Raw genomic sequence first — 57,671 nt, forward strand, 5'->3', positions numbered from 1 at the left:
TGAAGAGTCGGAATAACCTTTATATCTATTGCCATAATCTAATCTCCTATTATTTAGTTTATATAACTTGCCGCCAAAATTACGCTTTTTTCTTGAATCCACCAAGAAAATCACAAGAAATCTGCAAGTTATCAGCCAATTACTACAAAATCAACAGTGAACTATTAACAGTAAACTATAAACTGCTATTCCCCATGCGGTCCCATCCCGCAAAACATGGCGCAGACCTTTGATGGTCCGCCAACCATAAAGCGAAGCGGTTCCGAGCACCGGAGGGCGGTTACATCCTCTCGTCCCTGAGGGAAGAGAGGCTTGGTGAGAAAGGTGGAGCCTTCCTTAAGGGTAAGGAAGGACGGGTAGGTTTTCGAAAAAAGCTATTCTTTCACAATCACTTCAAATGTCTTGAAGATAAGTTTGATGTCATACCAGAAGCTGGCATTCTTCACATACTCCAGATAGAGCTTGATTTTCTCCTGCATGATTACATGGATGTAATAATCCTCAGGATCAGCAGCCTTCTCCATCAACTCATTCTCATTTCTGAACTTGATGCTGGCAGGATCAGTGATTCCTGGCCTTACATCCAGCACATGCATTTGCTTAGGAGTCCAATAGTTTACATAGTGGCGAACCTCGGGTCTAGGCCCCACCAGACTCATATCACCAATAAAGACATTGATCAGCTGAGGAAGCTCATCAAACTTGTACTTTCTGATGTAATAACCTGAGCGGGTAACTCTAGGATCCCTACCTCCGATGGTAACCAAGGAACCCTTATCAGCCCCTACTCTCATCGAACGGAACTTGAAGATGCGGAAATCCTTATTATGTCTTCCCACTCTCACCTGACGGTAGAACACCGGTCCCTTACTATCCAACTTAATCCAGATAGCCAAAACCAAAAGGAGCGGACTCAATATGATGAGTCCGCATCCAGATGCTATGATATCAAATAATCTCTTCATAGAATCTTACTTCACGCATTCCTTGAAACATTCGATTACATACTCCAGATCCTCATCCGTCATCTTGGTGTTCAGAGGCAGAGTAATCTCATTCTCAAACATGTGGAAAGCATTTGGGAAATCCTTGATGTCGAAGCCCAACTTCTTGTAGGCAGTCATCATAGGCAGCGGCTTGTAATGTACATTGGTAGCCACACCACGCTCTGCCATCATCTCAATCACCTTGTTTGTCTCCTCACGGGTCTTACCCAGGAGGCGAACGATATAGAGGTGACCGGAAGAAGTATGCTCCTCGTTATAGTGAGGCAATACAGCTACATTCATATCCTTGAATGCCTCATTGTAACGCTCAATCATCTGACGACGACGCTCCAACATACCCTTGTAACGGTTCATCTGAACCAGACCGATGGCAGCCACCACGTCTGTCATATTGCACTTATACCAAGTACCGATGATATCATACTCCCAGGCACCCAGCTTCGTCTTAGCCAAGGCATCCTTGTTCTGACCATGCAAGCTCAGCAGCTGAGCCTTGCGATACAAGTTCTCGTTCCAGGTCTCCCCCTCAATTTCAGGTACACCGCTGAAGGTATTCTCAGGATTTCTATCCAAATCCTTCACCACCTTCTCATTACCGAAAGGAAGATTCCACGACAAGGCACCACCCTCAGCTGTGGTGAAGTTCTTGACAGCATGGAAACTGAATGAAGAGAAGTCAGCGATGCTACCAACCATCTTTCCATGACGTGAAGCACCAAAGGCATGGGCTGCATCACAGCAAACAGCGATACGACCAATCATCTTCTGAAGATCAGTCTTAGGAGTAAACATCTCCTTCTTGCTTTCCACGATAGCGAAGATGCGGTCATAATCGCAAGGGATACCACCGAGATCTACAGGAATCACCGCCTTGGTTTTTGGAGTGATAGCTTTCTCCAAAGCCTCGTAATCCATTTCGAGACAACCCTTCTGTACATCTACGAAGACGATGGTTGCACCCACGTGGTTAACAACAGATGCACTTGCCGTATAAGTATAAGCAGGAACGATAACCTCATCCCCCTCGCCTACGCCAAGCAATCTCAGCGCCATTTCTGCACAGGCAGTCTGCGAGTTCAGGCAAACCGCCTTCTCCACGTCAACAAACTCAGCCACTTCCTTTTCCAATTTCTTGGTACGTGGTCCAGTTGTAATCCAACCGCTCATAATAGCATCACGTACTTCACTAGCCTCAGCCTCCGTCATATCAGGTGGAGAGAAAGGCACATTTCTTCTTTTCAAATCTGTACTCATAATATTTGAATTATTTTTTATTTTTCAACTTTCTTCCAGTAAAGAAACCAACAATGGTTCCCCAACCATATGAAAAATGGACACAGAAGAACATAACAAAGAGTGGAAGCAAGAACTTCCAACCATGCTCTTTTGCCGCTAGCAAAGAAGCAACAAAATCACATAGAAAATATAAGCATAATCCTGCTAACAGCAGATAAACGAAAGGAAAGAACAGTAAAGACAAAATGGTTCCACCTATAATGCCTACAACAAAGATTAATGGTATCATATGGCGAAGGCCAATTGAATCTCTATCAACATAGAACAAATGCCCAATTGATTCTCCATTAGCGTACATCTGCCTACATGATGCCTTCAATGTTGGACGAGCATAATAGATACACTCAATCGCCGGATCAAAATAAATGCTATACCCAGCTCTTTTTATGCGAGAATTAAACTCATTATCCTCACCTCTAGGCAAATCATCACGCATACCACCAATTTTTTCAATCATAGTACGAGGAAAAGAACCAAAAGGTACCGTGTCGACATCTCCAGCTTTTGCCCCTATACGATATGAAGCACCACCTATTCCAAATTTCGAATAATTGAGTATCGCATTAGTTATTGCCCATAACGAATCATTTTGTGGTTGTATATCCCATTGTCCTCCAACATTGCCTCTTTTAGAATCACCTTCTAAACCCTTTATACATCCTTCAATATAATAAGGCTTGTACAAAGCATGAGCATCTAAACGAACTATATAAGGAGCATCCGAATTTTCCACACCTATATTAAACGCTATAGACTGAATGCGTCCTGGGTTATGGATAAAACGAATATTTATATATTTTCTTCCATACTCTTCAACTATCTCTCGTGTTCGATCATTACTTCCGCCATCAACAACCATTACATCCATATCTCTAAATGGATAAGATTGTTCTATAACGGAATCTAAGCAACGAGCTATAAATTTTTCCTCGTTAAGAGTTGGAATGATTACCGCAACTTTGTATTCCATATTCTAACGTTTTCCTAATAATATTCTAATTTTATGCTGCAGACTAGTTGGAATATGACTCCATATTAGATAAGAAAATTTAAAGTCATGTTTTTTCCAATAATTATCAACATCTGCCCAGTTTTTATTCTTCGCCCATTCTGCTAAAATTGCAGTTCGCTTTTCAGTATGCCTAGAAGGATGATTTAAAGGTTCATTACCATCTTTTATATCATCATAAGACACCTGATATGTTTTGATATTGGAAATATCTACAATGCTTTTACCTTTTTCATTATTAATGATGAGACAAGAAACACCTTTTTCTATATCAATCAAATTTTTTAGGTCTGGTCTTCTATTCACGACACCCCAAAAATCACCAATAGTAATATCTGCAACGCGTTCTGGTTTTGCATAAGAACATACATAACAAGATTCTCGGTACGTTTCTCCTTCCAAGAAATATGTCATATAAGACGATAAACGGTGATTGATTTTTTTCGTCTTACCATTATTTAATTCAAGAAGATTATTAAATGTCCACCCTTGTCTTTTATCTCTAAAGATCATTTTCTTTATTGAAGTTCTAGAGTGAAGATCTAAATAAGAATGCAACATTTCTACATTAGGTACACCATGACATATTACCTCAACCGTAAGAAGATTCTCATTATTTTTTGTGAAACGTTTTACCGCTGCGACTTGACAAGGTGTACCGGAAAATAGGACTTTCTTACCTTTCTGTAAAACTTCTGCAATATCTTTATACACACCCTCGGTGTTACTTTGGACATATTTAGAACCATACATTTGTTTTACTACTTGAATATTTGAAGTAAGAACATGACGGGGAGTAAGTTGTTCATCCATAATGCAACCTGCTACCATCCATCCTCTTGAAATAAGCAGCTCTGCAATTGCAGCAAACACACCTCCAGAAGAAGATAGTATTAACTTTTCTTCATCAGAACGAATCGCTGCAGCTGTCAAAATAGGATGAGACAAGGCTTCAGGATTTTCTATAATGCATTTTTTAGCACATAGCCCACAATCAATGCATAATGAATCATCAATTACAGGACGCATATAGCCTAAATCATCGGATTGCATTGTAATGCAATTCTTTGGGCAACAAGCAACACACAGAGCACAACCAGAACAATCTTTGCTCTCGAAATCAGTAACTCTTTTATTTCTGAAACTCATGTTGTACAATTTATATTAGTCAAATTGACAAGCAGCTAAAGATTCTTTTAAAAACTTCCTTGCTACTTCTCTTTCTGATTTAAGAATGAAATCTGATTTTTCAAAATCTACATTTATATCTAACACCGATTCCAAAGCAGGCTCATATCGTTCTAATAGTTGAAGCATCTTCAACAATGATATAACACGACTACTTTGAGAATGAGCAGAACCGTAATTTCTATCAAAGACATAGAATGGAGTATGAAGATTAATAGAGAATGCTGTACCATGGAAAGAATCTGTTACTACATAAGTAGCATTATCCACTAAACGCAGAAAGTCAAGTGGTCCTGCAGGAACTATCATATCAGCATAGTTCATATCTTCATGTTCATATGGTATAGCAAATACCTTACAATTCAATTTGTCTTTCAATAAAGAAATACAACTCTTTGCCTTTTCAGAAGGAGAATCAAGAAAATATGCCAATATATAAACTTCTTCTTGAGAAGGAATCTTTAATTTATGTCTCCAGGTGTCACCATCAAGCAAAAGCGTAGGATCCAACAAGTGCAAAGCCTTGCGCCCACATAGCTCTTGTATTAATTTAACGCCGCTATCTTCTCGTACTGAAAGAAATCTAACTTCTGAAATCCATTTACGCAACTTTGATATATTATATTTTGCCACAAAGGCATGCCCTAAACTAGTAGCAAATGAAATACGCTTCTTTTGGGGAGCAAATCGCAGATAATACATAGGGTCAACATATAAAGAAGTTGGATTCCAGAGTTGGTCGCTACCAGCAATAGAAGCAACTGCTGACTTAGCCTCCTTCTTTAAAGATTTCCATGTCATGCATTGGGGTTTCAAATATCGTGCAGTAAATTCTTCAAATCTTAACTTAGAATCTCCGAATATACTTTTTTGATAAGAACTTCTATAAGCTTTAATAGTCCTAGTGTCAAAAGTTTGCAACGTGCGGAACAAAATAGTAATTAATTTGCCCATTCGAACGTCTCTACCCTTTACTAAACTTTTACGTTCTATCAATTCACAATTATACCCCAAGTCCTCAACTAAGACCTTCGTTGCAAAAGTCTGAAGACTCGAACCAAAATTAAAGCCAGAGAAGAGTGTTGTCAATAAGACATTATCCTTTAAAGGCATATTTTTATTCATACAAGATTACTTTTTTCTATTATGAACATTTCTGTAATAACGGACAAGACACATAGGAACCAACCCTTTAACATACCAATTGACATAACTCTTAATACAGTAAATATAATACAACGGCTTACTCTTGATATGTTTTTTATATTTCAATACAGTATCTGTTAATTCCTTCTTTGATCTGTTGTTGGACGCACCACCATCAGACATATTTGAGAGAACTTTTGGAATAAAATGAACTGGTACTCTATTCTCATAGCATCTCAATATAAAATCCGCATCAGCTTTCAGTTTAAAATTAACATCAAATAGACCAATGGTATCATATACGAATCTAGGAACGAAAGTTGCGGGATGATTCAATCCCATTTCAAAATTTCTGGATTTTGATTCATATATTTTTTGTGTTGTTGGGTATAACTGAGTTGAACCAGAGGAATAATGAAATAAAATCTCACCAGCTATAATAGTTCTATTTGAATGCTCACAATAACGATTCTCCTCCCATACAGTTTGAAGCGTGTCAGGCTCCAACCAATCGTCACTATTTACTATCCCAATGATGATTCCATTTGAGCGGAGCACACCTTTATTCATGGCATCATAAATACCGTTATCACTTTCACTTTTCCATTTTAAGCGTCCTTGAAAATGAGGTTCATATTCTTTTATGATGTCAATAGTTGTATCACTTGAACCACCATCAACAATGATATACTCATAATCTAAGAAGTTTTGGTTCAAAATGGATTTAATTGTACGCTCAATAGTAGTAGCACTATTAAAGCATACAGTTATTATCGAAAAAAATGGTTTATTATTCATAATTGTTGGTTTATAAAAATTTATATTTCATAATAATATAATTGTTTACACAAAATATTAATAACACAAAGAAACAGTTGATTCATTAATTTTAAAAGTCGAAATGTAGTCTGGCAATATTTCAACTGCGATATCAGATCTCTACGCATTACTTTTTGTATATACTTCTAAAAAATCTGAAACATTCGAGAATTTTTCCACATTCTCTTTTATTTTTTCTTGTGCCCAAAACCACCATTTCAATTGAAGCAATTCAGATATTTCTGAATCAGAAAATCTTTTTCTAATAATCTTTGCAGGTACTCCTCCAACTATAGAATATGGAGGAATGTCCTTAACAACGATACTACCTGCGGCTATGATTGCCCCATCACCAATTGTAACCCCTTCTAAAATGCAAACATGATTACCTATCCAAACATCATTACCAATATCCAAAGAATGCCCATCTTCTGTCGTTTTATGTTCGATAAAACTTGTGAAGTTGACATAACTAAAACGAACAGGAGTTTCTTTCGAATAAAAAACCGGATGAGTCGACACATAATTCTTAGTTGGATGAGCGCCTGAAATTATTTCTACATTAGAGGATATAGAACAAAAATTGCCAATATGCGTATTGGTAAATACGCAATTATTTCCAATATAAGAGAACCTACCGATACTAGATTTCTCTATTATACAATTACGCCCAATTTTATTATAGCCCCCAAAAGATGTTTGTCTATCAATTCTAGAAAAAGGAGTTACTGAAACAGTTGACTTAAACATACAACAAAGTAAGCCCCATAAATATTCTACTAAAATATACATATCTTATACACCTCTTTTAAATGCATCAATAAATGAATTTGGAGTCATATTAACAATTTCAATGCCACCTATATAAGTAGAAAAACGTTGAAGGTCATGGTAAGCTCCAAATGTAATTGCAAGCGTACTAAGCAAAGTTGGCATATCAAAAATTCCACCATCAATACGATACCATGGTTTTAATTGAACTTCTTTATTATCATAAAAATGAACGTCCTTCAGACAAACCCTATTTTCTTTATCTATAGAAAGAAGATTTAGCCAGGAATGCTCGACACCATAAAGCTCAATCTGTTTATATCCATCCATTAACAAATCATAAATCGCAGCTACTAAAACATTTTGAGCAGGTGGTGCTGCCATACCATATTTAAAAAGAAGATCACGAATACTTGAAATTTTCATGCCAAGCTTTATTCCTGAAGGATGCCATTTTACCGTAATATTCTTATTAGATTTGACTAAAGACTTAGCAAAAGAATAATTGGCATAAGGAACAAACCAAATCAAGTTCCAATCAATATTCAAAAGACGATGAATATATTCTTCTTCTTTTAAAAAATATTTGGAAAAAAACATAGGATCTACAGTAACAAAATATTTTGGTTTTATCCTAAAAAACAATTCAGACATCAGAGAATGATTTACGCAACAATAATCAGAATCGAGAACATTGCTCACCAATTTTAAAGAGGGACCATTTCCTAATATTTTTACTTTTCTCGGCTGTACTCTTAAGATTTGTTTAAACGAAAAATCTCTTCTAAAGATTTTAATTAAAAACCATTCTTGTAAATACATTAAAGAACTCACAAAACTTAAAATTTGTTTAATTCTACTTTTCATTTTTACAACAATTTTAACAAAATATTCATATTATTTTTTTCTTCATTCAAAAGTATACATTTATTTTTTTCTAAAAATGGTAAGAACATGAATGAATAAAAGATAAAGTCATGATTAGCAACTATAACTGAATCGAAAAACATACGCGCCATTAAAAAAAGCATAAGAACTAAGATAATAAACTTTCTTTGAGTTATATACTTCTTTATAGAGACAAAAATTATATATATAAAAGTAAGAAATCCAATAATTCCCATTCTATGATGAAAATTCAGAAAAGAATTATGAGGATTACCACCATACTGGTTTATAATTGGAAAGCTAGCAGAATCACATCCCAAAATGAAATTAGGAAAATCCATATATTCAAAATAAACGCTCCAAATTTTGGATCTGGAAGATTCAACTCCTTCACTCAAACGCGACATCTCATAATATCCCAATAAAAAATTGAAAAAAAACAAGAATAAACTTACAAAGACTATAAGAACAAAATAATTATAATATTTATTATTCGCATTTTTTAGCACACAAAACAAACTTAATAAAATCATAATTCCAAAAGAAGAACGGCCATCCAACCAAAATGCGAAATAAACACCAACTAATGGAAGTAAAAGTGGCAATCGTCTATACACTCTATACTTATTTAATGCATAAAAAACAGTATATCCTACAATCAGAAAACCAGGATAATTTTTACTTAAACCTAGCGAACCATATAATGAATTTAATTCAATATTGTAAACAAATATACTTTTATATAAAAAGTAGAATGTATAAAGCAACAAAAACAAAGAAACATATATGCAAATTTTCGGATTATCAATACAAAAAACAGCCAAGCCTATCATTGCGACAGTTAATAATAATCCACCGATACCATAACCAGTAAGGGGCATATTTAATAAACCTCCCAAAATAGTTAAAAGCAAAAATGGCATAACATAAGTTCCTTTTACATAAAATCTGCCTATTCTCCATTGTCTAAAGAAATAGGGAAGGACTAAAAAGAAACCTAATACTATAAAAGATTGACCTTGAAAGACTTCACATAAAGAAAATAACATGAGTGCCAAACAAGGAAAGACCTTATCAAATATAATCGCGTTCATAACATAATTCCTTATTCAATAATTGTTTTTTTAATTCTTTTTTTGCCATTATATATATGGATATACATATAAATGATTGAGACAGGACATAGACCAAACAAGTCAGATAAATAGAGTACGGTGTCAAAAACAACGACATTATTAAATGAAATATTGATGAGCCAAAAGTAACATACATAATTTCTTTTGTTCTAGAATAGAAAAAAAGATAATTAGTATATAGGAAATAAAAGCAACAAAGGAATCCTTGTATGGATAATATAATGAACATATTATTAGCACCAGTATATTTTGGCATAAAAACGGGAACAAAAAAATAGACTGAAATCATAATAATTAAAGAAGATACAAGATATACCATAAGTAACTTATGTCTTTGCAATTTAAGAGCTTGTACTTTCTCCTTTCCGGTCATACTATTATTTCCTAAAACCTTGCTTATATCCACACTGTTCGACTGATTAAATCCTATGCCTATCATCACGATAATATTTGCCATATTCATAGCAAAACTAAAAAGACCGACATCAGTCATATCATAGTTATATTCAACAATATACCTATCTAGACCTTGACGAATAAACGTGACCGCAGAATGGGGGATTAATGGTAAACTCCATAATAGTACTTTTTTTAAGTACAATCTACTAGGAGCCCAAAGGTATTTTTTTTTGAAAAGAAAATGTAGAGAAAAGAAACCAAATCCCAAACAGCAAATTAGATTCGCATATACTCGCCCCTTCCATCCCAAACATAAACTACTGACTAATATTACAGAAAGTAAAAAATTTAAAACAGCATTTAATACTGATAGCAATCCATAATGACCTATTTCTTCTTTAACACGCAAGATATTTAAATGTAAATTAAAGTATATTGTAAACATACTAATAAGTATTCCACAACAAGTTATTACCTTATCTAGATGAAGGATTTTTTCAAAGAAATCACCAAATACAATTGTCAGGAAAAATAAAACAAATCCCAAAAGCAAAGTAATATAAGACGACGAAGAACATGATTCTCTTATACCATAATCACCTTCTCTAAAGTATGAAAAAGAAAGATAACCTTCCGAGCATAGAGCTATTACAAACCCCAAAACTGTTAATAACGTACTAAAGAAGCTTAAATATCCATATTCTGTCGGTCCAATATAATTTGCTAAAACAAGCAACAACAAAAAAATGAGTCCTTTATTTATAAAGGAAAAGAGCGAAAATAAAGCTCCACTCATAACTACTTTATTTTGATTGACAAAGTTTTTTATATTAAAAATCATAATATCAGCTATAAAACTCTTAACCTAAACATCAACATAACAAACAGTTTTCATTTTTCTTTATACATTTTTTTAGCAATAATAGCTTTTGCAACAACTAAATCTAATGCCCCATCTATATCCACAGAATCCTCTGCTGACATAATATAAGAGAGGGCTTTTGCACCAAAGAAGTGCTTTTGCTCTAAATACGAATCAGGCTTAGCAATAAAGATTGCGCCATTTGGAGAATAGTCTTTATACCCCTGTCTTCTATAATTAGAAAAATCTGTATCGAAATATTTCAAACTTTCATCACCATCAATGGGATTTACTAGGACCTTTGCATGTTCAGCCTCCTTCATTGATACCAAGAAGTCAAAATTTTCTATCTTTGCCTCAAATTTCTCTATAGCTTCTGTTATATGCTTGGATGTACGAAGAGGAGAAGTCGGCTGTAAGAGTACAAAATAGTCTATAGACTCATATAGTCTATTCTTCAATATATCTTCCAACACCATAAAGGTTGTTGCCTTATCATTAGACAACGCTTCCCCTCTCATCATTACTTCTGCACCATAATGTTGAGCAATCTCTGCATAATGTTCAGAATCCGTTGATACTATTATATGATCAAACAAACTAGTCTCTAGTGCAGCTTCTATAGAATAAGCAATAAGAGGTTTGCCACAGAGATCTATAATATTTTTATCTTTTAAACCCTTTGAACCAGAACGTGCCGGTATAATAGCTATTCGTTTCATTCATTTAAACATTTAAAGGTTTGACATCAAAAAACTTTTTATACTTTGGCTTTTCACCATGTAGAATATTCTTTGTTGTTTGATAATACAATTCTGCAGAATGCTCCTTATAATAAGGAGTATCAGTTATTTGTTCATCCTTATGAGAAATAGTAAACCGAATTGCATGAGTAATAGCTTCTGCTGTGCAACGTACATCTAAAATGCTACTACTTTTAACGCGACCTGTCTGTCTATCACCTATATTTATAGTAAAACTTCCTAAAGAAGGAACTTCTATAATACCACTACTAGAATTTCCAATAAGAGCAACAGACTGCTTTACAATATAATGGTATGCATCAGGATGAAGATTGCTATAAAAATGGCAATTTTCATGTGTTTCACAGAATTGCTTTACTCTCTTTGTAATTTGATCTGCATGTGTGTCTGCATTGGAGCCAATAAATACAAAGGTATAATCTAAGCTAAATGGCTCTACAGCTGTCAACACCTGTTCTACCTGTTCTAACGGAGAAACATCGTTTAAGGTCTCAGGATGGAAAAGCACAACAAATGAATTATTAATATTCAAAAGTTCTCCTGGGACATTATTTCTATCAATATGAAGACAGTTCTCTGCTCCTAAAGCACCAAGATAATATACAGTTTCTGGAGCCTCACCTAATTGTATTACTCGCTTACGATATTCCTCTGTACTTGTTATATGCCAATTTGCCATTTTGGTTATAGAATGACGGATAAACTCATCATAGTTCGCCTCAGTCAATTCGCCACCATGGAGATGCAAAATTGGCACACGATGCATAGCTGCAGCTATTGATACTGCATAAATTTCATATCTATCCCCCAATATTATCAGAAGATCAAACTTATGGTCTGAGAAATATTTACTGAAATCATCCAAAGTTTGAGCCATAATGTGGCAAGTATCATCAAGAGAGTCCATCTTTTGCGGGATGGCATCCTTATAATCTATTCGAAAACCATCTTGTTCGATGATATTAACAGCACTACCAAACTCAGAAGCCAGCAAGGCTCCTGTTGTTAATACAGAGAAATCTACTTCGTCATCAGCATTAAGCTTTGCGATATAGTTTCTTACGATTCCATAATCTGCACGCGAGCCTGTGGCAAAAGCCACTTTATATTTTTTCATCATTATGCTATTTTTGATTCAATAATTTCTTGTAATTTTTCGTAAGCAAAATCTGAGAAATGAAGACCATCTATGGTATTTCTTTCTTGCAACTCACCATAAATATTATTCAAAAACGATAAGGACAATACAGAAACCTTTTCTCCAAGCATATCATTAAGTATAATATTCAACCTATTAATATCATCGTTTCTTCTGTCCCATCGTCTTCTGACATTAGGCACTAATGAATATATGATTCGAGCCTTAGGATTTTTGTATAATACGAGGTCTATGATAGACTTAATATTATTTACAATTGTATCTATTGGAATCTTATATTTTAAATCATTAGTACCTATTATTATAAAAAATATTTTAAAAGAAGACAAATCAATTTTATCTACTAACTCAAGACATTCTTTACTAGTCAAATCACCAATACCCGCATTGAATATCTTCATATTGCTAATTTCATCTACCATCCAATATTCGACAAGAGAATCTCCTATTAAACAAACTTGGCAATTCGATATTACTCGATGAATGATACTATGGGCTTTTTGTTGCTTTAGCAAATAACTCTTCTCATATTGTTCTATTTGCTCCACCAAATATTTTGCATATAAATATGATTGTAGATTACAAACTGTCAGGTTCATATTTTCATGAAGTAATGCATATTTCTTATCAACAAACTTAAAGGGTTGATATGCATTAACTACAGGTATATCTTCTTGCCATTCGCTGTTACAAAGTACTACCCCTTTATTCTTACAATAATCTATAACTTTTCTATTTGGAGTTTCAAGAATAAAACTAGAATCTTCTTCATAAGATAAGATGTCTTTGATGACATGAAAGAATAAAGGAATTCCTCCTAGTTCCATCATTTCCAATTCAAATACATCATAAGTATCAAGAGAAAAATCTACTTTATATTTTTTTGTCATTGGTCATGTTTAATTTTATAAAACATCTTTCATTGTCTCTAACCAAAGAGACTAATGTATGAAAACACCTTAAAGGTATATAACTTACTATTTTTTTATGATTTGAACTTGAAGACACTTTAATACATAAATCTATATCTTGGATAAAATCACTAATATTATCTTTCTATTAATTCATCTTCACAAAAATCACGAATCGCAGTTGTTCCCAAAACATTATACCAGTCCATAGGACTTATACCATTTCCTGGTCTCTTACAAGTAATATTGTCTTCTGTAAAAATCTCTCCTCTCTTAATTGCGCGACGAGCAACTATAGACTTACGGGCAATATTAATATTACGTCGTTCAGATTCTGTAACTTTCTTGCCTCCCTCTCCAGCAATAACTTCTATACGACGAACATTTTGGCAAAGTTCCTTTAATTCTTCTGGTGTTGCAGAAGCCTTGTGATCTGGACCTGGCAAGTTCTTGTCCAATGTAAAATGCTTCTCAATCAGGACAATATTCTTCATACAAGCACCTATTGCAGCAACGTAGCCTACAGAATGATCAGAGAAGCCAATTTCTATATCCGGGAATTCTTGATGCAACGTATCTATTGCACTTAGGTTCACATCCTTATCAGGTGTTGGATACTCAGTATTACAATGGAGAATTATCAAATTCTTTGGATCTTCATACTTACAAATAATATCCACCGCTTGATGAATCTCCTCTATCGTGCACATACCAGTTGAAAGGATAATTTTCTTATTTGGTATTTTATACTTAGCAATTTTCTCCAAAAAAGGAAGATTGGTTACCTCCCCCGATGGAATCTTCCAAATTGCCTGCTTCTGCTGTTCCAGAAAAGCAATGGAATCCATATCAAATGGTGTAGAGAATGTATCAAGTCCTAAACTGACGGCATAGTCACGAAGCTTGACAAACTCATCATATGGCAGTTCCAACTTACGGGTCATCTCCAATTGATTCTCATCATTACCAGTTGTTACCTTTTGGTAATCTGCCTTTGGAGCATATTTCGATATAAGCTCTGCTGCCTTGAAAGTTTGGAACTTGACAGCATCAACACCACAAGCCTTAGCTTCATCTACCATTTTCTTTGCCAGCTTTGGATCTCCACAATGATTACATCCAATCTCTGCTATTATATATATATGTTTCATACTAGTTATATTTATGACTTTTCGATTCAATTTCTTTAGCAGGAACCCCAACTACCGTAGTGTGAGGTTTTACATCTTTAATGACTACAGCTCCAGAACCAACCAAAGCCCATGTTCCAATTGTCAACTGACCATTTATAACTGTTCCGGAACCAACAAAGCTTCCATCCTCACAAATAACATCGCCATTCAATGTTGCATTTGTTGAGATATTAACATGATCTTTGATATGGCAACCATGCTCAACCAAAGCTCTCGTATTAATGACACAATTATCACCAACAGAACTTCCGTGATTTAATATGGCAAGTTTTCCAATAAAACTACCCTCACCAATTGTTGCAGCTTGAGAAACAAGAGCAGATTTATCAATAACATTGATAAGAGATAGCTTTCTCTCTTTAAGTTTATCAAACCATATTTTACGTTTTGCATTGTTGCCTATTGCTACAAAATAAACATAATCTTCTGGATTTACAATACAATCAATTGTATTACCTAATATAGGGAAACCCTGATGCTCTTCTCCTTTGGGTTTTATATCATCCAAGAATCCCACCATCTGGAAATTCATGTGGTCAACAGAATCCAATACGGATTTGGCATAACCACCTGCGCCAACTATAATTAATTTTTTCATTTATTTAAATTAAATATTTTTTATTTAAACAGTTATTTTACCCTCGTTATTTCTTATAAAGAAAAGCCTGTAATCATATGCGAGTGTCACTCTGCCTCCTACTCTCTCATTACTCAAGACCAAGAGACCTCCCCATATTATGCAGAATATGGGACCGCCATATTCATCGTAAAGAACAGACTTTATCATAACTAAGCCCCTCTTTCAAATTAGGAATTCTGTGATAGGCATCACGTTGAAGTTCATCCTTTGTTCTTGCAATCAAAGTCTTGAAACTATCTTTATCAGCAACGCCAAACATGATCTTAGCTTTTTCAAAATATCGCATAGAAGCCATCTTTGGGAGTATTTCAAATGCTCTATTATATATACTCAATGTAGGATACCACATAGATATTCTATCTCCAGGTTTTCCATATATCAAGGATAAGTAATACAACAAAATATCGACTTCTACCCAAGAAGCGAATTTGTCGCCTCCATAATTGTTCATAAGGATAGCTACTTGACTGGATGACGAATACCCTTTATTCTTATAGTAATCCAATGTGTAATTATGCTTTTGAAAAATTGCCGTAAATGATAAGAAGAGCTCATAATTAAAGAAACGATAATTATCATTTCTCAAATGCCATGAATCTGTAGAGGAAGCCAACTCTATATCTTTATCTTCGTAATACTGAAGGAGTTTCTCAAAGAAATCGACAAATTGCTTGCCATTACATTCTGAATTAGATGCCACAGTATCAACAAAAGCAATAAAGTCGTTGTTAACAACTTGCATAGAAGATATACTCTTTTCTACCAGTTCTATCAAATCGCAGGTTTTACCTCCACTAAATGTGACTTTGAATTGATCTAAAGACTCTATTATCTTATCACAGTACCTAGCTATCCAAGTTTGTAGATCACTACTTTGATCTATCTTTTCTTTAAGCTTTTGTTGCTCCCGTGCCGTACTTAGCAAAACAGGTTCATCTGCTTCTAAATAAGAAGGCATTTTTCCTAATGCAGGCTTTCGAAGAAGAGGTTTACTATAAATATCTCTGAGCAACTGATCGTAGCCTAACTCATAGGTTTCATTGCTGCTCATATCGATATACATGCGAGATTTTAAGAACGTTGGCAAACACGCTTCTCCATTCTTCCACTCCATCAGAATAGGAATAAACTTTGTTTGCTCGGCTAAAGAATAAATATCGCCAGACATTATCGTGCTTTCCGTTCCTACACCTCCTTTTCGAGCATCTGCCTTGAGAGCATAATCTTCGTTACAAATAACAAGCACCTTCTTTATATCGGGATCCTTAACCATTTGTTCCATGAAGACATATTTGTCATGACCATGCTTTAAATCCCAGATGTCAAGAATAACATTCACTCCATCTTGCATCAAACGCTCAGCCAATCTCTGCACCCTAATCTTATTTTCTTCAGGATGCCAGCTATATGATATAAAAACTTTTGGATTTTCCATTGTACACAAGCTTATTATCTTTGTTCTCGAATCTTAAGACTTCCTCTTAAATCTTACCGGATTCATTAAGCCGTTGTTCTTTGCCTTGAAGCAAATGCTCTGTTACCTTCGCATGGATATATCCTTCGAGGTAAGCGAATGCTATATCTTTGATTTGTAACATCATAATATTCTTTTCGAAAACCTACCTGTCCTTCCTTACCGTTAAGGAAGGCTCCACCTCTCATCTCGGTCTTCTCCCCTCAGGGAAGAAGAGGAAAACCGCCCTACTCGGTGCTCGGGACCGCTGCGCTTTGTGGTTGGCGGACCATCAAAGGTCTCGCCATATTGTGCGGGATGGGACCGCCTTGCTAGTTTCTCACATTGAACAATCAATAAATTCTATTTTATTCAATATCAGTAGCTGTGCTAACTTATAATTAGTCTGCATCTACAACTGCCATATCAAGTTATCATGAGATGATTGACCATACGAGACTTCATGAAATGAGGCGTGTATATTTCTTGACTGTCCCACTTTTCAAAAATAACAGAAATGAATTTGATCTGTTCTGCCTTAGAATAGATTTCATCAAACATGATGGTACTCTCGGTACCAACCCCTCCTTTACTGCAATTGACATTCTCTGCATAGTCCTTGTTACAGACAACCAACACCTTTTTAATCTCTGAGTCTTCGACCATCTTTTCCATGAAGACATACTTATCCTAACTGTCCTATAGGCTCCAAACGTCTAAGATTACATCAACGCCATCGCTCATCAATCGCTCGGCTAATCGTGGCGCTCTTATCTTATTCTCTTCTGGATGCCACTATATGAAATAAATACTTTAGGAGTAATCATGTTAACCACAACAAGCCTTATATTTTAAAAATCCACAATATATCAATAACAAGCCCACCAATCCTACATACAACCACCACTCTGTAATGGAGAACATTGCTGAAATAAACTTATAACGTTCGCCTTTAATTTTATCCAAAGACATTTCAAATTTTCTCACAGTACCGAACTGGTTTTCTTTACCAATTAATATATCATATAATGCTCTGAATTTTCTTTCTTGCTGCAAATAATATGAATCTAAAATCCAAAATAGAATCAAAGGTAATATTATAACAAACAAGAAATGGACATCCTTTGTTTTAACATATATTCCTACAAAAGCAGAAACAACTGTTATTGCTAAGCCTTTTATTTTAAAGGAGGCATCAGCCATTCTTGAAACAGCACTTTGGACATAATCCAAATGTTTGATTGTATCAGCATCCATAATTTTATTGATTTACAGATAAATGTAATTCGTAATTACCAACATCATCTTTGATTGTCTCTACTCGTTCAATACACTCAGACACATGATTTTTAAAATAATCCCATGTTACAAAAGGTATATAATTAAACTCACCATACCAAATAGTTGAAGTTTTCTCGCACTTTTTCGTTACAGGATTTTTTCGATTAAACATATTCTCTTTGAGAATAGTAAACATCCAATCTCTGTGATACGTAATACAAGTTGACTGACAACCATAGCATTTATTATGCGTTATAGCATAATCATAGCTGCCATTTTCATCAGGTAAGACAACGGCCAGTATTGCATTTCGTCTGCTTGTCCTATCGCCACGAGATGTTTCTCTTAAAGAATAGGAGATTTCCCAAGGTATCCATTGAGACTTATCATAGCGATTTGGCTCCTTCATATTTGGAGAAATTAACACTATCGTGCAAGTCGTAGGATATATGCGATCTTTTAATTCTCCCCAAATTTGCTCTTCTGTCCAATCAGACAAATCCTCACCATCATGCTCGCCGAAATAAACATGGTCATCAGCAGCTAGTAAATTCTCTATTTCATCCACATAATGACGTACTTTGGTTGGATTATGTCCCACAATTTGTCGTACAGCTGTATCTGCGTATTTATATGAAACAAAGACATTATATGCCATAACTCTTATATTTTTCTAAAATTTTACGAAATTCCGCAACATACGCATAAGTATCAGGTACAGTATAATACTCTAACTTCGTACGCTCTTGCAATACACTAGCAGCTCCTCCAGTATTTGGAACCACAATCATATCAGCATAAGGATTACTTTCATGAAATTCATTTGCCTCACTAATAATACCATCCATGCCACCTATAAAAACACCACAAACAAACTTGTTAGAAAACATTTCATGGCGCATTCTATTCACACTAGAAGGTATATCTTTCTCCTTAGAAGTCCAAATCAAACGCTCATAATAAGAAACTTCTTGGGGTGTTTTCCCTTTAAACCATTCTGATTGATAAATCAAAACGTTTTTGGAAAAATCATCTCCATAATCCTTAGCTATTTCATATACCAAAGGGGAGATGGCTGGGTGACCTCCAAAACAGATTGGAATTTTATAATCCATACAAACTTTTGTAAATGCCATTACAGCCTCTCGAATTGCTGGTATGTTACCCTTGCCAAAGAACTCTCGACCAGGAATCGGAATTTGGGAAGGGATTCCAGCTGATAAAAAAATCATAATCTCATTCATTTTGAAACATCTAACACTTGCACCGGTAAAATTCCATTTAGCCAATTGATATGGTTTCGCACATCACTCCTACAATATAAGCCATTATAGAAACCAAAGGCTTGTTTAGCCTTGTCTGACACTTCTGATATCTTTTGAATGTCGAATGATACCGGAATATGATATAAAGGATAGAATTCTTTATCTTTATTCTGACTTACATAACATCTTCTATCAGAATTTAACTGTACATCAGGTACCATAGCTTTCAATTGGTCAGCCAATGCCTTTTCTCTGAAAGATTGTATTTCGAGTCGATTATTCTCCAACACGGAAATTATATCTCTAAGCACAAAAGGCTCAAACAATTTATTTGCGTCAATCTTAGAAGGTAAAATATAGCGCTTAGCAAATTCTGCTTCTTTAAATACTTTTGAATTTGGTGCGAACACCTCTATCACTCCCATCTGTAATTTGTTGCAAGCATTGAGTTCTTCCATTGTAAACTTACTCAATTCATAATTTGGTGTATTTACAAAGATAAAGACAGAAGAATCAGAGAGTTCATGCTTGAGATACTCTTGAAAATCCACTCCATAAGTAATACTATATGAATCCAAGAAAGGCTTATAATGTGCAGCAATCAATGCATCATGCAACTGATGAACAAATTTCAAACTATCGCTCCTCTTGTAAGAAATAAAAACTTTTCTATTAGACTCCAATAGTCCAAAGTACTCCAAAATGAAACATTTCAATTTACCAATTGCCAGAGTCGAATCAATTTCTATAGCGTTTACTGGATTTAGTTCTTGTGGAATGAAATTCCTAAAATTTGTCGAGCTTTGTAATATAGGAACAATTTGCTGGTTAGCTACTAACTCTGAAAAATCCAAATTGCTATAACAAGATATATCCTTATCGTTCTCGGACTGCCCAAAGAATAAATACAAAGTTTTGTCGCTATAAGAGATACTATCACTACCAAGCAACTCAATATTATCATATTTTTTTAAGGAACTCCGTAATTCGTCCTCAAAAAACGGAGTTCCTAATGATACTATTTTATTTATCATCTTTTCAACCAATCTTCTAAAGGTATATATATATTTTCTCTTTCCTTGTGATAAACGACATAAGCACCTGCTGACTTTCGAGTTCCATTAGAAAAGAAAGATTCACCATCCTCATATTCTATTGTTGGATATATTTGCAGGTACTCAGAGCCATTCCAAGTTCTATCTCCTTGCTTTACAGGGAGGATTGCTATTTTCCCTATGGCATACTTAGCTGCATCACCTAAACCTAATTCCCAATTACACCACTTTGAGTCAATCGCATCATTTGTAGCTACAAGAATAAACTTATCATACTTGAGAATCTTGTCTTTCAAAATTTCTGCTGTTTTCCCAGAAGTAGTACTTGTCATACCAGCATCTAACCAATCAATATACACGCTGATGCCCGAACGTTCAAGCATAGCTTTAACCTGTAGCATCAATGTTCTATCTGTATGCTTATGTGAAAGGAACACTGATGTCTGTGACTGAGATTGAGAAAAGCATCTCACCTCATTTATCGGATATCGTCGAGTCGAATCCGCTATTTGTTGCGCACTAAAATACATAATTCTACTTATTTTGGATATTGATTTCTAATGTTGATTGCTTCCTCTACCAAGTCCTGTATATTCTCGGCAATGTCTTTATAAGCATTTGTGCTGACCAAATGCGATGGCGAATAAGCTTTACATACACTTGACAGTCTCTTCTCATTATGATCTGCAGCCTCGCCTCTCTCAACTATATAGTTGAAAGTTTTATCAATAAAGAACTTGTCAAAAGGATTATCACCCATGAGGCTTTGCTTACCGACTTGGTCTTTTAAGCGATTTATATATATACCAACTATTCCTTTTCCAGTTTCCCAAGCACGCTTAATCTCATACTTCACCCATTTACGATCAGCAGTATTAGTTCCAATCAACACGACAACACAACTTCTATTCTTCATGTTATCATCTATCCACTTCTTGATTGCCGCATCACCTTGTCGCTTCACCGTTTCCCACTGATTAGCACTAGTAGGAGCATTACCTTCTATTGCCCCAATGTTTCTAACTTGCTGAGTTCTCCAAAAATCATCAGCAAAACAAAAGCTATAAAAAACTTGTCTTTTCATATATAACCTTTCTTTTAAAATTAATACTGATGCAAAAGTAACTTCAAAGATTGCAGACTTACTTCATTCTTTCGGGAATTTATTCACTCTCGCAGAATTTAACAATATTTTTCGCTCTTTCTTTGATTTTCTCTCTCAAATCAAGAGGTTCCAATATCTCGCACTTATCAGCGTAGGTCAACATAATGGTCTCAAACTCATAAGTGGGAATCAGGTCGAGAGACAAAATGGTATAATCATCATGTCGTTCTACTACTCTCTGCGAATGATGGATTGGTTTTGTCATGATGTAAGAATCCGCAGGATGATAAGCCTTAAACACGATGTGCTGGCATGACTCACCAAACTTTGGAGAAACTCCCACTATATCTTTGAAATAATTCTCAACATCACCTTTTATAGGTGAAAACTTCTCATTTTCAAGAATCTTATAGTCATCAATTCTATCCAAAGGTACTACCACTATTGGCAACACATCGCTTACTGTAGGCTCCTTTCCTACCAAGAACCATCTGTTATTATATTGGCGCAACTGATAGGGATGGATGATTCTGTTATAAGATGGACGACCAAACTGATGATACTCTAAAGATACCACATGTTGGGATGCTATCGCTTCATAAAGAGGAGTGAAGTATTTCAATCCCTTCAAGTCCTCGTTTTGTGAGAAACTTACGTAGGATGCTTTGGCTTGACCTATATTAAATGTAGATTTCATCTGCACCAATGTGGCATTCAGCCATTCTTGATTTGGAAGTCCTTTAAATCGGGAAAGCATCTGAATAGTATCGGACAACATCTCCGCTTCACTCTGGCTCATTGGAAGATTCTGAATAGAAAAATTTCTATCAGAATACATATAATAGGCTCTATGACCATCCATTTTTCTCTCCAAAGGCACACCACCGCCTGCTTGACGCTGCATGAAATGAATGTCTTCACGAATGGTTCGCTCTGATACTGATGAACCATCATAATTGTAAAGTACCTCATTACATGCTTCCACCAAGTCTTCCATATAATAGTGTCTTCTACTATCACGGAAACAGCGGTCTAATACCTTGTAGCGTATATAAGCATTCTTTCCTTGAGCCATAGAGAATCGTTCTATTTATTGCTTGTTTTATCTTTGTTGACCTTTGTGAAGTTGACAGGTGGAAGGATAATGCTTCCCAATCCTGCCTTTAATGCAATGTTAGCAATGTGCTCTCGAACAAATGGGAAGATGATGGCTGCACCATTGACACGTCCAAACTCCTCATCTGTCGATATCTGAGAATTGCCATTACGTTCAAAGACTCCAATCATAGAGACTTCAATACGATATTGCTCTGAACCATCTTTCATGTTTACAACAGTAGTCTTCAGCCTGACATTTATCTTATTGTCCCGACCTCCTACTCCTGTCTCAAAACTAACCATTCTTTTAGAGTCTTGAAAATCAACATTTCCAATTCTAGTGAAATGGGATTCTGCTAACATGATATTTAATACACGAAAGCCAGACTTTTTATCTTCTATATTTTCCATAACTATGCAGCTTGTGTATAATCGTTACTAAAGAAATCATCTGATAAATCAGCAAAACTAAAATTCTCAGAATAGCAAAAATGATTATCCATTTCCACACAAATAGTTTGCATCGTCAAGGATTCACTCAATAGATAATCCTCACCTTGTACACTCCATCCTACAGTTTCTATTCCGAAATAAGCATCTTCTGATATAAATGATATATCTTCACCAGGAATTGCTTTATAAGCACGTTTAAAAAAATCACACTCCCAATCTGTGAATTCTTCACTATCAAAAACAGCTTGGGGCAAGATTTCTATTGTATGTAAATTTGCCAATTCATCATACTCGTAGCTAGCCTTTGCATTCTTGAATTGTTTTACGAATTCATTCAATTGCTCTTTCAAATAATCAAAAGTTGCCATAATCAAATCGTTTTTAAAATTTTAAGGACATCTTTAGCTAATTCTATAGACTTCATACTTTGCGTAATAGTGATAGACTCTTCGCCATAATCTGCCTTAAACCTTATTCTTTTTAATTGTCCAATCTTTGCAATAAATTCCTTAGCTCTTTGCTTTTCCTCGAATTTACTTGCTGAGTCATATAATCTCATGCGTATAAATTCTGCCATGATTTCATGTGTCCCATGCATCGTTGGATCAACCTCATTTTTTATTTCATTTTCTGTCTTACCATACTTGCTATAACATAGATGTTTCATCCAAAGAAAACAACTATAATATGCGCTATGAGGTACTGCCAGATAAAAATAAGTACTATTATTTATCTCTTCAGCAGCACCAATAAACAAGTCGGATTTATTCGCATAACAGCTATTCATAAGCCATATTTTTTACTTGCATTCCTTTACAGGCTGCAAAATTACATGATAAGATTGCAGAAATACTGCATTGTTCTTGCGAAAATTAAAGTTAGCATCCAACCCCTATGGCAATACGACTCCATCCCCAGTGTTTACTGGGGATACAGAGTATTTAAAGGAATTAGACTTTTTGTTTTTCTATCTAAGAAAACATTAAAGCTCTTTACCACCCAAGAATTGACCTAAGGCGGACATCATGCGGAGTTGCTTGGCAGATGGGGCTTTGACGCCTTTGTTGGCCATATCCAAATAGAAGTTGAGACTGGTGGATAAGGCTTTGGTCAACTCTGATGGCATGAGCATGTGCCATTCCTGGGTTTCCTTATCCTCGTAAGTTGCTACCAAGAATAGCTTCTGAAGCTTGTACTGGGTCTTGCGCATCTTGCGCACCACGTAGGTGTTGGCATCGCCTTTTACAAACTCATCTACTATCTAGAGTTCCTGCTTGTTCAAACGGCTCAAGATCTCTATTGGGTTATCCAACATCTCCTGGGCTATTCGCCTAGCAGTCTCATCTTTCTTCAAGTTGGGACTTACGTATAGGTCGAGCTTGTCACTTGCTTTCAGCATATTGACTTTCGTTGTGCTATTGAGTAGCTGAACCAAGCGGATGCCATCAGCTGTGAAGTTCTTATTTGGAATTACTATCATAACATTATAATGTTTCTTGTCCCCATACTGCTACCAGACGATCTTTCCAGAGTTTCAGAGGACAATGGGAATTGAGTTCTACATATAGTTTATTGACAGCATCTAGGAACTTGTCTAGACCTAACTCTACCAACGGATGGAAAGGAAGGTAAGTTGGAGCGAGATTGCGATAATCTACGTTCTCGATATCCATTCCTAAGCCCATGGTTTGACCGGCATTGGCAGACATAACAAATATATTGTCGGGATGCTCGCTTTGCCATATCTGGACAAAGGTTGGGCACGGACGCTTCATTATACCAAAGAAATGCTCCTGGTCTTTGATGCTTGAAAGATGCAAAAAGTAATCACCCCAATCGGCATAAAGAGTAACGGAGTTTTCTCCGCCCAACATCAAATAGACATGGGCGTAGTAGGTTTTGCCGGATGGTGTCTTGGTCTTGTAGATGATCTCGACATCGTCTTTATGATAGACGAGGGTGCGGGAGCTACCTAAAAAGAAGGTTGCTCCTGGCTTTATGGAGAAATAAGATTTCATGATTTTACTTTTTTTGTTCCTCATTGCAGTATCGCTCTGCACTTGTCGCCACTCGAATGAGGAATATTGTTTATTCTACTTTTGAGAGGATTACCTCAGGAGAGGTGCCCATCAGGGTTATGGCGGAAATCTTATGACCGCCATTGGCGTTTAAGGAATGACCACAATGATAGAGGCTATCATCTATAATAAGCCAGCGGTCATGAGACTCGTTACGCCATTTTCTAATGTCTATATGATTATCGGGGAATAGCAACTCTTGCTGTATAGAAATCACCTTCGAAGAAGACCATTTCTGCTGGAGGAGTGGAGGTTCGAATAAAGAAGTCGAGCTGCTGTTGCTGCTTAGCCTGGACGTCCTCAATATGAGTCATACGCTTATCCATATTCTCCTGTAGGGCTATCAAGTGACGATTCACGGAATAACCTTGAAGAAGATATTGCTTTATAACTGCATTCGCCCACTGACGGAAACGGGTTCCTATCGGACTCTTTACTCTATAGCCTACAGAGATTATAACATCCAAATTATAGATTTTAGTACGATATCTTTTGCCGTCTGCGGCAGTATGTAAGGATTCCTTACATACTGATTTTTCGTCTAACTCTTTCTCTTTAAAGATGTTACGAATATGCATAGTTATATTGTTACGAGTTGTACGAAACAACTCTGTCATCTGTGCTTGGGTAAGCCAAACCGTATCTTGATCCAGTTTCACCTCCAACCTAATGCTATCATCTGGTTGGTAAAGTACTATCTGTGAATCATCAGCCATAGGCTGTATATTATTGTCGTTTGCCATAATTATACATTTTTATTGCTAATATAGCGACAAAAGTACGATTTAATTTCGTAATCACCAAGGATTTAAGAGAAAAAATGTATTTATTAACCTATGCTTGGCTTATGGCAAAACATTACAACACACTAAAAGATTCTGCTTCCTTATCTGCTTTTTTTTCTTCTATGTTCATAACGTAAGATCCTTATTAATTATTGCATTTTTTCGACTCCCCTGTCCCCCTCTTGCGAAGAGGGGGTCCTTACCCTATACCCAAGCCCTAAATCCCTACCATAGGGATTAGGGATGTAACCGCCCTCCGGTGCTCAGAACCGCTACGCTATAAGGTTGGCGGGGTATCAAAGCCCTGCGCCATGTTGTGCGGGATGGGACCGCCTTCCTATTATCTTGCTAAAGGTGCTGGATACTACCCTTATTTTAGAACCACCCTGTCTTGCAATAAGTCACAAAGAGAACGTAATGTCTTTAATGTATAAGGACGAATCGTCAAGTCATCACAAACTATCTTCTTATCCGTACCCAAGAAAAACATACCACAATGATCATTAAGACCTGCTTTAACAGGATATATTCTTAATCTATCATGTAAATTTGCTAAATACCTTGGAGTAAAAAGAGCATAACCCACATAATGGCTTTCTGTCTTTTTAAAAACATACTTACCTTTTTTATTCAAATGCTTTTGGTCTATAAAAGACAGCCTGGACAATGAGACATAAGACTCTACTTCACCATTCGTAAAACGTCGAAGATTGAATGCCGCAAAATTTAACTGATGGGTATTTTCATCATAAAAGGCTGGAGAAGACAACAATCGAGCTATCTCCTCCATATCTTTCAATACTGGTTTCTCAAATGTTATATCACATTCCATTAGGCTATGTTCTTTAAGACTTCCAAAAATTTAGGGAGTTCCGAAAGTGGGAGGATGCCCTCTTTCTCTATCTCTCCATAATTGACATCATACACTATCCTATCACTAAGAATAGATAAACAGGCATCTCCTTTGGAGGTCTTCCATTGCATTAATATATAGCCATTGGTATTTGGGAATATTGCTAATCCCTGAAGTAATGGTTCGCTGCAAGATGAAACAACCTTCTGAGAATAATCACATGCTTCTGATGATATGGAAGGGGAACCTGCATAATCCCAATTCGCTGGCAAATCTCGAAGTTCAAGAATTCGCTTCTCAAGTCGTTGCCTTAACGAAAGGCTTGGCTTCTTTTTCAGCTGTTGCTTCAATAATCGCAAAGCTTCTGCCATAGCATCAGTCACACTGATGTTATTCTGCTCTGCTATCGTTGCATAGCCTTGATATAATGTATTATCGAGTACCAATGTTGCCATAATCGTAATATTCTAATTATTGGCTGCAAATATAAGGGTTTTCGGTGAAACCACCAAATTTTTAGAGGAGTTTTTGCTTCTTGCTCTAATCTCCCCCAGATTAACGTATATCACCAATACAGCGTCCCCACTATAGGGTTGGCGGACCATCAAAGGTCTACGCCAGGTTGTGCGGGCTGGGACCGCATGGGGCTATGAGATGACCGCATGAATCAGCGTTTACGTCCTTTACCAAATTAGCGGCTACACCACCTTTATTGGTTTAAAATGTCCAACAACTCAGCAGGAGTATAAACGGGTAAAGAAGAATTTGAAAAATCCTTCTTGTTACGAGTTACAATACAATCTCCCTCAGCTCGCAAAGCTGTGGCATTCTGAGTTGCATCTTCATAATCCTTCCAACCAGAAGAGAGCATTTCAATTACCGTATTGCCTTGTAAGTCTAAAACATCTACAAAATTCGACAACGCCAGAAGAGCTTCTTTTACATCTTGATACTCATACTTACGAGCGACATACATGGCAGTAACATAAGACAAAGCTGACGTCATCAACTTTATGTCTCCTGTTATTCCAAGGGCAAACAGTTTATCGGCATCTTCTGAAAAGCCCTCCCGATTTGCAACGAAATCTATTAAGACATTCGTATCTACAAAAACTCTCATAATGCATATTTTTTTTCAACCAATGCATCTAAGCTATTTTCATCTGCCGGTATCGGTTTGCCACCTTTTGCCTTTAATGTCTTCACATAAGACAAAGCATCTCTAAATTCATCGGTTTCTAATAGTCTTTGCTTAGGTTGTACCTTTTGCAAAAACAGAGAAATCGCCTTTTCTATTGCTGCAGTTACACTAATATTATGCAATTTAGCATAACTTTCCGCCCCTTTATATATATTGCTATCAATTGCTATTGTATTCATAATAGTATCTCCTTTTTTGAGTGCAAATATAAGAGTTTTCTGTGAAACCACCAAATTTTTAGGGGAGATTTTGCTCTGTGGGACTATTTCTTCCTTCTGGCCTTGGCTTCTTTCATGGTAATGATTCTACCTGGATGTTCTGGGTCCCATACCGCAGCACCTCCATGCTTGAAATAGTCCCAAAGGATGATGAGGAGGGCTATGACAGAGAGAACTCCGAAAAGGATTAATATGAGTAATAACATCTTTTCTAATGTATAATTGTTAATGTATAATGTTTAATCGTGATCAAGCTCGCTGTACTTCGAGTGCTGGCTCTTGTACTCTGGCACTATCTCCTTCATCTTCTTCACGATTGCCATATCATCGTAGGTGAAGGAGAGCTGATAGAGGTCTTCCTCGTTCTTGCGTGCCAACTCGTATGGATACTCACGAACCTTGGCTACCATAATCTTTGGATGATGGGTTGGAACGGTCGCCTCCTTGTCGTTCAGAACTTCCTCGAAGAGTTTCTCACCATCTCGGAGTCCTACGTACTTGATGTCGATGCCATCTACTCCCGAAAGGGCTATCATGCGCTTTGCCAGGTCGGCGATGCGGACTGGCTTGCCCATATCGAAGACGAAGATCTCGCCTCCCTTACCCATAGTTCCAGCCTCCAATACCAACTTGCAGGCTTCTGGAATGAGCATGAAGAAACGGATGATGTCGGGATGGGTGACGGTGATCGGACCGCCCATCGCAATCTGCTTCTTGAAGATTGGGATAACGGAACCGTTACTTCCCAAGACATTACCGAATCGTGTGGTAACAAACTGGGTAACACCCTTTACCTCGCCATCCACAATCGCCTTGTTCAATGCCTGGCAGTAGATCTCGCAGATTCGCTTGCTGCAGCCCATCACGTTGGTAGGATTCACAGCCTTATCGGTAGAAATCATCACAAACTTCTTGGTGCCGTACTTCACAGCCATATCGGCTATCACGCGCGTACCATATATATTATTCTGCACAGCCTCTGATGGGTTGTCCTCCATCATCGGTACATGCTTATAGGCTGCGGCATGGAATACATAGTCTGGATGGTACTCTGAGAAGATGCGCTCCATACGGGTGGCATTGGTGATGCTGGTTACGATGGTTTCGCAAGGAATATCAGCATAGTTCTTGTTCATGAAGAGGCGGACATCGTGCATTGGGGTCTCAGCCTCATCAACGAGAATCAGCCGCTGTGGCTTATAGATGGCAATCTGCTTCACCATCTCGGAACCGATACTGCCGGCTGCTCCCGTAATCAGAATGGTGCGACCGCTGAGGAGCTTTCCGATCGCATTCATATCCACTTCGATTTTGTCTCGTGGAAGAAGGTCTTCGATATCTACCTCGTGCATCATCTGATGACGGAGGTTTGACTTGCCGTCCCAGCTCTGTGCCTTCGGCATCATCATAATCTTGATGCCTTCTGCGGTAAGCTTGTCGATCATATCCTGCTTCTCCAGGAACTTCTCTGTGACCAGAGGGCTTACGAAGAGGGTCTTGACATTCAGCTTATGCATGATACCCATTAATGCCTCATCGTATGAATAGACTTCGCATCCCAACAGGAATCGACCTTTTATGTCTGTTTCTGACGTAGCAAACCCTTTCACTACATACTGCGATGGATGATCATTACGCATAGACTTTGCCAAGGAGATACCACCCTCTCTTACTCCGAGTATGAAAACCGGAGTCTTGGTGTCGGCTGAGAAACTGGAGTCGTACATATACTTCACGAGGATTCGCATCGTCCACATCTCTATCATGGAGATGAAGAGCATGACGACAATAGCCTCCGTGGTAAGATCACAGCGGATACTGTCTGGCACCACCATGAGAAGAATGCTGTTCAGAATGAAACCGACAACGAGGGCCCCGGAAATGCGAAGCAGGTCAACGAATGACGAGTAGCGCATGATACCGGAATAGGTATGGAAGATTCGCATGCCGACTACGAAGAGCGGCAGGGAACAAATGAACGTGAGGAGATAGTTCCAGAAATGGGAAGCTATCAGCTCGCCTCCCTCTGCGATATAGGTCGCAATCATTCCAGCCACTACAATAGCGATGCTATCGAGTGCCATGATGCACCAATATGGCAGTGTAGCCTTAGAAAAATACCAATTCGTCAGTTTGTTTGCAAAAAGGGATACTTTGAGCTGATACAGCATCCCTGAGAATGGCTTCTTTTCTGAACCATTCTGATCTAGTTTATCACTCATAAATAATATAAATTAATCTTTATTCTAAATATATTAATGGGTATATATCTACGTTTTCTTTTTTAATGCAACAAGATCATTCTACCACTCAATCTTCTTCAACGACTTCGAGTAAATTTCTACTTATCGTAAGCGTTGCACCACTGATATACTTGATTTCGCTGCCGATGACGGCTTTCTTGCCATTATAACTCTGTACGTATGCTTCCACACCTTTCATGCTACCTGCTGTCACTCGCACTTTGATACCTTTCTTCAAAGGAACAGGGGCAGCAGTGACAGGCTCTTCGTCATTCTCAACAAAATATCGATAGTTGGCAATAACCTGGTCGGGAATCTGGTATATTTTCCTTTGTCCAGGCATCGTCAGCATCTTATACACATCCGAACGGAATCGGATTTTATCAAGTTGTCTCTGAGAGACATTGCAAAAGATGAAGGTGGAAAGAAACAGCTTTTCTTTCACTCTTCGCTTATTGGAACGCTTGTCGAGATAAACTACTTTTACCTTGGGAATCCAGTAGTCAAACCAAACATGATTGTAATTAAGATTGATTCGTATAGAATCAGCTATTCTCGTTTCACAATTCACTCTCACTACAGCCACATACCATCCTGCATCTGCCGGTTTTTCAAGCCCTTCATTAGGCATTTGGGGAGTCAATTTCTTAGCGCTTTCTTCACTTTTTGCCACGGCTTCGCCGTCGTCCCCTGCAATAGTGGACGTAACTTGTGATTGTATATTTGTCTCTTTCATCATGCGAATCAAGTTCGTTTTTTGATGTCGATCATCTGAATCTCTACATAAGAGACACAGATACTCACTGCAAAAATACGAATATTGTTGCAAACTAGCAAATTATGCGTGTTAAAAAATTAATATCATTCTACGAAAATCAACATTTTTTTAGAATTCTTATCATACGCAATTTCCTAAGTCGTTGATTGAAAGAAAGTTTTCGGTATTTCTGTGTCTCTTATGTAAAGATTCAGAAAAATTGGTTCATTTTGGTTCATTTTGGTTCATTTTGGTTCATTTTGCAAAAACCCTCTTTTTATTCATTTTTACGGCTTATAGGACTGCCAGAATTTTAGCGTTGGCATCATCCACTTCTGAGCTTTTGATGGAGCGGAGATAGATCTGTGTGGTGATTACGGAATGATGTCCCAATGCCTCGCTGATAACGGAGATGGAGATATGGTTGTCTCTTGCTGCCGTTGCCCAGGAATGGCGGGCGACATAGAGGGTGAGCTTGCCCTTGATACCGATCTTAGCACCTAACTTCCTGAGGTGGTAGGAGATACGGGCTTCGGCATTTCGATATAGGCGTACCGTGTCTTTCTTTTTGTCAATAGTTTTATCCTGACTCTTATTCCCATCATCAACAAGGAAGGGGAAGAGATATGGTGAGGAGGCGGTCTGCGCCTGATACTTTTCCAACAACTCCTGCATCTCCTTCTCCCATCGGATGGTGAGGCGCTGTCTGGTCTTGCTTCGGGTGTAATGAAGATAACCGTCCTTGAGGTCGGATTTGCGGAGGTGAGCCAGGTCGATGAATGAGATACCACGCAGATAGAAACTCATCAGGAAGGTATCTCTTGCCATCTCTTCTTTGGGAGTGAGATCCTTGACCGACTCCAGACGCTTGATCTGGCTGACAGATTCTGTGGGTATGGCTCTCTTGCGGGTTGGGGCAATACCGGTATAGGTATCCGAGAAGGGATACTGCTGTGGCGTCAGTCCCTTCGCCACGGCTTTGTTGTAGGTAGCACGGAGGATGCGGAGGTAGAAGGAACTGGTGTTTCTACATACCTTAGCCGTATGATGCAGGTATGCCTCATACGAGTGCATCACTTCTGCATCTATCTCACTCAGGGCGATGTCTTTGTTGTCCCGGTATCGTTTAAAACTGTTGAGGGTTGCTCTGTAATGCAGCGAGGTGCGGTATTGCCCGTTTTTCTGCAACAGGGCAATAAGGAGGTTCATAAACTGGAATAACGACTCTGGTTTTTTCGTGTTTCTTGGCATAATACGTATATATTTTGATGTTTACAAAAAAAAGGGGACCGGCCACTGCCAGTCCCCAAGACGAGAGAGATATAAGTGTTGACTTGGTCAACAACGAGGCAAATCACTTTGCCTAATATTATATCCATTTATTATTTTAATAGAGTTTAATCTATTATTCATAGAAGCCAGAATGTCTAACTCCCGAGATGCGATAAGTCAAAGCATTATCATCATCGCTGAACTTAACCTTGTAGCAGATGCTATCACATGGAAGTCCATGAAGGTTCTTTCCCTGATTCAATAACACCTGACCTTCGAGCAACTCAACATTGCCTGCCTCAGCATTTGAAGGATTATAGCTAGAACCAGCAGCTGCAGAGAAAGTTTTGGCAGCATAATCTACATTCACTTTCATCTGAACACCCCAGAAGCCAGCATCCTGCAACCACATTTCCTTATCGCTATTGGCAGCAGTATTGTAGGTATTCACAGTAATGGTACCCAATCCATACGGATCTTCATACAAAACATTACCATTTTCATCAACAGCATCAACCTGTACTTCCCAAATACCAGCCATCTGCTCAACGGCAGTTCCACCAGCCGACTCATCAGTCTCAGTATCACAAGACACAAGAGCGAAGCAGCCCAGCAAGGCGAACATAAACATTGAAATATATTTCTTCATAATCTTATTCCTTTAAAATCTTAATTGTTTTATTACTTCAATGAGATGGTAAAGTCCATTGTTTTGGCATAATTCACTACGTAAGAGATTTCTCCTGTAGCAGGATCATACTTTCCATCCTTAAAGCCAGTAGCAGAATCGCCCCAACCTTCCACAGAACTAGAAAGCAAGACCAGAGAATTATCAGCCAACAACTGGAAGTAACCTGTCATTGCGTAACTTGAACCATAACCAGCTTTCTGGTCGTAGTAACCACCCATCATATCACTTACATAGAAGATGCCAGGTGCAGCCTTAGTAACCTTCACGGTATAACCAGAGAAAGCTGTAGTAGTTACAGAACCATCCTCTTTGTGATAATCACGATGAGAACCAGCCTGAAGAGTATAGGTACCCGACATATCTGTTGTAATGGTTGGATCACAGACTGCTACAGTACGAGTAGTAGATACAGAGAAGCCATCAGCATTTGTTGCAGAATAAGTAATGTAATACAAACCTGCCTTAGAAGCATCTACTGTACCAGACGTTACAACCTTAGAAGAATAATCTTCTCCATTCAACGTAGCTTTACATCCCTGCTCACTATAAGCTGTACCGATAGGCACCTGAACAAAGTCATCCCCCTGGATTTCCAAAACCGGATAATATGTAATCCTTGAATCAGTAAACTCCTCATCGTCGCTGCAAGAAGTAAATCCAACAGCCGTCATGCTGAGCATCAAGGCCAAAAACAATATCTTTTTCATATCTTTTATCTTTATATAATGAATGAATAAAAGTACCTATTGATTACTTAACATCCCAGAACACAGGATCTGCCAAAGTCTTAACGGCAGGAGTATTCTTGTTCAACTGACGTGCAGATGAAGGATAAGGCATACGCTTGCACAAGCCGTTATTACCATAGTAATTAACAGCAGGCACAATCAGATTACCAGCAGTATAGCTTGTAGGATCCTTGTGAACCTTCTCAGCAGAAGCAGAAGACACGGCAGGAACATCAGTACGACGCTGCTCAGACCAAGCCTCAAAGTGATTACGATAGAACAAAGCAACCCACTTCTGCATATAGATCAGCTTCAACTTATCTTCCTTGGTAGCCTGCTTGTCAAAGTTTACCTTATCACCCGCAATGAAATCAGAGTAGCCTGCAACCTGACGAGACAAGAAGTCATTCTCAACAGCAGCCTCATAATCAGCCTTGGCAGCAGCCTCATCATTGTTGAATCGCAACTCAACTTCAGCCTTCAGGAACTCAACCTCGCTAAGAGTAAAGAGATAAACCGGCATAGCTTTGGCAACCTCTGTATTAACGAGACTTACATCCTTATCCATCAACTTAGTACCATCCCATTCCAAATACTTAGTCTTTGCACCAGGAATCTCACCAACATACTTTCCACTTGCAGCAGCCTTGTTCAAAGCATAGGCTTCACGAGGGTCGTTGGTAGAATTGAAGTAGGTTACCAATGGATATGCAGCACAGAAATTGTTTGCATTCAAAGAGAAGATATTACTATACCAAGGATTATACTGTCCCTCTGCATTGCTATATACATTAAATACTACATCAGAAACCGGGAGGATACCATTAGCCACGATAGCCTTAGCCTTGGCTGTATAATTAGCAGCATCTACATTTGCATCAATCAGACGCATATACATACGAAGACGGAGGGCATTGGCAAAACGTTTCCAGCTATCCAGATTCTTGCTGAACATAGGGTCGGTCATATCGATGTTGTCAGAAGCTGCAATAGCTGCCTCTGCTTCATCCATTGCCTTCAAAACATTCTCATAGACACTCTGACCATCATCCCAAACCGGATTAGGATTAGCACTACCCTGGCAGGCCTCTGTATAAGGAGCATCGCTACAAGCATCTACCATATACTGCATAGCCAAAGCTGTCATTACCTTGCATACATAAAGGTTGGCAGTATTAGTAGTCTTACTCTCTATATCCTTGATATCAGTCATTGCACCGGCATAGATAGTACGATAGCAACGGTCGAAGAGCTGAGAAGCCTCATCAAAGTGAAGCTCAGCAATGTCGTTATACTGATTATACTCAGGACGCTGCTCAAAATACTGAGCAAAATAGCCACCATAGGTGAACATCGCATCACCAGGAACCGCAGCTATGGCATTCTGCACAGCAGGGAACTCCAATGAAGGTGTAATATCACCAGAAGCAGGATAGTTTGGATTCTCATTGATATCCATATCGCAGCTAGAAAGCGCCAAGAGGCAAGCTGCACTATATAATAATATTTTTTTCATAAATGATCCACCTTTAGAATTTAACAGAAACATTGAAACCCATCTTGCGTGAGCTTGGGTTAGCAGAATACTCACCGAAGTTACCAGACAAGTCGTTACCGAATGAGCTTGACTCTGGGTCGATGAATGTATTGCTAGAAGGTGTCCAGAGGAAGAGGTTGTTACCGAAGACAGAAACCTTAACGCCAGTCAAGAATGTCTTAGCCAACCAAGCCTTTGGCAAATCCCAAGAGAGAACTACAGAACGAAGCTTTACATAGCTCTTGTCAACCAAGAATTCTGCATCGTAGTTATCAGCACCATTGTTCCAATAGTTGTAGATATTGGTTGGTGTCAGAGCAGTAGTATTCTCTGTATAGATAGGAGCACCATTAGCATCTGTACCAGACTGAACCACAGAATTTGGAATAATCCATGGGTTACGATGGTTGTATGCAGTCTGGATAGCATTACCGGTGAAGTATGTAATATTCTTGGTACGAGAGAACATCACGCCACCCTTACGGATATCAAAGTCGAATGACAGGCTGACACCCTTATAAGACAAGGTATTAGAAATACCCATCTGATACTTACTGTTCATGCTACCTACAATTTCCTGCTTATCAGTCTTCTGAGGAAGACCATTTGCATCTACGATCAAACGTCCCTGGTCATCACGCTTAGAAGTATAAGCCTTGAACACACCGAGTTCCTCACCTACGATAGCATAGAGAGAAGTACCGCCAGAGAAACCATAGATAACAGATTCACCGCCGAGTTCCTCAGGCAAAGAGATTACCTTACTCTTGTTCTTGGTGAAGTTCCAAGAGAGATCCCATTTGAAATCCTTGGTCTTAATAGGAGTTACGCTTACCAAAGCCTCGATACCACGGTTGCGAATCTTACCAAGGTTCATGTTCTGATAGGTGTAACCAGAAGCTGGATCCATATTCAAGGAGAAGATCTGCTTGTCTGAGTTTCTGTCGTAATATGAAACATCAAATGAAATACGGTTCTGCAAGAATGCCATGTTCAAACCAAACTCAAATTCTGTAGTCATCTCAGGACTCAAAGTATTACTACCCAGAGTATTGCCCTTGGTATAAGCATTGTAGTTACCATTGGTGAATGGGAATTTACTAGAACCCCAGCCTGAAGTATTAGCTGAAGCCTGAGCATAGACAGAGTTTGTCATATATACACTGGCATCGTTACCTGTCTTACCCCAAGCAGCACGGAACTTACCGAAAGTTACGATCTTCTGAGCCTCAGGAGACAAGAACTTAGAGAACACGAAACTACCTGTTACACCAGGATAGAAGAATGAGCGGTTACCCTTAGGAAGAGTTGAAGACCAGTCGTTACGGGCGGTCATTGTCAAATAAGCCCAGTCATCCCATCCGAGTTCTACCTGACCGTATGCACCCATCAAGCGACGAAGTGACTGATACTGAGAAAGAGTAGGTTTCTCAGAAGAGTTTGTCAAGTTGAAATAAGTAGGTATAGTCAAATTAGTAACTGCACCATACAAGTATGTGTATTTACGCTCATTACCATTGAAACCGAGAGCTGCGTTTACATCCAACTTATCGATGAACTTGTGGCTGTAATTGAACATTGCATTGAAGTCCATCTCGCGGCGACGCTCAGTCTGCTCAGTTACAGAACCAGTCAATGACTTCAATGCATCCGCCCAGTTTGGAGTGTTTGCATAAAGAGCAGACATGTTTGGTTCACCGGTGTTATGATCACCAGTAGTTGTATCAAGACCGAAACGGGTAGAGAACTTCAAATCGGTGAAGATATCCCAGTCAAACTGCAACTTACCATAGAAACGCTCTGACTCATACTCATTCTTGTAGTTATTCAAGATATAGTATGGGTTGGTTACACCGTAAGGAGTATAGTAATAACCTGGCGTATTGAATGGATCATTCAAGTCCTTCATCTCTACGATACTGATATCGCGAGGAGTCTGCATGATGGCATTATACATAGAACCCGTCTTCTGACCAGTAGTCACGAAGTTGTTCTTCTGATAAGCATAGTTGGCAGACATGCTCAATGTTACATTCTTGATCTTGTGAGAAGCTCGACCGGAGAATGTATATTTGTTGTAACTATCCGCATCAGTAGGGATAATACCATCATCATGAATCTGAGAAAGACTCAAGAAGAAATTACTAGCATCAGTTGCACCATTGAAAGAAACACTGTTGTTGTAGCGTAAACCAGTATCAAAGAAGTCCTTGACATTGTTCTTTATAGGAAGATAGCTCTTCAGTTTCTGAGAGTTATCATAAACATTACCATATTTCAAGGTTGAGCCATCGAAAGCTGGTCCCCAAGAACCATTCTCGACATCAGTCTTGTCACCATACCAACCCATACCGAACTCGTTCTGGAGCTGAGGCAAGCGAAGCACAGACTCAAACTGCAAACCACCATTATACTCTACACCAATACCCTTGTTCTGCTTCTTACCACTCTTGGTAGTAATCAACACAACACCATTGGCAGCACGGCTACCATAAAGTGCAGTTGCGGCTGCACCTTTCAGGATGGTCATGCTGGCAACATCATCAGGGTTTACGGCATTAGCACCGTTACCAAAATCATAACCATTATCCAAGTTATTACTGCTGGAAACAGAAGAGTTGTTCAATGGCACACCATCAACAACATACAAAGGCTGGTTGTTACCCGACAATGAGCTGACACCACGGATGATGACAGAATTAGAAGAACCTGGGTCAGAAGATGTAGAAGAAATCTGCACACCAGCTACCTTACCTGCAAGACTAGACATAACGTCGTTGGTACGAGACTCAGAGATTTTCTCACCGCCCACAACAGCAGCAGAATATCCCAAAGCCTTACTAGAACGGGAAATACCCATCGCAGTAACAACAACCTCATCAAGATTTCTTGAATCAGCAACCAGCATAATCTTCATCTTAGCAGAAGCTTTTACTTTCTTTGGCTCCATACCAAGATAAGTAACTTCGAGAACAGCATCCTTACTTGCATTAGGCAGAGTAAAGTTACCATCCACATCTGTCACTGTACCAGTCTTTGTTCCTGCGATTTTAACAGATGCGCCAATCACTGGCTCACCGTCTTCCTGAGAAACAACTTTACCTGTAACAGTAGTCTGTGCGAGAGCCATTCCTGTTGAAAGAACAAGCCCCCCCATTAACATGGTTAGTCTTTTTGTCATAATTTCTCTCTCTTAAATTAAACAACTTACAAATATCGGGTGCAAAGATACATACTTTTTATAAAATAAACAAATTTTTAGCTAACAAAATGCTATTAAAAAGCTATTTTCTTATCCCTTTTGTATATTTTCTGCATATTTCCCAACTTTTAGACAGATTTTTATGACAAAAGACAACAAAATATTAGTTTTCAGCAATTACACCATACTTGATGAGGGCATTCTTCACTCCATCTTCATCCACATGAGTCGTAATGTAATCGGCTACCTGCTTCAATTCATCACCAGCATTGCCCATTGCTACACCGACACCTGCCTTCTTGATGATAGAGATGTCGTTGCCGCCATCGCCGAACGCCATGGTTTCTTCAATGTTCAAGCCCAGATAATCAGCCATGGCATGAAGTCCCTTTCCCTTGTCGGCTCCACGCGCCGTGATGTCGGTAAAGGCAGGGTGCCATCTTCCGGAAGTGCAGTTTTCGAGCGTAGGCATCAGGAGCGCTTCCTGCTCTACGGTGCAGAAAGGTGTGACCTGCAAGATGGCCTCATCGCCCAAACGATTGAGATCGGTAACAAAAACGCTGCTATCCACTCCCAATCCCTTGCAGAAGATTTCATAAACCTCGTCGGTATAATGATGAATGGCAAAACGGCTCTCGCTTACCACGATGGCAGGATAGTTGTCTCTATCAGCAGCCTCGATGATCTTCTTCACGTCAGAAGGAAGAATGGCGTGCTGGCTCACCAGCGTATCCTCCACAAAGCAGCGGGCACCATTGGCTGTGATGTAACCATCAATGAGATGCTCTATCTGACCGAGGTTATTGATGATCTGCTTAGGGCGTCCCGTAGAAATATACACCTCTACCCCATTCTTCTTAGCCTGCTCCAAAGCATCCACAGTACTCTGCGGAATCCTGTGAGACTTGAAACTCACCAACGTGCCGTCGATGTCGAAAAACAATGCTTTTATCTTCTTATCCATAAATATATCTTGTTCCTTATTATTTAAACCCAATTCCTTTTCATGTAAATACCATGCCATATTTACCCATTTCTCACGCGCGTACCTTGTTATATATAGATACAAATAATTCATCTCGCTGAAAAAACGGGTGCAAATATACGAAAAAACAGATAATTAGCCAAAGATATGCAGTTTTTTTTTAATATCCTTGCCATTTTCGCTAAAAAAGCGTATATTTGCTGCGACTTTCATGCGCAAGAAAACGTCTTGCACCACGCATAGAAAGCAAACTAAAAACTTAGTGATATGAAGAAGAAGACCTATGTCTGGCTGGCATTCCTCTTGCTGATGCTGGTAGCTACGCTTACTTCATGCGAAAAGTTTGCACTCGATGATTCGGGTACCAATTCACATGACGCAAACGCCAACGTAATCATCCATGCGTCCGTGGCAAAAAACAATTCTACGGGAACAAGAAGCGGAGAAGAAGATGAGGACGGATTGGAAGAAGGAGATGAGGAAGTAGAGGGAAAGCCTCTGGAAGATTACTGCTCTCGACTATCCATCGCCATTTTTGATGGAGAGGAAAAGGTGAAGACCCTGAATCTGAAAGCAGAAGATGGCTACGATGATATCGGGTTTAATTTGGATGCGGGAAAATACCGAATGGTTGCCATCGGCCATAACGGAAGCGGAAACTGTACGATCAGTTCTCCTGAGAAAGTGAAATTCTACAAGAACAAGATGACCGATACCTTCTTCTATTACGGCACTTTCAATGTGATAGATGGAGAAGATACGGATGATTACATCCTGTTGAAAAGAGCCGTGGCACAGTTTAAGGTCCATATATCCGACGCCACCATCCCCGCCGAGGCACACAGCATCAAGTTTTACTATACGGGAGGCAGCAGCACCCTTGACGCCGTAACGGGTTATGGATGCGTACAAAGCCGGCAGACCGAAAGCTTCAAGCTTCAGGAAGGCAAAAGGGATTATTCGGTCTATACCTTCCCACGCGAAGAGAACAAGGGGTTGAAAATGACCATCAACATCCTGGATGCAGATGCCCAGAGTATCAAGGAATATTCCAAGGAAGTCGTCCCGGTGAAACGCAACAACATCACCCAGACCAATATCAGCATCAAAGACCATACTATCTCCGACCCCGACCAGAAAGAAGATGGTGATTCCGGAAAAGGCAACCTGGGATTCACCGTAAATCCCGACTGGGAAGGAGAAATCGTTGTTGAATTTGAATAGAAGAATGTTCCATTTTTCCATAATGTAAGGTAATTTTCGATTCTTAAAGATTTGATAATAAAAAATCCTTTGTGGTTTGCGAATATTTCCATAAATTTGCACCGATATTATAATATTATAGTAAAGGAATGAAAAAAATATTAACTCTTATCATGCTGATGGGAGCAATGACTGCAGCCGAGGCTCAAACGATGGTTCTGAACCTCGACAGTTGTCGTGCGATGGCGCTACGCAACAACAAGCAGATCAATGCCTCTAAGCTCAAGAAGGACGTGGCGACCAACCTGAAGAAATCGGCGCGCACGAAATATTTGCCAAAGGTAGATGCCATGGGCGGATATGAATGGTTCAGCAAGGAGATCTCTTTGCTCAATGATAGTCAGAAGTCAGCATTCAGCAATTTGGGTTCCAACATCGTAGGTGGAATCACCGGCAATGCCAACGACGTGATGGCCGATCTGGTAAGCAAGGGAATGCTCACCCCTGAACAGGCACAGAAAATCGGAGGATTGCTCAACGAGAAAGGAAGCGTTATCCAGCAGCAGGGCAATGCCATCGGACAGAGCGTGGTAGATGCATTCCGCACCGACACCCGCAACATGTGGGCTGGTAGCGTGATGCTCCGACAGCCTATCTATATGGGCGGCGCCATCCTGGCAGCCAACAAGATTGCAGACATCGGTGAGCAGATAGCAGACAATGATCTCGACATGCAGACCCAGAAGACCCTCTACAGCATAGACCAGGCTTACTGGCTTGCCGTTTCGCTGAAGCAGAAGTACAAGCTCGCCACCAGCTACCGAGACCTGGTGAAAAAGCTCAACGACGATGTTCACAAGATGATTCAGCAGGGCGTAGCCACCAAGGCAGATGGCCTGAAGGTAGATGTAAAGGTGAACGAGGCGGAGATGAAGATTACACAGGCTGAAGACGGTCTGGTGCTCTCCAAGATGCTTCTCTGTCAGCTTTGCGGCATTCCGATGAACCAGGAAGTGACTCTTGCCGATGAAGACAAGGAGACGCTGGCTCTTTCGGGAACTCCTGTGGATACAGAGCAGCAGCGAGTAGCCGCTTCTGATTCTGCGATGAATACCCGTCCGGAATTGCGCATGCTCCAGAACACGGTCGATATTTCCAAGCAAGCCACCAATCTGGTTCGCGCCGTCTATCTGCCTCATGTGGCATTGACCGGCGGCTACACCATTTCGAATCCAAATGTGTTCAATGGTTTCCAGAAGAAGTTTACCGGTGTGTGGAATATTGGAGTCATCGTGCAGGTTCCGGTATGGAACTGGTTTGACGGTGCCTATAAGGTGCGTGCATCCAAGGCTGCCACCAACATTGCCCAGATGAACCTCGACGATACCCGCGAGAAGATCCATCTCCAGATTACCCAGAGCCAGTTCAAGGTGAAGGAAGCTGAGAAGAAGCTCAACATGGCCATCAAGAACATTGACAGCGCCAACGAGAACCTGAGATGCGCCAACCTCGGATTCAAGGAAGGAGTGATGGAGGTAACCGATGTGATGGCAGCTCAGACTGCCTGGCAGCAGGCACAGAGCCAGAAGATCGATGCGGAAATCGACGTGAAGCTGACACAGGTAGGGCTCAACAAGGCGCTCGGTATTCTGCAGTAACAATAGAAACATTTTTCAAAATTCAAATTCAGATAAAAACATGTCTAAGAAATCACAGCATAACAATATACTGCTTGCCGTCATCGGTTTTACGGCAGTTGTCATACTCGTGGGAATCATTGGCTTCTTCACGCTTGAGCAGAAGGACGACACTATCCAGGGCGAGGTAGAAGTATCAGAATACAGAGTATCCTGCAAGTTGCCAGGCCGCATCGTAGAACTGAGAGTCAAGGAGGGCGACTACGTCCACGTGGGCGACACCCTCGCTATCCTCGAAGTTCCAGAGATGAAATCGCAGGAGCAGATGCTCCAGGCAACCAATGCCGCAGCAGAGGCCATGAAGGATCTTACCGATGCCGGTGCGCGCAAGGAGCAGATTCAGGGTGCCTTCCAGCTGGTTCAGCAGGCAGAAGCTGCTGCAACCATTGCCAAGAAGACTTACGATCGCATGCAGAACCTCTATAACGACGGTGTGATCAGCGGTCAGAAGCGCGACGAAGCATTTGCTGCCTACAAGGCTACAGAGGCTCAGGTGGCTGCAGCCAAGAGCCAGTACGAGATGGCGAAGAATGGTGCCCGCGAGCAGGAGAAGCGCATGGCTTCCAGCAACACACAGGCTTCGAAGAGTGCCGTGGATGTAGTGAAGAATCTCCTGAAGGAGACGGTTCAGGTGGCTCAGTGCGAAGGCGAGGTAAGCAATGTCTATCCTAAGGTAGGCGAGCTGGTGGGTCTCGGTTCTCCTATCATGAGCATCTCTATCATGAGCGATATGTGGGGAACCTTCAATGTTCGCGAGGATCATCTCCAGGGATTGAACAAGGGCGATGAGTTCACCGCTTTCGTTCCTGCCTTCAACAAGGAAATCAAGATGAAGGTTTACTACCTGAAAGACCAGGGCTCATACGCTACCTGGAAGGCAACCAAGGATAATGGCGACTACGACCGCAAGACTTTCGAGGTGAAGGCCCGTCCTATCACCAAGCTGGAGGGATTGCGCCCGGGAATGTCACTCATCATTAAATAACTTCTATGTTCAAGAAATTATATCATATTGCCCGTAGAGAGTGCGGCATCATGCGGAAGAATCCCATCTATCTCTTCTGCATGGTCATCTTTCCCATCGTGGTGGTGATCTTCTTCACTACCCTGATGCAGGGAGGTGTGCCTACCGACATGCCTGTGGGCATCGTTGACCAGGACAATTCTCATACCTCCCGCCAGCTGGTGCATAAGCTCGACGCTTTCCAGACCACTAAGGTGGTGGCTCACTATGAGAACATAGCCGAGGCAAGACATGCTATCCAGAAGAACGAGATCTATGCCTTCCTGGTGATTCCTAACGGAACGGAGGCAGGACTGATGGCTTCCCGACAGCCGAAGATTTCCTTCTACTACAGCAGCGTTTCGCTGGCAGCAGGCTCCCTGCTCTTCCGCGATCTGAAGACCATTTCCACCCTGGGTGGCGCAGCAGCCGGAATGGCGAAGCTGTCGGCACTGGGAAAGACGAACGATGAAATCATGACCTTCCTGCAGCCCATCGCCGTGGATCTGCACATGATAGGCAACCCTTACGCCAACTACAACTATTATCTGTCGAGCGTGATGGTGCCGGGACTCATCATGCTGTTCATCTTCCTGATCACCCCTTATTCCATCGGTACGGAACTGAAGTTCAACAGAGCCAAAGACTGGATGCGAATGGCGAACAACAATCCTTATCTCGCCATTGCAGGTAAGATGTTGCCTCAGACGCTCATCTTCCTGAGCATCTTCCTGCTCTTCGAGTTCTACATCTATTATGTATTGGGATTCCCGCATCCGGGAGGTGCTGCGCCCATCATACTGCTGGGCATTCTGAGCGTATTGTCCTGCCAGTGCTTCGGTATCTTTGCCTTCGGACTGATGCCTTCCCTGCGCATGTCGATGAGTATCTGTTCGCTTTGGGGCGTGGTGAGTTTCTCCATCTGCGGAGCCACCTATCCACTCTTCTCCATGGATTCGCCAATCCAGGCCATCGGACAGCTCTACCCTATGCGCCACTATTATATGATTTACCAGATGAACATCTTCAATGGTTTCCCGATGAGCGATGCTGTGCTCCACTGGGGCGCGATGGTGCTCTTCTGTGCCCTGCCAATCCTCACCGTATGGAATATCAAGAAGGCAATGCTAGTATATAAATACCTACCATAATGAAGAAAAGTAGTTTATTATATAAGATCATCAATGGAATCTGGGATATGTGCTACATCTGGAAGACGGAAATGCGCAATGTTTTCCGCGATGAGGGTGTGCTCATCTTCTGCATCCTGGTACCGCTGGGCTATCCGCTGCTCTACTCGTGGATTTACAACAACGAGGTGGTGAGAGAGGTGGATACGGCGATTGTTGACCTGAGCCACAGCCATACTTCCCGCGAGTTTATCCGCGATTACGATGCTTCTCCAGATGTCAAGGCCACCTATTACTGCAACAGTCTCGATGAAGCAAAGCAGCTGGTGCAAAGGCAGGCGGTGCACGGAATCGTCTATATTCCAGCCGATTTCGACACCAAGCTGAATCGTGGTGAACAGGCGCATGTGGGCGTATATTGCGATATGAGTCTGATGCTGACCTATAAGGCGATTTTCCAGACCGCACAGGGTGTGGCGAGCCAGATCAACTCGGGAATCCAGATTTCCAAGGGAGGAGGATTCACGGATCGGGATGATGAAATAACCGCCCATCCACTGGAATTCGATGAAGTTCCGATATTCAATACCACCGGGGGATATGGTAATGCGATTCTTCCGGGTGTACTGGTACTCATCCTGCAGCAAACCATGCTGCTGGGCATCGGAATGGCAGCAGGAACATCGAGAGAACTGAACAGAAACCGAGAACTCATACCGGTAAGCGAGCATTATGGCGGCATTTTCCGAATTGTATTCGGCAAGTCGATGGTTTATTTCATGGTTTACGCCGTGATGGGAATGTACCTGACGCTGGTTGTTCCGAAACTTTTCGGCTTCGTAAGTATGGTAACCTGGACCACCATTCTGGGTTTCCTTCTACCTTATATTCTGTCGTGCGTATTCTTCGGATTGATGCTATCATGCCTGGTAAGATACCGTGAGAACGTGATGCTTCTGGTGGTTTTCACCTCAGTTCCATTGCTCTTCATGACGGGTATTTCGTGGCCACAGAGCAATATTCCAGCCTTCTGGCAGGGATTTGCCTGGGTTTTCCCATCTACCTTCGGTATCAGAGGTTTTCTGAGAATCAGCAGCATGGGAGCATCTCTTGCCGATATTCTGCCGGAGTTCAGAGCGCTCTGGATACAGACAGGCGTATATTTCCTCGCTACCTGCCTGGTTTTCAGGCAGCAGTTGCGCTCAGCAAGACTCAAGGCGAATCTTACAGCCGAAGTTGCAGAAGAAGAGGATGAGGCAGAAGAGCTTCTGGAGGCTAAAAAATAAAGAGCTAGCCCCATACACCCTGATAAGGGCGTATGGGGCTTACTTGCAAAAGCCAGTTATTTACTTGTGCGTACTGACAACCATCCCCCGCCAGGCGTCCCGGCGGATTTGAAATCCGCCGTAAAAAAGGTTCGACCTATAAACAACAGGGGATTTGTAATCCCCAAATAAAAGGAAAAGCATACTTCTTTGCTGCGGATTGCAAATCCGCAGAGACAAAATAGGTTAGGACATTTTTTAACGCCGGATTGCAAATCCGGCGGGACGCCTGGCGGACTTGTGTTCTTGAAAAACTAAAAAAGGGTGCGCCATAGACTTATGACACCCCCCTTACTTGCGAAAAGTCAGTTATTTACTTGTGCGTACTTACAATCTTGGTTGGAGCCTTCTCCGCATTTCTGCGGTTCACTACCGTAACGATGCTCTGGGCGAGGCTCAGGAAAGCCTGACCGGTGATGGAATCAACCTTGGTAGCAGCAGGCGCACCATCATCACCACCCTCGCAGATGCTCTGAACGATAGGAATCTGGGCGAGCAAAGGCACGTTCATCTCCTTGGCGAGATTCTTGCACCCCTCCTTACCGAAGATATAATACTTGTTCTCCGGCAACTCGGCAGGAGTAAAGTATGCCATATTTTCGATAAGACCGAGGATAGGTACATTCACCTTATCATTCTGATACATGTCAATACCCTTTCTTGCATCGGCAAGCGCCACCTGCTGAGGAGTACTTACGATTACCGCACCCGTGATGGCGAGAGTCTGGAGCAGGGTAAGATGAATGTCACTGGTGCCAGGAGGAGTATCAAGGATGAAGTAATCCAACTCACCCCAGTCAGCATCCGCAATCAGCTGCTTCAAGGCAGAGCAAGCCATACCGCCGCGCCACAAGGTAGCCGTGGTAGGACTTACGAAGAAACCGATACTCAGGAGCTTCACGCCATATTTCTCTACTGGTTCGATGAGATCTCTGCCATCCTTGTGAACAGAATAAGGACGTTCTTCCTCTACACCGAACATCTTAGGCATAGAAGGACCGAAAATATCGGTATCGAGCAAGCCCACCTTGTAACCCAACTTCGCAAGTGCGATGGCAAGATTGGCAGAAACCGTACTCTTACCTACTCCACCCTTACCCGAGCTTACTGCGATGACGTTCTTCACCTGAGGAAGCATTTTTCCCACTTCAGGACGAGGAGCCGACTTGAACTCAGTAACGATCTCCACCTCTACCTCCTTGGAGATATGATAATGGATGGCAGCCTCAGCCGCCTTCACCGTACTCTTCAGGAAGGGATCGGTATCTCTAGGGAAGAGCAGAACCACCTTCACCTTCATACCATTGATGCTAGGCGTATCTGCCAGCATTTCACTCTCTATAAGGTTCTTCTTGGTACCGGGATAGATGACGGTAGCAAGAGCCTCTTCAATTAATTTTGGATATAATGTCATAATTATTGTTTTGTTTGGTGCAAAAGTAACAATAAATAATGTAATAAGCAAATAAAAACTAAATAATTTCAGTTATTAAACACTTTTATGTATCTTTGCAGATTGGAGAAGATGATGAAGCGACATCAGGAACTTCGGATTCCCCCTCCACCTTCAAAACGACAAAACTGAATAAAAATGAATTATAAGAAAATCATAGTAGGTTTCACCCTTTCTCTGGCTTGTCTTTCTGTGCAGCAGGCAGGCGCTGAAACCTTCAGCAAGAGTAAGAAGAAAGAGAATGTGACTGCAGCTACCAGCATCAACTGGGCGGATGCTTCGGACAAGGTAAGCTACTCTATCAACGCCACCACTGCACCTGTGGTGAAGATTGCCCTCAGAATGTTTTCCAACGACATGAAGGCTGTAACCGGCAACGAGGCGAAGGAGAAAGCCAGTGCCAACATCCAGATTTACCAGCTCAACCTGCTCACCAACAAGGAGTTTTCTGCCGTAGAAAAGCTCGGCGCTCCGCTCCACAAGTTCATCACAGCCAAAGATGCTTTCTACATCGGAACCCGAAAGGGCAAGATCATCGTGATAGGAAGCGACGCCCGAGGCACAGCCTACGCCATCATGGAGCTCTCGCGCATGGCTGGCGTTTCGCCTATGGCAGGATGGAACGACCTGAAGCCGCAGACACGTCAGAATCTCTCTACCCAGGTGGGAACGGAGAAGATCGAAATCCCGAGAATCGAATTCAGAGGTCTTGCCCTGAACGGAAGCAAGTGGATGAATCTGAAGAACTACAGTCAGCTGGCGCGCCTGATGCTGCGACTGAGAGCCAACACCCTCTGGCAGGTGGACGGCAAGCACGAGGCTGCCTACAACAAGGCGGTGGTGGATAGCTTCGACATCTGCATTGCCGAAAACTACAAGGTGACGGAAATCACCGGCAAGAAACACAAGAAAAAGCATAAGAAGCCCCTGGAGAACGTAAAGATGATCTGTGCCGGCAACCAGATGCAGCTGGAGAATATCTCCCCTGCCCTGGTGCTCGAGATGCTCAACAACAGAGATTATCTGGAAACCAAGTCGGAGCACCGGGAGAAATCCCATCGCTCGGAGATGCATCATGATGAAGACTGCGCATGGATTGCCAACGTAACCAATCCGAAGATGGTTTCGCTGCAGCTTGCCATGATTTCAGATTTAGCCTGGAACAGCGAGGCGCTCCAGGGAGGCATCAGCAGCTACCTGCAGAACTGGCTCAGCAGTCTCTTCGGCAACGTGGCAGCCAAGAAAATCAAGCCTCTGATGGAGGAATACTATCGCCTGACCAGTATCCGACAGCCAGCCTTCATGGCAATGCCATACGGCGATACAGAGTTTCATTCGGGCGAGTTCGGCAATGAGCTGGAGCGCTATCTCTACGCCTACGACCTGCTGAAGACCAAGACTGCCAATCTGGAAAGAACCCTTCCTGCCGATCAGCGAGACGGTTTCTTCGAAATCGTGAAATATCCTATCTTCTCAGCTGCCCTCATCGCCGAAAAGGAGCTGGAGGCACAGGAAGCCAGAGACATCGCCCGTCCGGGACTGTTCCCGAATGATGATGAAGCCAAGGCTTCGGCTGCCGTGAGCCTCAACGCCTTCAACACCCTGAAGCAGCTCAACGCCTACTATCTGAAGCTGGGCAAAGGCAAATGGAGCAGCATCATCGCCACAAATGGGGCAGAAATGCAAGCTCCGCAGTTGCCGGGCACCCTACCTGCCAAGGATATCAAGCTTCTGATGCAGGATGCCTTCGACAGAAATCAAGATCTCCAGCCGCTGGTGACATTCACCAAGAACATCACCGCCAAGAATGCATACGACTGGACGAATGCCTTCCAGGCACCTGCTGCCAAGGGAGAGACAGCCGAGAAGATCCAGCTGAAGCCATTGCTGGGTCACAGCAACAACGCCGTGAAGCTGCCAAAGGGAGCCATTCTGAGATACAGATTCGTAAGCAGCAGCATAGGAGACGCGAGATTCACCCTCGCCACCATCCCGAGCTATCTGCCATACGAGAAGAATATGCGGGTAAGCGTGAGCATCGACGGTGCAGAGCCGGTAATCTGCCAGATGAAAGAGGATTACAACTCCAAGGAATGGAAGATGAATCATTGGCGCGGACAGGCGCTCAAGAGCTTCTACGTAACCCTGCTCGACGGCTATCATACTGTAGAAATCAAGGCGCTGGATGACAATATCATCGTTGACCAGTGGGTGCTTGATTTCGATGTAGATAGAGAATACTACGTATTCCCGGTTACGAGATAAAGGGAAATACAAGGATAAAACAAGCGACACGAAAGTGACACGAAAACGACACGAAAGCGACACGAAAGAGGCTTAATAGATGGCAAGCTGGAGGCTTAATAGATGACCGATCCTTGCCATCTATGAAGCCCGGAAAGTGTTAAAGAAGCTAAGTGATAGTTTCTTATCCCCCAACTCTATGAGTTCTCTATCCAGAAGTATAGAGTTGGCTTAAAAAATGGGCAGGGTTAACAGGTTAACAGTTAACAGCCGAAAAATGCATGGTACCCCCCATATCTATAAAAAGAAGTATATATATATATATTATTATATAATAAGGTACGCGAGGGGGACTATCGAAAAATCGACTGTTAACTGTTAACCCTGTTAACCCCCACCAGCCGTAAGAGCCGAAGAAGCCTCCCAGCAAAGCAATGCCGAGAGGCTTCTTGTTTATGATATTATTTGAAATACTTCTCTACAAATTCCTCAGGAGTCAAGACTTCGGGTCTCTGCCCCAATACGTTCTTGTAATCTTTGATATTGATAGTCAATAAGACATCACAATCATTCTGCAAGGCACAGTGATACTGGAAGCTATCCTCTATGTCGGTAAAGCGCTCATCATTGACAGCTTCTTGAACTGTTTTTGCTGAACAATCTACAGTAGGAGCCAACTGCAAAAACGCTAAAAGCGTCTGTCTGACTCTCTCTGTCTGCTCAGGCCTATGAATACCATGCTCTTTAAAATAAAGAGTAACAAGATATGCATTTGTGTACATACCTCCAACAGAAGCCACAGCAGAAATAATTTCATCTTCTATAGCATCAAAAACATCACGTACCCATCTGAATTGCTTACGGCACGTGGTATATTCGATAAAAATATTAGTATCTAAAAAGACTTTCATCGTTGTCAAATTTGAAATTTTTCTTTTAGATACTCCTCTATTAATTCCTTATCCGACTTATCAGTCTTCATAATACCGCATAAAGCATCATGAGCATATTGCCTTCTTGCAACCTTTGCCTTAGGCTTAGCTTTAGCCACTAATTTCTTAGCATACTCTGTCAGCTCCTGCTTCAATGTATCCAACTGATAAGACTGAGGTACATCCAATGATATGTTGATAGTTGTCTGCATAATCTTTCCTTTCTTTTAAGAAGTTATATTTTCTGTGGGCAAAGATACGATATTTTTATGAAACTCCAAGGGAAAAGCATAAAAAAAGCACTCCAAGAAGCGAAAACTCCTCAAAGTGCTCTGAACTTAATATTATCTCTTATTGGTTTTTACTCAATAACTACGGTTGTCCAACCGTGCTTGTCCTCTACAGTACCATACTGAATGCCACGGAGGGTATCATACAGGTGCTTAGAGACAGGACCTGGCTTCTCACCGAAGTTGTAGCGCTTGCCTGTATCCAGGTCATCAATGTAGCTGATAGGGCTGATAACGGCAGCTGTACCGCAAGCACCAGCCTCCTCGAATGTATCCAACTCATCCTCAGGAATCTGACGGCGCTCTACCTTCATACCGAGATCCTCAGCCAACTGCATCAAGCTCTTGTTGGTGATAGATGGGAGGATGGATGTACTCTTAGGAGTAACGTATGTATTATTCTTGATACCGAAGAAGTTGGCAGCACCACACTCATCCATGTATTTCTTCTCCTTGGCGTCGAGATAGAACTCGCAAGCATAACCCTTCTCGTGAGCGATATGGTTGGCTCTGAGGGAAGCAGCATAGTTACCACCTACCTTATAGATACCTGTTCCGAGAGGAGCAGAGCGGTCGAAATCACGAATGATGACGTATGGGTTGGTAGAGAATCCACCCTTGAAGTATGGACCCACTGGGGTTACGAAAATCAGGAAGCAATACTCCTTAGAAGGATGCACACCCACCTGAGGACTTGTACCGATGAGCAGCGGACGGATATAGAGCGTAGCACCACTCTCGTAGGTAGGAATCCACTCCTGGTTGAGGCGGACCACCTTCTTCACCATCTCCTCGAACAACTCTGTTGGCACCTCTGGCATCAGGATACCACGGCATGTGCTCTGCAGGCGGGCTGCATTCTCGTCCATACGGAACACGCGTACCTTGCCGTCTGGGCAACGATAAGCCTTCAGACCCTCGAATGCCTCCTGACCATAGTGCAGACAGGTGGCAGCCATGTGCAATTTCAAATACTCATCAGAGCAAACTTCTATTTCGCCCCATTTGCCGTCGCGATAGTAACAGCGAACATTGTAGTCAGTCTGGCGATAGCCAAATGACAAATTAGACCAATCTAAGTCTTTCATAACATCTTATTTTTTAATGTTCTACTAATATTTTGAATGCAAAAGTACAAAATATTCTATTAATCTGCAACTATTTTGCGATAAATTTAGTAGAAACGTTATTATTTTACGTATTTCTGCCGTTTTGAGGCATTATTTTGCCATTTTATGGGTACTTTTTCGTTCTTGCGCCGTTCCTTGAAGCGGATTGCAAATCCGAAATAGGTAACTGGCGGCGGATTGCAAATTCGCCGAAACGAGCGCCATAGGCGTTCCACCGTAAGCGTTCCTGCGGATTTGAAATCCGCAGACAAAAAGGCTCGACCTATTTATTAGCGGATTTGAAATCCGCCTCAAGCAAGAGATTGAGTTTCTTGCGCCGGTCCTTTTAGCGGATTACAAATCCGCAATAGTTACCCATACGACGGCGGATTGCAAATCCGCCGAAACAGGGGTGGCTGAAACAGAAGGGATCAATCCTCACTGAGAAGCTTTTTGATTTCCTCATCGGTCTTGGTGAGCTTGTCCTTGCAGAGCTTCACCAAGGTTTTGGCACGCTTCAACTGCTCGGAGAGCTGATCAATATCCAGTTCATCATTCTCCATTCTTTCTACAATCTGCTCAAGCTCTCTTACGGCTTGCTCGTATTTCATTTCTTCTTTTGCCATAATTTTATTATTTTTGGAGTTAACAGAGTTAACAGAGTTAACAGTTAACAGTGGATATTTTAAAGCTTTTGCCCTTTCAGGGCGACAGGTTTGCATTCTTTATTACCCAGGGCGTTGCCCTGGGCTAGGAGCTTCTGCCCTTTCAAGGGCGATGGGAAATTCCTATTGCCTCAGGGCGTGTGGGGAATCATTTCACTTCCGATTTAATATTGCCCTCGGCGAATCTCGTTTCGATGATATCGCCAGCCTTCAGCTGCGAGGCAGAACGGATGCTCTTGCCATCTTTCAGCGTGATGCTGTAGCCACGCTTCAGCAGCAGTTCCGGATCCTGCGCCTGGATGCGCTGCTGGAGAAGCTGCAGTCGATGATTCTCATTGAGCATCTTACGCTCCAGTACCGGCTGGATATTCTGCGAGAGAATCTCTAAACGGCGCTGCGCATTCGATACCTTCGACTGCAGATTCGACGTAATGCGAGTCATCAGACGGTCGAGATACGCCCCCTGCTTCGTCTTCACCAGCGAGAACTGAACGGGGATGGTGCTGCTCAATCTCTCTAGCCTCATCTTCTCCACCTGCAACCGGTGCTTCACGTTCTGTACGATGGTTTCCTGTGCATCCATCACCCGGGCATAAACCTCGGCGAGATGATTGATGAGGAAGGCGGCAGCGGCAGTCGGTGTCTTCACCCGCTGGAAGGAAATCATATCCAGTACACTCTCATCCCTCTCGTGTCCGATTCCCGTGATGATAGGCAGCGGGAAGTTAGCCACATTCTCGGCAAGCGCCAGGGTGTCGAAACCGGAAAGGTCGCTGGTAGCACCACCGCCACGGATGATGACTACGCAGTCAAACTCCTCATATTCGGCATTGATGCTGTCCAGGGCAGCGATGATGCTCTGCTCCACTCCCTCGCCCTGCATCGTGGCAGGAAAGAGGCGGGTGGTGAACTGCAAGCCGTAATCATTATCGGCAAGCTGATTGCAGAAATCGCCATATCCGGCTGCCGTGGCACTCGAAATCACGGCGATGCGCTGGCAGAACATCGGGAGCACCAGCTCCTTCTGCAGCTCGAAGACGCCCTCAGCCTTCAGCGTATTGATGATTTCCAAGCGCTTGCGCGCCATATCACCCATCGTATAGTTGGGGTCGATGTCATCTACAATCCAAGAGAAACCATAGTTCTCATGGAACTGGGCGTGCACCTTGAGCAGCACCTTCATGCCAGCATGAATGCGCTGCCCCGTCACTCGCTCGAAATTAGGCTTGATGAGCATCCAGCGGTTTCGCCAGCAGTTGGCATGCGCCTTGGCTATCGGCGTATTGGAGCGTTCATCCTTCTGAATCAGTTCCAGATAGCAGTGGCCGCCGTAACCCTCGCGAGCCTCGGAGAGTTCCGCTTCCACCCAATAGCTGTCGGGTAAGGACATCGAAATGATTTCGCTCACCATGGAATTGAGTTCAAAGAGCGTCACAGTTAAACGTTTCATATTGGACATAGATTTTTTATCATTACTTTACTTGATTGCTTTTCCCGTCTGATAAGCTTTCCAGAAGTCCGGCACACCGTATCCGAAGACATTATCGGGATGCTGCTGGTTATCGCCTGCCAGTTTTACGAGCTTGATGATCTGCTTGGCAGTCTTGCCAGGCAGCGCCTGCCAGAGGCAAGCCACCATACCCGCTACCAGCGGCGAGGAGAACGAAGTTCCGTTATCATTGATGATGCTGCCCCTGCCCGTAATCACGCAGGTAGGACTTCCGAAGGCCATCACATCAGGCTTGATTCTGCCATCCGCCGTAGGTCCTACGGCACTGAAGGCAGCATTCATGCCATGTTCGTTGATGCTTCCCACCGTGAGGATATCCTTGGCATCGGCAGGGAAATTGATTTTCTTCCAGGAACCCATACCGTCGTTTCCGGCAGAGTTTACGCATACGATTCCCTTGTCGGCACACATCGAAGCGGTTCGGGAGATGAGGGCGGTGTTGCCATCCTGCTCATAATAGTGATGATCCATCGAGGAATCATCGAAGCCATGATAGCCGAGCGAAGAATTGATGATGTCCACGCCACAGCTGTCAGCATATTCCGCAGCACTTGCCCAGTAATCCTCCTCGGCAAGGCTCTCGGTGCGTTCATCCTCGCATCTTATCAGCAGATACTGCGCCTCAGGAGCCACACCCACATAGAAGTCGGGCGCATTGGCAGCCATCGTAGAGAGCACCATCGTGCCATGTTCCATCTCTCCGAAGACATTCTTGGATTCAGGAACCACGAAATCCTTCACACCCGCCAGCTTGATATTGTGCAGGGCAGGAATCTTATCCACATTCATGAATCCGCCATCGAATACGGCTATCATCATTCCCTTGCCGCAATAGCCACTTTCGTGGAGTCTTTTGCCGTTCAGCGACTTCAGCTGAGCATCAGCTGCGCCATAGAATCCATCGCCCTGACTCCACTCGTTCAGTCCATTGCGCACATTCGAGCGCATACGCTGACTTACGGAATCGGGAGCCTGGAATACCTTCTTCCTCTTGGTGATGAATTCCAGGCCTTCCAGCTTGCGAAGCTCCTTGTCCTTATGGATGCGGATGAGCAGCGTATTGTTCCACTTGCTCTTTCCTACGATCTCGATACCAGCCTCAGCCACCTGCTTTTCGTAAGCCGGAGCCACAGGAAGGTCGGTCAGATCTACAGGAATGCCCTGACGCTTACGTCGGTCGATGGAGCGCTGGGAGAGGAACTCCGAAGGGCGGTTCACCGAAAAGGGCGTATGGTCGAGGTCTTTATCCTTGAGGTAAAGACGATACATCTGGCATTTTCCACCAGGGAAAGACACCATATCGGCCTCCAGAAAGCCAGTTACCTTGCCATCGCGAGCCAACAATGTCAAGGTGGACAGAATAAATGCATAAAGCATCAAATATCTTTTCATCATTTATCGGTAGTACGATTGTTATATTGTTACATTCTCGTCTGACTGCTGTTGCCCAATCAGATTGTTATTGTTTATACTAAGCTGCAAAAGTACAGTTTTTGTACGAGAATGCCAAAAGAAAAGGGAAGTTTTTATCAGGAAATGCAAGTTTTTCTTATATATATAATAAGGTATCAGATATTTTTTGTACTTTTGCAGACAAGTAGCCGCCACTGCTGCTTTCTGAAAGAAGCTGAGCGAGCGGCTATGAGGAAAAAACAGATATAAATGGAAAATAAACAAGCGACATTAGAATTAGGTACGAAGCCTGTGGGCAAGCTGCTGGTTCAGTATGCCCTGCCAGCGATGATTGCGATGACCGCCTCTTCGCTCTACAACATTGTTGACCGCGTATTCATCGGTCAGGGTGTGGGAGCCATGGCCATCTCGGGTCTCGCCATCACCTTCCCCTTCATGAACCTCACCACCGCTTTCGGAGCCGGTGTTGGCATAGGAGCGTCCACAGCCATCAGCGTGAAGTTGGGACAAAAGGATTATGCCACAGCGCAGAACATTCTGGGCAACACGATTTCACTGAATCTCATCATCGGTATCGGACTGAGCATCATCTGTCTGCTCTTCCTCGACCCTATCCTGAGATTTTTTGGAGCCAGCGACCAGACGCTCATCTATGCGCATGAGTACATGGTGATCATCCTGCTGGGCAATGTGGTGAGCCACATGTATTTCGGCATGAACGCCCTGCTCCGAGCAGCGAGCAAGCCTAAGCAGGCAATGTACGCCACCATCTTCACGGTGGTGATGAACGTGATACTGGATGCCCTCTTCATCCTCGTCTTCAAATGGGGAATACAGGGTGCCGCCATCGCCACCATCCTATCGCAGCTGATGGCTCTGATGTGGCAGATCAAACTCTTCAGCAACAAGAGCGAGCTGCTCCACTTCAAGAAAGGAATCTACAAACTGAAGAGGAAACTCGTAGATAACATCCTCGCCATCGGCATTTCGCCGTTCCTGATGAACGTGTGCGCCTGCATCATCGTCATCTTCATCAACAACCAGCTGGTGCGTTTCGGAGGCGACCTTTCCGTGGGTGCCTACGGAATAGCTAACGGTATTGCGATGGTGTTCATCATGTTCGTGTTAGGTGTCAACCAGGGAATGCAGCCTATCGCCGGATACAACTACGGCGCACAGAAGCTGGACAGATTGATGCGCGTATTGAACCTGAGCATCATTGCTGCCACTGCCATCATGGTGACGGGATGGCTGATTGCGATGTTCCTGCCTTACTATTGTGCGAGAATGTTTACTACCGACAAGCATCTGATAGACTTGGGCATCAAGGCTATCAGAGTGGTGATGTTCTGCTTCCCGATCATCGGTTTCCAGATGGTCATCACGAACTTCTTCCAGTGTATCGGAAAGGTGAAGATCAGCATCTTCCTCTCCTTGTCGAGACAGTTGCTCATCCTCCTGCCGCTCCTGGCTTTCCTGCCGATGATCTGGGATATTGATGGCGTATGGTACAGTATGCCTATCTCCGATTTCTCAGCCGCAGTCATCGCTGCCATCGTAATGTCATGGTACATGAACAAGTTGAAAAGACAACATAAAGAAAACATGAAAGTTAACGGTTAATAGTTAACAGTTAACAGCTAAAATTTTAAGCTTATGACCAAGATTATCATAAACGTAGGTCGCCAGATAGGTAGCGGCGGCCATATCATCGCCGAGAAGCTGGCGGAGGATTTCGGTTGCAAATGCTACGACCGGGAACTGCTGAATCTTGCCGCCAAGGAGAGCGGTTTTTCGGAGAAATTCTTCGAGCAGAACGATGAGCAGAAGGGATTCTTCAAGTCTCTCTTCCATACCCATCTGCCTTTCCTGAGCGACAACAACTTCTATCACAACGACTTCTCGCAGGAAGGTCTGTACAAGTTCCAGAGCGACGCCATCAGAAAGGCTGCCAATGAGGGCAACTGCGTGTTTGTGGGCAGAACCGCCGACTATGTGCTGCGTGATTACAAGAATGTAATCAACATCTTCATCACCGCCAACATCGACGACCGCATCAAGGCGGTGTGCAAGCGAAAGAACATCGACAGAGCCACCGCCCGCAAGTTCATCGAAAGCCATGAGGAGCAGCGCGCCTCTTACTACGATTACTATACCGGCAAGAAGTGGGGACACAGCGAGAGCTACGACCTCTGCATCAACAGCAGCCATCTGGGAATCGAAGAAACAGAGAAGTTTATCGCAGAATT

Annotated in this window: 59 protein-coding genes (1 of these 59 cut by a window edge); 8 read left to right on the top strand and 51 right to left on the bottom strand. The window is 41.6% G+C overall.

Translation table 11 applies throughout. The annotated features are described in order from the left end of the window. Positions 1-374: 374 nt before the first annotated feature. The 44 genes from DXD25_RS00105 to DXD25_RS00310 form a co-directional block, all read right to left on the bottom strand. Positions 375-965, bottom strand: coding sequence for a sugar transferase (locus tag DXD25_RS00105; RefSeq protein ID WP_117661225.1), 591 nt, complete (start codon positions 963-965; stop codon positions 375-377). Positions 966-971: 6 nt separating this feature from the next. Next, positions 972-2,261, bottom strand: a complete 1,290-nt coding sequence (locus tag DXD25_RS00110) for a DegT/DnrJ/EryC1/StrS aminotransferase family protein (protein ID WP_117661226.1) — start codon at positions 2,259-2,261, stop codon at positions 972-974. 10 nt (positions 2,262-2,271) lie between these two features. Further along, positions 2,272-3,273 (bottom strand): glycosyltransferase family 2 protein, encoded by a 1,002-nt coding sequence (locus DXD25_RS00115; RefSeq protein WP_117661227.1) that lies wholly within the window; start codon positions 3,271-3,273, stop codon positions 2,272-2,274. Positions 3,274-3,276: 3 nt separating this feature from the next. Beyond that, on the bottom strand, positions 3,277-4,365 hold the full coding sequence (locus DXD25_RS00120; RefSeq protein WP_233522144.1) for a Coenzyme F420 hydrogenase/dehydrogenase, beta subunit C-terminal domain: 1,089 nt from the start codon (positions 4,363-4,365) through the stop codon (positions 3,277-3,279). Between the two features lie 111 nt (positions 4,366-4,476). Further along, positions 4,477-5,625 (bottom strand): polysaccharide pyruvyl transferase family protein, encoded by a 1,149-nt coding sequence (locus tag DXD25_RS00125; RefSeq protein ID WP_233522145.1) that lies wholly within the window; start codon positions 5,623-5,625, stop codon positions 4,477-4,479. A 6-nt stretch (positions 5,626-5,631) separates the two neighbouring features. Then, positions 5,632-6,444 (bottom strand): glycosyltransferase family 2 protein, encoded by an 813-nt coding sequence (locus DXD25_RS00130; protein ID WP_117661229.1) that lies wholly within the window; start codon positions 6,442-6,444, stop codon positions 5,632-5,634. Between the two features lie 141 nt (positions 6,445-6,585). Further along, positions 6,586-7,257: a CatB-related O-acetyltransferase gene (locus tag DXD25_RS00135; protein WP_199540936.1), complete on the bottom strand. Its 672-nt coding sequence runs from the start codon at positions 7,255-7,257 to the stop codon at positions 6,586-6,588. Between the two features lie 3 nt (positions 7,258-7,260). Beyond that, positions 7,261-8,103: a hypothetical protein gene (locus tag DXD25_RS00140; RefSeq protein ID WP_117661230.1), complete on the bottom strand. Its 843-nt coding sequence runs from the start codon at positions 8,101-8,103 to the stop codon at positions 7,261-7,263. Positions 8,104-8,105: 2 nt separating this feature from the next. Continuing rightward, positions 8,106-9,218, bottom strand: coding sequence for a hypothetical protein (locus DXD25_RS00145; RefSeq protein ID WP_117661231.1), 1,113 nt, complete (start codon positions 9,216-9,218; stop codon positions 8,106-8,108). Then, entirely contained in the window at positions 9,199-10,500 is a 1,302-nt protein-coding gene (locus DXD25_RS00150) for a lipopolysaccharide biosynthesis protein (protein ID WP_117661232.1), read from the bottom strand. The genes DXD25_RS00145 and DXD25_RS00150 overlap by 20 nt, the downstream gene beginning before the upstream one ends. Before the next feature lie 50 nt (positions 10,501-10,550). After that, positions 10,551-11,243 (bottom strand): cytidylyltransferase domain-containing protein, encoded by a 693-nt coding sequence (locus DXD25_RS00155; protein WP_117661233.1) that lies wholly within the window; start codon positions 11,241-11,243, stop codon positions 10,551-10,553. 4 nt (positions 11,244-11,247) lie between these two features. Beyond that, positions 11,248-12,405 (bottom strand): UDP-N-acetylglucosamine 2-epimerase, encoded by a 1,158-nt coding sequence (gene neuC / locus DXD25_RS00160; RefSeq protein WP_233522146.1) that lies wholly within the window; start codon positions 12,403-12,405, stop codon positions 11,248-11,250. Further along, on the bottom strand, positions 12,405-13,334 hold the full coding sequence (locus DXD25_RS00165) for a GDSL-type esterase/lipase family protein (protein WP_117661234.1): 930 nt from the start codon (positions 13,332-13,334) through the stop codon (positions 12,405-12,407). The genes neuC and DXD25_RS00165 overlap by 1 nt, the downstream gene beginning before the upstream one ends. Positions 13,335-13,492: 158 nt before the next feature. Continuing rightward, complete coding sequence (gene neuB / locus DXD25_RS00170) at positions 13,493-14,506, bottom strand: N-acetylneuraminate synthase (RefSeq protein WP_117661235.1); 1,014 nt, start codon at positions 14,504-14,506, stop codon at positions 13,493-13,495. A 1-nt stretch (position 14,507) separates the two neighbouring features. Continuing rightward, positions 14,508-15,146: an acetyltransferase gene (locus tag DXD25_RS00175; protein ID WP_117661236.1), complete on the bottom strand. Its 639-nt coding sequence runs from the start codon at positions 15,144-15,146 to the stop codon at positions 14,508-14,510. A 163-nt stretch (positions 15,147-15,309) separates the two neighbouring features. After that, the gene (locus DXD25_RS00180) at positions 15,310-16,623 is read right to left on the bottom strand and encodes a toll/interleukin-1 receptor domain-containing protein (protein WP_117661237.1); all 1,314 of its coding nucleotides are present in this window, start codon (positions 16,621-16,623) and stop codon (positions 15,310-15,312) included. 444 nt (positions 16,624-17,067) lie between these two features. After that, complete coding sequence (locus tag DXD25_RS00185) at positions 17,068-17,307, bottom strand: hypothetical protein (RefSeq protein WP_158556262.1); 240 nt, start codon at positions 17,305-17,307, stop codon at positions 17,068-17,070. Positions 17,308-17,469: 162 nt separating this feature from the next. Next, positions 17,470-17,898: a hypothetical protein gene (locus DXD25_RS00190; RefSeq protein WP_117661239.1), complete on the bottom strand. Its 429-nt coding sequence runs from the start codon at positions 17,896-17,898 to the stop codon at positions 17,470-17,472. Positions 17,899-17,902: 4 nt separating this feature from the next. After that, positions 17,903-18,580: a TIR domain-containing protein gene (locus DXD25_RS00195; RefSeq protein WP_117661240.1), complete on the bottom strand. Its 678-nt coding sequence runs from the start codon at positions 18,578-18,580 to the stop codon at positions 17,903-17,905. After that, positions 18,570-19,166 (bottom strand): hypothetical protein, encoded by a 597-nt coding sequence (locus DXD25_RS00200; RefSeq protein ID WP_147327808.1) that lies wholly within the window; start codon positions 19,164-19,166, stop codon positions 18,570-18,572. The genes DXD25_RS00195 and DXD25_RS00200 overlap by 11 nt, the downstream gene beginning before the upstream one ends. Further along, positions 19,163-20,221, bottom strand: coding sequence for a toll/interleukin-1 receptor domain-containing protein (locus DXD25_RS00205; RefSeq protein WP_117661242.1), 1,059 nt, complete (start codon positions 20,219-20,221; stop codon positions 19,163-19,165). Before DXD25_RS00205 ends, DXD25_RS00200 begins: the two co-directional genes overlap by 4 nt. After that, entirely contained in the window at positions 20,218-20,715 is a 498-nt protein-coding gene (locus tag DXD25_RS00210) for a toll/interleukin-1 receptor domain-containing protein (RefSeq protein ID WP_370453396.1), read from the bottom strand. Before DXD25_RS00210 ends, DXD25_RS00205 begins: the two co-directional genes overlap by 4 nt. A gap of 65 nt (positions 20,716-20,780) precedes the next feature. Next, entirely contained in the window at positions 20,781-21,326 is a 546-nt protein-coding gene (locus tag DXD25_RS00215) for a TIR domain-containing protein (RefSeq protein WP_117661244.1), read from the bottom strand. A 79-nt stretch (positions 21,327-21,405) separates the two neighbouring features. Beyond that, positions 21,406-22,422 (bottom strand): YafY family protein, encoded by a 1,017-nt coding sequence (locus tag DXD25_RS00220; RefSeq protein ID WP_117661245.1) that lies wholly within the window; start codon positions 22,420-22,422, stop codon positions 21,406-21,408. An 11-nt stretch (positions 22,423-22,433) separates the two neighbouring features. After that, positions 22,434-22,856, bottom strand: coding sequence for a protein-export chaperone SecB (locus DXD25_RS00225; protein WP_199540938.1), 423 nt, complete (start codon positions 22,854-22,856; stop codon positions 22,434-22,436). 2 nt (positions 22,857-22,858) lie between these two features. Further along, positions 22,859-23,266: a hypothetical protein gene (locus tag DXD25_RS00230; protein WP_117661246.1), complete on the bottom strand. Its 408-nt coding sequence runs from the start codon at positions 23,264-23,266 to the stop codon at positions 22,859-22,861. Positions 23,267-23,268: 2 nt separating this feature from the next. Next, positions 23,269-23,685, bottom strand: coding sequence for a hypothetical protein (locus tag DXD25_RS00235; protein ID WP_117661247.1), 417 nt, complete (start codon positions 23,683-23,685; stop codon positions 23,269-23,271). Positions 23,686-23,880: 195 nt separating this feature from the next. Beyond that, a complete protein-coding gene (locus DXD25_RS17060) occupies positions 23,881-24,108 on the bottom strand; it encodes a hypothetical protein (RefSeq protein WP_233522147.1) in 228 nt (75 codons plus the stop codon). A 51-nt stretch (positions 24,109-24,159) separates the two neighbouring features. Beyond that, the gene (locus tag DXD25_RS17065; protein WP_233522149.1) at positions 24,160-24,378 is read right to left on the bottom strand and encodes a hypothetical protein; all 219 of its coding nucleotides are present in this window, start codon (positions 24,376-24,378) and stop codon (positions 24,160-24,162) included. A gap of 4 nt (positions 24,379-24,382) precedes the next feature. After that, positions 24,383-24,916: a hypothetical protein gene (locus DXD25_RS00245; RefSeq protein WP_118201388.1), complete on the bottom strand. Its 534-nt coding sequence runs from the start codon at positions 24,914-24,916 to the stop codon at positions 24,383-24,385. 239 nt (positions 24,917-25,155) lie between these two features. Continuing rightward, positions 25,156-25,719: a virulence RhuM family protein gene (locus DXD25_RS00250; protein ID WP_117661249.1), complete on the bottom strand. Its 564-nt coding sequence runs from the start codon at positions 25,717-25,719 to the stop codon at positions 25,156-25,158. A 412-nt stretch (positions 25,720-26,131) separates the two neighbouring features. Then, the gene (locus DXD25_RS00255; protein WP_147327809.1) at positions 26,132-26,551 is read right to left on the bottom strand and encodes a hypothetical protein; all 420 of its coding nucleotides are present in this window, start codon (positions 26,549-26,551) and stop codon (positions 26,132-26,134) included. 41 nt (positions 26,552-26,592) lie between these two features. Next, positions 26,593-27,069, bottom strand: a complete 477-nt coding sequence (locus tag DXD25_RS00260) for a hypothetical protein (protein ID WP_117661251.1) — start codon at positions 27,067-27,069, stop codon at positions 26,593-26,595. 254 nt (positions 27,070-27,323) lie between these two features. Further along, positions 27,324-27,734, bottom strand: coding sequence for a PIN domain-containing protein (locus DXD25_RS00265; protein WP_117661252.1), 411 nt, complete (start codon positions 27,732-27,734; stop codon positions 27,324-27,326). Next, entirely contained in the window at positions 27,731-27,994 is a 264-nt protein-coding gene (locus DXD25_RS00270; protein WP_147327810.1) for a hypothetical protein, read from the bottom strand. Before DXD25_RS00270 ends, DXD25_RS00265 begins: the two co-directional genes overlap by 4 nt. 83 nt (positions 27,995-28,077) lie before the next feature. Next, positions 28,078-28,239 (bottom strand): hypothetical protein, encoded by a 162-nt coding sequence (locus DXD25_RS16545; protein ID WP_153096359.1) that lies wholly within the window; start codon positions 28,237-28,239, stop codon positions 28,078-28,080. Between the two features lie 33 nt (positions 28,240-28,272). Next, positions 28,273-30,204 (bottom strand): nucleoside-diphosphate sugar epimerase/dehydratase, encoded by a 1,932-nt coding sequence (locus DXD25_RS00275; protein ID WP_117661414.1) that lies wholly within the window; start codon positions 30,202-30,204, stop codon positions 28,273-28,275. Positions 30,205-30,343: 139 nt separating this feature from the next. Continuing rightward, positions 30,344-30,949, bottom strand: a complete 606-nt coding sequence (locus DXD25_RS00280) for a transcription termination/antitermination NusG family protein (protein ID WP_158556264.1) — start codon at positions 30,947-30,949, stop codon at positions 30,344-30,346. A gap of 378 nt (positions 30,950-31,327) precedes the next feature. Continuing rightward, positions 31,328-32,284 carry a site-specific integrase gene (locus DXD25_RS00285; RefSeq protein WP_117661255.1) on the bottom strand — a complete coding sequence of 319 codons (957 nt, stop codon included), beginning with the start codon at positions 32,282-32,284 and terminating at the stop codon, positions 31,328-31,330. A gap of 154 nt (positions 32,285-32,438) precedes the next feature. Continuing rightward, positions 32,439-32,954 carry a lipid-binding protein gene (locus DXD25_RS00290; RefSeq protein WP_117661256.1) on the bottom strand — a complete coding sequence of 172 codons (516 nt, stop codon included), beginning with the start codon at positions 32,952-32,954 and terminating at the stop codon, positions 32,439-32,441. A 32-nt stretch (positions 32,955-32,986) separates the two neighbouring features. After that, positions 32,987-33,703 (bottom strand): BT_2262 family domain-containing protein, encoded by a 717-nt coding sequence (locus DXD25_RS00295; protein WP_117661257.1) that lies wholly within the window; start codon positions 33,701-33,703, stop codon positions 32,987-32,989. Between the two features lie 43 nt (positions 33,704-33,746). Then, positions 33,747-35,240 (bottom strand): SusD/RagB family nutrient-binding outer membrane lipoprotein, encoded by a 1,494-nt coding sequence (locus tag DXD25_RS00300; protein WP_117661258.1) that lies wholly within the window; start codon positions 35,238-35,240, stop codon positions 33,747-33,749. Positions 35,241-35,253: 13 nt separating this feature from the next. Continuing rightward, the gene (locus DXD25_RS00305; RefSeq protein WP_117661259.1) at positions 35,254-38,442 is read right to left on the bottom strand and encodes a SusC/RagA family TonB-linked outer membrane protein; all 3,189 of its coding nucleotides are present in this window, start codon (positions 38,440-38,442) and stop codon (positions 35,254-35,256) included. 184 nt (positions 38,443-38,626) lie between these two features. Next, on the bottom strand, positions 38,627-39,427 hold the full coding sequence (locus DXD25_RS00310; RefSeq protein WP_117661260.1) for a Cof-type HAD-IIB family hydrolase: 801 nt from the start codon (positions 39,425-39,427) through the stop codon (positions 38,627-38,629). 288 nt (positions 39,428-39,715) lie between these two features. Here DXD25_RS00310 and DXD25_RS00315 point away from each other — a divergent pair, with 288 nt between their 5' ends. The 5 genes from DXD25_RS00315 (at position 39,716) to DXD25_RS00335 (ending at position 45,767) form a co-directional block, all read left to right on the top strand. Continuing rightward, positions 39,716-40,672, top strand: coding sequence for a FimB/Mfa2 family fimbrial subunit (locus DXD25_RS00315; RefSeq protein ID WP_117661261.1), 957 nt, complete (start codon positions 39,716-39,718; stop codon positions 40,670-40,672). Positions 40,673-40,800: 128 nt separating this feature from the next. After that, positions 40,801-42,309: a TolC family protein gene (locus tag DXD25_RS00320; protein WP_187360407.1), complete on the top strand. Its 1,509-nt coding sequence runs from the start codon at positions 40,801-40,803 to the stop codon at positions 42,307-42,309. A gap of 40 nt (positions 42,310-42,349) precedes the next feature. Then, on the top strand, positions 42,350-43,333 hold the full coding sequence (locus DXD25_RS00325; RefSeq protein ID WP_117661262.1) for an HlyD family secretion protein: 984 nt from the start codon (positions 42,350-42,352) through the stop codon (positions 43,331-43,333). Positions 43,334-43,338: 5 nt separating this feature from the next. Continuing rightward, positions 43,339-44,502, top strand: coding sequence for an ABC transporter permease (locus DXD25_RS00330; protein WP_117661263.1), 1,164 nt, complete (start codon positions 43,339-43,341; stop codon positions 44,500-44,502). After that, a complete protein-coding gene (locus tag DXD25_RS00335; RefSeq protein ID WP_117661264.1) occupies positions 44,502-45,767 on the top strand; it encodes an ABC transporter permease in 1,266 nt (421 codons plus the stop codon). The genes DXD25_RS00330 and DXD25_RS00335 overlap by 1 nt, the downstream gene beginning before the upstream one ends. Positions 45,768-46,119: 352 nt before the next feature. Here the strand turns inward: DXD25_RS00335 and DXD25_RS00340 are convergent, their stop codons facing one another. Further along, a complete protein-coding gene (locus DXD25_RS00340; RefSeq protein ID WP_117661265.1) occupies positions 46,120-47,220 on the bottom strand; it encodes an Mrp/NBP35 family ATP-binding protein in 1,101 nt (366 codons plus the stop codon). 177 nt (positions 47,221-47,397) lie between these two features. On the opposite strand from DXD25_RS00340, the gene DXD25_RS00345 reads away from it, so the two are divergent. Continuing rightward, positions 47,398-49,524 carry a glycosyl hydrolase 115 family protein gene (locus tag DXD25_RS00345; protein ID WP_117661266.1) on the top strand — a complete coding sequence of 709 codons (2,127 nt, stop codon included), beginning with the start codon at positions 47,398-47,400 and terminating at the stop codon, positions 49,522-49,524. Between the two features lie 440 nt (positions 49,525-49,964). On the opposite strand, the gene DXD25_RS00350 is transcribed toward DXD25_RS00345, so the two are convergent. The 6 genes from DXD25_RS00350 to DXD25_RS00375 form a co-directional block, all read right to left on the bottom strand. Further along, positions 49,965-50,414, bottom strand: a complete 450-nt coding sequence (locus DXD25_RS00350) for a PIN domain-containing protein (protein ID WP_117661267.1) — start codon at positions 50,412-50,414, stop codon at positions 49,965-49,967. Positions 50,415-50,419: 5 nt separating this feature from the next. Next, positions 50,420-50,647 (bottom strand): hypothetical protein, encoded by a 228-nt coding sequence (locus DXD25_RS00355; protein WP_117661268.1) that lies wholly within the window; start codon positions 50,645-50,647, stop codon positions 50,420-50,422. A gap of 149 nt (positions 50,648-50,796) precedes the next feature. Beyond that, positions 50,797-51,813 carry a branched-chain amino acid aminotransferase gene (locus DXD25_RS00360; protein ID WP_117661269.1) on the bottom strand — a complete coding sequence of 339 codons (1,017 nt, stop codon included), beginning with the start codon at positions 51,811-51,813 and terminating at the stop codon, positions 50,797-50,799. A gap of 452 nt (positions 51,814-52,265) precedes the next feature. Continuing rightward, positions 52,266-52,460: an exodeoxyribonuclease VII small subunit gene (xseB, locus tag DXD25_RS00365; RefSeq protein WP_089544660.1), complete on the bottom strand. Its 195-nt coding sequence runs from the start codon at positions 52,458-52,460 to the stop codon at positions 52,266-52,268. A gap of 187 nt (positions 52,461-52,647) precedes the next feature. Beyond that, positions 52,648-53,958 (bottom strand): exodeoxyribonuclease VII large subunit, encoded by a 1,311-nt coding sequence (xseA, locus tag DXD25_RS00370; protein ID WP_370453394.1) that lies wholly within the window; start codon positions 53,956-53,958, stop codon positions 52,648-52,650. Between the two features lie 18 nt (positions 53,959-53,976). Further along, positions 53,977-55,404, bottom strand: a complete 1,428-nt coding sequence (locus DXD25_RS00375) for a S8 family serine peptidase (RefSeq protein ID WP_117661270.1) — start codon at positions 55,402-55,404, stop codon at positions 53,977-53,979. 267 nt (positions 55,405-55,671) lie between these two features. Between DXD25_RS00375 and DXD25_RS00380 the strand changes: the two genes are divergently transcribed. Both DXD25_RS00380 and DXD25_RS00385 read left to right on the top strand, forming a co-directional pair. After that, on the top strand, positions 55,672-57,045 hold the full coding sequence (locus DXD25_RS00380; RefSeq protein WP_117661271.1) for an MATE family efflux transporter: 1,374 nt from the start codon (positions 55,672-55,674) through the stop codon (positions 57,043-57,045). Between the two features lie 33 nt (positions 57,046-57,078). Then, a protein-coding gene (locus DXD25_RS00385; protein ID WP_117661272.1) for an AAA family ATPase crosses the window boundary here: on the top strand, positions 57,079-57,671 show its 5' portion. It continues 31 nt past the right edge of the window; only the first 593 of its 624 coding nucleotides appear in the window; the start codon lies at positions 57,079-57,081; the stop codon falls past the right edge of the window.

Origin of the sequence: Prevotella sp. TF12-30 (assembly GCF_003436715.1) — a bacterium.
In the GTDB taxonomy this organism is placed as follows: domain Bacteria; phylum Bacteroidota; class Bacteroidia; order Bacteroidales; family Bacteroidaceae; genus Prevotella; species Prevotella copri_A.

What these genes read in the sequence shown, in the direction of transcription:
- DXD25_RS00105 (WP_117661225.1), bottom strand. Translation starts at nt 965, where the DNA reads ATGAAGAGATTATTTGATATCATAGCATCTGGATGCGGACTCATCATA.
- DXD25_RS00110 (WP_117661226.1), bottom strand. Translation starts at nt 2,261, where the DNA reads ATGAGTACAGATTTGAAAAGAAGAAATGTGCCTTTCTCTCCACCTGAT.
- DXD25_RS00115 (WP_117661227.1), bottom strand. Translation starts at nt 3,273, where the DNA reads ATGGAATACAAAGTTGCGGTAATCATTCCAACTCTTAACGAGGAAAAA.
- DXD25_RS00120 (WP_233522144.1), bottom strand. Translation starts at nt 4,365, where the DNA reads ATGCAATCCGATGATTTAGGCTATATGCGTCCTGTAATTGATGATTCA.
- DXD25_RS00125 (WP_233522145.1), bottom strand. Translation starts at nt 5,625, where the DNA reads ATGAATAAAAATATGCCTTTAAAGGATAATGTCTTATTGACAACACTC.
- DXD25_RS00130 (WP_117661229.1), bottom strand. Translation starts at nt 6,444, where the DNA reads ATGAATAATAAACCATTTTTTTCGATAATAACTGTATGCTTTAATAGT.
- DXD25_RS00135 (WP_199540936.1), bottom strand. Translation starts at nt 7,257, where the DNA reads ATGTATATTTTAGTAGAATATTTATGGGGCTTACTTTGTTGTATGTTT.
- DXD25_RS00140 (WP_117661230.1), bottom strand. Translation starts at nt 8,103, where the DNA reads ATGAAAAGTAGAATTAAACAAATTTTAAGTTTTGTGAGTTCTTTAATG.
- DXD25_RS00145 (WP_117661231.1), bottom strand. Translation starts at nt 9,218, where the DNA reads ATGAACGCGATTATATTTGATAAGGTCTTTCCTTGTTTGGCACTCATG.
- DXD25_RS00150 (WP_117661232.1), bottom strand. Translation starts at nt 10,500, where the DNA reads ATGATTTTTAATATAAAAAACTTTGTCAATCAAAATAAAGTAGTTATG.
- DXD25_RS00155 (WP_117661233.1), bottom strand. Translation starts at nt 11,243, where the DNA reads ATGAAACGAATAGCTATTATACCGGCACGTTCTGGTTCAAAGGGTTTA.
- neuC (WP_233522146.1), bottom strand. Translation starts at nt 12,405, where the DNA reads ATGATGAAAAAATATAAAGTGGCTTTTGCCACAGGCTCGCGTGCAGAT.
- DXD25_RS00165 (WP_117661234.1), bottom strand. Translation starts at nt 13,334, where the DNA reads ATGACAAAAAAATATAAAGTAGATTTTTCTCTTGATACTTATGATGTA.
- neuB (WP_117661235.1), bottom strand. Translation starts at nt 14,506, where the DNA reads ATGAAACATATATATATAATAGCAGAGATTGGATGTAATCATTGTGGA.
- DXD25_RS00175 (WP_117661236.1), bottom strand. Translation starts at nt 15,146, where the DNA reads ATGAAAAAATTAATTATAGTTGGCGCAGGTGGTTATGCCAAATCCGTA.
- DXD25_RS00180 (WP_117661237.1), bottom strand. Translation starts at nt 16,623, where the DNA reads ATGGAAAATCCAAAAGTTTTTATATCATATAGCTGGCATCCTGAAGAA.
- DXD25_RS00185 (WP_158556262.1), bottom strand. Translation starts at nt 17,307, where the DNA reads ATGGTCGAAGACTCAGAGATTAAAAAGGTGTTGGTTGTCTGTAACAAG.
- DXD25_RS00190 (WP_117661239.1), bottom strand. Translation starts at nt 17,898, where the DNA reads ATGGATGCTGATACAATCAAACATTTGGATTATGTCCAAAGTGCTGTT.
- DXD25_RS00195 (WP_117661240.1), bottom strand. Translation starts at nt 18,580, where the DNA reads ATGGCATATAATGTCTTTGTTTCATATAAATACGCAGATACAGCTGTA.
- DXD25_RS00200 (WP_147327808.1), bottom strand. Translation starts at nt 19,166, where the DNA reads ATGAATGAGATTATGATTTTTTTATCAGCTGGAATCCCTTCCCAAATT.
- DXD25_RS00205 (WP_117661242.1), bottom strand. Translation starts at nt 20,221, where the DNA reads ATGATAAATAAAATAGTATCATTAGGAACTCCGTTTTTTGAGGACGAA.
- DXD25_RS00215 (WP_117661244.1), bottom strand. Translation starts at nt 21,326, where the DNA reads ATGAAAAGACAAGTTTTTTATAGCTTTTGTTTTGCTGATGATTTTTGG.
- DXD25_RS00220 (WP_117661245.1), bottom strand. Translation starts at nt 22,422, where the DNA reads ATGGCTCAAGGAAAGAATGCTTATATACGCTACAAGGTATTAGACCGC.
- DXD25_RS00225 (WP_199540938.1), bottom strand. Translation starts at nt 22,856, where the DNA reads ATGGAAAATATAGAAGATAAAAAGTCTGGCTTTCGTGTATTAAATATC.
- DXD25_RS00230 (WP_117661246.1), bottom strand. Translation starts at nt 23,266, where the DNA reads ATGGCAACTTTTGATTATTTGAAAGAGCAATTGAATGAATTCGTAAAA.
- DXD25_RS00235 (WP_117661247.1), bottom strand. Translation starts at nt 23,685, where the DNA reads ATGAATAGCTGTTATGCGAATAAATCCGACTTGTTTATTGGTGCTGCT.
- DXD25_RS17060 (WP_233522147.1), bottom strand. Translation starts at nt 24,108, where the DNA reads ATGCGCAAGACCCAGTACAAGCTTCAGAAGCTATTCTTGGTAGCAACT.
- DXD25_RS17065 (WP_233522149.1), bottom strand. Translation starts at nt 24,378, where the DNA reads ATGATAGTAATTCCAAATAAGAACTTCACAGCTGATGGCATCCGCTTG.
- DXD25_RS00245 (WP_118201388.1), bottom strand. Translation starts at nt 24,916, where the DNA reads ATGAAATCTTATTTCTCCATAAAGCCAGGAGCAACCTTCTTTTTAGGT.
- DXD25_RS00250 (WP_117661249.1), bottom strand. Translation starts at nt 25,719, where the DNA reads ATGGCAAACGACAATAATATACAGCCTATGGCTGATGATTCACAGATA.
- DXD25_RS00255 (WP_147327809.1), bottom strand. Translation starts at nt 26,551, where the DNA reads ATGGAGGAGATAGCTCGATTGTTGTCTTCTCCAGCCTTTTATGATGAA.
- DXD25_RS00260 (WP_117661251.1), bottom strand. Translation starts at nt 27,069, where the DNA reads ATGGCAACATTGGTACTCGATAATACATTATATCAAGGCTATGCAACG.
- DXD25_RS00265 (WP_117661252.1), bottom strand. Translation starts at nt 27,734, where the DNA reads ATGAGAGTTTTTGTAGATACGAATGTCTTAATAGATTTCGTTGCAAAT.
- DXD25_RS00270 (WP_147327810.1), bottom strand. Translation starts at nt 27,994, where the DNA reads ATGAATACAATAGCAATTGATAGCAATATATATAAAGGGGCGGAAAGT.
- DXD25_RS16545 (WP_153096359.1), bottom strand. Translation starts at nt 28,239, where the DNA reads ATGTTATTACTCATATTAATCCTTTTCGGAGTTCTCTCTGTCATAGCC.
- DXD25_RS00275 (WP_117661414.1), bottom strand. Translation starts at nt 30,204, where the DNA reads ATGCTGTATCAGCTCAAAGTATCCCTTTTTGCAAACAAACTGACGAAT.
- DXD25_RS00285 (WP_117661255.1), bottom strand. Translation starts at nt 32,284, where the DNA reads ATGCCAAGAAACACGAAAAAACCAGAGTCGTTATTCCAGTTTATGAAC.
- DXD25_RS00290 (WP_117661256.1), bottom strand. Translation starts at nt 32,954, where the DNA reads ATGAAGAAATATATTTCAATGTTTATGTTCGCCTTGCTGGGCTGCTTC.
- DXD25_RS00295 (WP_117661257.1), bottom strand. Translation starts at nt 33,703, where the DNA reads ATGAAAAAGATATTGTTTTTGGCCTTGATGCTCAGCATGACGGCTGTT.
- DXD25_RS00300 (WP_117661258.1), bottom strand. Translation starts at nt 35,240, where the DNA reads ATGAAAAAAATATTATTATATAGTGCAGCTTGCCTCTTGGCGCTTTCT.
- DXD25_RS00305 (WP_117661259.1), bottom strand. Translation starts at nt 38,442, where the DNA reads ATGACAAAAAGACTAACCATGTTAATGGGGGGGCTTGTTCTTTCAACA.
- DXD25_RS00310 (WP_117661260.1), bottom strand. Translation starts at nt 39,427, where the DNA reads ATGGATAAGAAGATAAAAGCATTGTTTTTCGACATCGACGGCACGTTG.
- DXD25_RS00315 (WP_117661261.1), top strand. Translation starts at nt 39,716, where the DNA reads ATGAAGAAGAAGACCTATGTCTGGCTGGCATTCCTCTTGCTGATGCTG.
- DXD25_RS00320 (WP_187360407.1), top strand. Translation starts at nt 40,801, where the DNA reads ATGAAAAAAATATTAACTCTTATCATGCTGATGGGAGCAATGACTGCA.
- DXD25_RS00325 (WP_117661262.1), top strand. Translation starts at nt 42,350, where the DNA reads ATGTCTAAGAAATCACAGCATAACAATATACTGCTTGCCGTCATCGGT.
- DXD25_RS00330 (WP_117661263.1), top strand. Translation starts at nt 43,339, where the DNA reads ATGTTCAAGAAATTATATCATATTGCCCGTAGAGAGTGCGGCATCATG.
- DXD25_RS00335 (WP_117661264.1), top strand. Translation starts at nt 44,502, where the DNA reads ATGAAGAAAAGTAGTTTATTATATAAGATCATCAATGGAATCTGGGAT.
- DXD25_RS00340 (WP_117661265.1), bottom strand. Translation starts at nt 47,220, where the DNA reads ATGACATTATATCCAAAATTAATTGAAGAGGCTCTTGCTACCGTCATC.
- DXD25_RS00345 (WP_117661266.1), top strand. Translation starts at nt 47,398, where the DNA reads ATGAATTATAAGAAAATCATAGTAGGTTTCACCCTTTCTCTGGCTTGT.
- DXD25_RS00350 (WP_117661267.1), bottom strand. Translation starts at nt 50,414, where the DNA reads ATGAAAGTCTTTTTAGATACTAATATTTTTATCGAATATACCACGTGC.
- DXD25_RS00355 (WP_117661268.1), bottom strand. Translation starts at nt 50,647, where the DNA reads ATGCAGACAACTATCAACATATCATTGGATGTACCTCAGTCTTATCAG.
- DXD25_RS00360 (WP_117661269.1), bottom strand. Translation starts at nt 51,813, where the DNA reads ATGAAAGACTTAGATTGGTCTAATTTGTCATTTGGCTATCGCCAGACT.
- xseB (WP_089544660.1), bottom strand. Translation starts at nt 52,460, where the DNA reads ATGGCAAAAGAAGAAATGAAATACGAGCAAGCCGTAAGAGAGCTTGAG.
- xseA (WP_370453394.1), bottom strand. Translation starts at nt 53,958, where the DNA reads ATGTCCAATATGAAACGTTTAACTGTGACGCTCTTTGAACTCAATTCC.
- DXD25_RS00375 (WP_117661270.1), bottom strand. Translation starts at nt 55,404, where the DNA reads ATGATGAAAAGATATTTGATGCTTTATGCATTTATTCTGTCCACCTTG.
- DXD25_RS00380 (WP_117661271.1), top strand. Translation starts at nt 55,672, where the DNA reads ATGGAAAATAAACAAGCGACATTAGAATTAGGTACGAAGCCTGTGGGC.